This is a genomic window from Deltaproteobacteria bacterium (assembly GCA_020845895.1).
Taxonomy (GTDB): domain Bacteria; phylum Lernaellota; class Lernaellaia; order JACKCT01; family JACKCT01; genus JADLEX01.
Genome location: JADLEX010000066.1, coordinates 1 through 57671 on the forward strand (window position 1 = coordinate 1; position 57671 = coordinate 57671).

At 63.5% G+C, this 57671-nt stretch carries 47 protein-coding genes, 1 tRNA gene, 1 other RNA gene and 1 riboswitch (1 of these 50 running past the window's edge); of the genes, 10 read left to right on the top strand and 39 right to left on the bottom strand.

The window, feature by feature from the left end:
• The 4 genes from thiH to thiC form a co-directional block, all read right to left on the bottom strand.
• Nucleotides 1–402 (bottom strand): 2-iminoacetate synthase ThiH (thiH, locus tag IT350_09280; protein MCC6158233.1); only part of this gene is annotated, 402 nt, incomplete at its 3' end.
• Nucleotides 399–1193: a thiazole synthase gene (locus IT350_09285; protein ID MCC6158234.1), complete on the bottom strand. Its 795-nt coding sequence runs from the start codon at nucleotides 1191–1193 to the stop codon at nucleotides 399–401. The genes thiH and IT350_09285, both read right to left, overlap by 4 nt.
• Before the next feature lies 1 nt (nucleotide 1194).
• Nucleotides 1195–1392, bottom strand: a complete 198-nt coding sequence (thiS, locus tag IT350_09290) for a sulfur carrier protein ThiS (GenBank protein MCC6158235.1) — start codon at nucleotides 1390–1392, stop codon at nucleotides 1195–1197.
• Nucleotides 1389–3020, bottom strand: a complete 1632-nt coding sequence (thiC, locus tag IT350_09295; GenBank protein ID MCC6158236.1) for a phosphomethylpyrimidine synthase ThiC — start codon at nucleotides 3018–3020, stop codon at nucleotides 1389–1391. Before thiC ends, thiS begins: the two co-directional genes overlap by 4 nt.
• A riboswitch (TPP riboswitch) is annotated at nucleotides 3013–3113 on the bottom strand. Its footprint overlaps the gene before it by 8 nt.
• Before the next feature lie 302 nt (nucleotides 3114–3415).
• Between thiC and fusA the strand changes: the two genes are divergently transcribed.
• Together fusA and nth are read left to right on the top strand one after the other, a co-directional pair.
• Nucleotides 3416–5500 carry an elongation factor G gene (fusA, locus tag IT350_09300; protein ID MCC6158237.1) on the top strand — a complete coding sequence of 695 codons (2085 nt, stop codon included), beginning with the start codon at nucleotides 3416–3418 and terminating at the stop codon, nucleotides 5498–5500.
• A 62-nt stretch (nucleotides 5501–5562) separates the two neighbouring features.
• Nucleotides 5563–6210 (top strand): endonuclease III, encoded by a 648-nt coding sequence (gene nth / locus IT350_09305; GenBank protein ID MCC6158238.1) that lies wholly within the window; start codon nucleotides 5563–5565, stop codon nucleotides 6208–6210.
• Between the two features lie 13 nt (nucleotides 6211–6223).
• Here the strand turns inward: nth and IT350_09310 are convergent, their stop codons facing one another.
• Nucleotides 6224–7633: an MATE family efflux transporter gene (locus IT350_09310; protein MCC6158239.1), complete on the bottom strand. Its 1410-nt coding sequence runs from the start codon at nucleotides 7631–7633 to the stop codon at nucleotides 6224–6226.
• A 133-nt stretch (nucleotides 7634–7766) separates the two neighbouring features.
• Between IT350_09310 and IT350_09315 the strand changes: the two genes are divergently transcribed.
• On the top strand, nucleotides 7767–9236 hold the full coding sequence (locus IT350_09315) for a cysteine--tRNA ligase (protein ID MCC6158240.1): 1470 nt from the start codon (nucleotides 7767–7769) through the stop codon (nucleotides 9234–9236).
• 4 nt (nucleotides 9237–9240) lie between these two features.
• On the opposite strand, the gene IT350_09320 is transcribed toward IT350_09315, so the two are convergent.
• The 4 genes from IT350_09320 to IT350_09335 all read right to left on the bottom strand — a co-directional run bounded on the left by IT350_09320 (nucleotide 9241) and on the right by IT350_09335 (nucleotide 12333).
• Nucleotides 9241–10674, bottom strand: a complete 1434-nt coding sequence (locus tag IT350_09320; protein MCC6158241.1) for an RtcB family protein — start codon at nucleotides 10672–10674, stop codon at nucleotides 9241–9243.
• 8 nt (nucleotides 10675–10682) lie between these two features.
• Complete coding sequence (locus IT350_09325; protein ID MCC6158242.1) at nucleotides 10683–11099, bottom strand: archease; 417 nt, start codon at nucleotides 11097–11099, stop codon at nucleotides 10683–10685.
• Between the two features lie 66 nt (nucleotides 11100–11165).
• Nucleotides 11166–11867 (bottom strand): transglutaminase family protein, encoded by a 702-nt coding sequence (locus IT350_09330; GenBank protein MCC6158243.1) that lies wholly within the window; start codon nucleotides 11865–11867, stop codon nucleotides 11166–11168.
• Between the two features lie 13 nt (nucleotides 11868–11880).
• Nucleotides 11881–12333: an OsmC family protein gene (locus IT350_09335; GenBank protein MCC6158244.1), complete on the bottom strand. Its 453-nt coding sequence runs from the start codon at nucleotides 12331–12333 to the stop codon at nucleotides 11881–11883.
• Nucleotides 12334–12463: 130 nt separating this feature from the next.
• On the opposite strand from IT350_09335, the gene IT350_09340 reads away from it, so the two are divergent.
• Nucleotides 12464–12769 (top strand): DUF962 domain-containing protein, encoded by a 306-nt coding sequence (locus IT350_09340; protein MCC6158245.1) that lies wholly within the window; start codon nucleotides 12464–12466, stop codon nucleotides 12767–12769.
• A gap of 56 nt (nucleotides 12770–12825) precedes the next feature.
• On the opposite strand, the gene IT350_09345 is transcribed toward IT350_09340, so the two are convergent.
• From IT350_09345 to IT350_09355, 3 genes are all read right to left on the bottom strand, one after another.
• Complete coding sequence (locus tag IT350_09345; GenBank protein ID MCC6158246.1) at nucleotides 12826–14871, bottom strand: protein meaA; 2046 nt, start codon at nucleotides 14869–14871, stop codon at nucleotides 12826–12828.
• Between the two features lie 84 nt (nucleotides 14872–14955).
• Nucleotides 14956–17538, bottom strand: a complete 2583-nt coding sequence (locus IT350_09350; protein ID MCC6158247.1) for a hypothetical protein — start codon at nucleotides 17536–17538, stop codon at nucleotides 14956–14958.
• A gap of 190 nt (nucleotides 17539–17728) precedes the next feature.
• On the bottom strand, nucleotides 17729–20422 hold the full coding sequence (locus tag IT350_09355) for an MMPL family transporter (GenBank protein MCC6158248.1): 2694 nt from the start codon (nucleotides 20420–20422) through the stop codon (nucleotides 17729–17731).
• Nucleotides 20423–20689: 267 nt separating this feature from the next.
• On the opposite strand from IT350_09355, the gene sppA reads away from it, so the two are divergent.
• Nucleotides 20690–21679: a signal peptide peptidase SppA gene (gene sppA, locus IT350_09360; GenBank protein ID MCC6158249.1), complete on the top strand. Its 990-nt coding sequence runs from the start codon at nucleotides 20690–20692 to the stop codon at nucleotides 21677–21679.
• A gap of 22 nt (nucleotides 21680–21701) precedes the next feature.
• Nucleotides 21702–23066 carry a metallophosphoesterase family protein gene (locus tag IT350_09365; GenBank protein MCC6158250.1) on the top strand — a complete coding sequence of 455 codons (1365 nt, stop codon included), beginning with the start codon at nucleotides 21702–21704 and terminating at the stop codon, nucleotides 23064–23066.
• Nucleotides 23067–23072: 6 nt separating this feature from the next.
• Here the strand turns inward: IT350_09365 and IT350_09370 are convergent, their stop codons facing one another.
• The 13 genes from IT350_09370 to IT350_09430 form a co-directional block, all read right to left on the bottom strand.
• Entirely contained in the window at nucleotides 23073–23627 is a 555-nt protein-coding gene (locus IT350_09370) for a hypothetical protein (GenBank protein ID MCC6158251.1), read from the bottom strand.
• A gap of 11 nt (nucleotides 23628–23638) precedes the next feature.
• Nucleotides 23639–24082, bottom strand: coding sequence for a hypothetical protein (locus tag IT350_09375; GenBank protein ID MCC6158252.1), 444 nt, complete (start codon nucleotides 24080–24082; stop codon nucleotides 23639–23641).
• Nucleotides 24079–25437 (bottom strand): FliI/YscN family ATPase, encoded by a 1359-nt coding sequence (locus tag IT350_09380; protein ID MCC6158253.1) that lies wholly within the window; start codon nucleotides 25435–25437, stop codon nucleotides 24079–24081. The genes IT350_09375 and IT350_09380 overlap by 4 nt, the downstream gene beginning before the upstream one ends.
• Before the next feature lie 3 nt (nucleotides 25438–25440).
• Nucleotides 25441–26058 (bottom strand): hypothetical protein, encoded by a 618-nt coding sequence (locus IT350_09385; protein MCC6158254.1) that lies wholly within the window; start codon nucleotides 26056–26058, stop codon nucleotides 25441–25443.
• 15 nt (nucleotides 26059–26073) lie between these two features.
• Entirely contained in the window at nucleotides 26074–27075 is a 1002-nt protein-coding gene (gene fliG, locus IT350_09390) for a flagellar motor switch protein FliG (protein MCC6158255.1), read from the bottom strand.
• 36 nt (nucleotides 27076–27111) lie between these two features.
• The gene (gene fliF, locus IT350_09395) at nucleotides 27112–28761 is read right to left on the bottom strand and encodes a flagellar M-ring protein FliF (GenBank protein ID MCC6158256.1); all 1650 of its coding nucleotides are present in this window, start codon (nucleotides 28759–28761) and stop codon (nucleotides 27112–27114) included.
• Nucleotides 28762–28783: 22 nt separating this feature from the next.
• Nucleotides 28784–29101 carry a flagellar hook-basal body complex protein FliE gene (fliE, locus tag IT350_09400; GenBank protein ID MCC6158257.1) on the bottom strand — a complete coding sequence of 106 codons (318 nt, stop codon included), beginning with the start codon at nucleotides 29099–29101 and terminating at the stop codon, nucleotides 28784–28786.
• Between the two features lie 7 nt (nucleotides 29102–29108).
• The gene (gene flgC / locus IT350_09405; GenBank protein ID MCC6158258.1) at nucleotides 29109–29540 is read right to left on the bottom strand and encodes a flagellar basal body rod protein FlgC; all 432 of its coding nucleotides are present in this window, start codon (nucleotides 29538–29540) and stop codon (nucleotides 29109–29111) included.
• A 143-nt stretch (nucleotides 29541–29683) separates the two neighbouring features.
• Nucleotides 29684–31102: a sigma-54-dependent Fis family transcriptional regulator gene (locus IT350_09410; GenBank protein MCC6158259.1), complete on the bottom strand. Its 1419-nt coding sequence runs from the start codon at nucleotides 31100–31102 to the stop codon at nucleotides 29684–29686.
• Nucleotides 31103–31105: 3 nt separating this feature from the next.
• Entirely contained in the window at nucleotides 31106–32437 is a 1332-nt protein-coding gene (locus IT350_09415) for a PAS domain S-box protein (protein ID MCC6158260.1), read from the bottom strand.
• Entirely contained in the window at nucleotides 32400–34331 is a 1932-nt protein-coding gene (locus IT350_09420; GenBank protein MCC6158261.1) for a tetratricopeptide repeat protein, read from the bottom strand. The genes IT350_09415 and IT350_09420 overlap by 38 nt, the downstream gene beginning before the upstream one ends.
• Before the next feature lie 387 nt (nucleotides 34332–34718).
• On the bottom strand, nucleotides 34719–36101 hold the full coding sequence (locus IT350_09425; GenBank protein MCC6158262.1) for a sigma-54-dependent Fis family transcriptional regulator: 1383 nt from the start codon (nucleotides 36099–36101) through the stop codon (nucleotides 34719–34721).
• 2 nt (nucleotides 36102–36103) lie between these two features.
• Nucleotides 36104–36715, bottom strand: a complete 612-nt coding sequence (locus IT350_09430) for a PilZ domain-containing protein (GenBank protein MCC6158263.1) — start codon at nucleotides 36713–36715, stop codon at nucleotides 36104–36106.
• A 234-nt stretch (nucleotides 36716–36949) separates the two neighbouring features.
• Here IT350_09430 and IT350_09435 point away from each other — a divergent pair, with 234 nt between their 5' ends.
• Genes IT350_09435 through IT350_09450 form a run of 4 tightly spaced genes read left to right on the top strand, consistent with a single transcriptional unit; the run spans nucleotide 36950 to nucleotide 43072 of the window.
• Nucleotides 36950–38218: a tyrosine--tRNA ligase gene (locus tag IT350_09435; protein MCC6158264.1), complete on the top strand. Its 1269-nt coding sequence runs from the start codon at nucleotides 36950–36952 to the stop codon at nucleotides 38216–38218.
• 34 nt (nucleotides 38219–38252) lie between these two features.
• The gene (locus IT350_09440) at nucleotides 38253–40763 is read left to right on the top strand and encodes a hypothetical protein (GenBank protein ID MCC6158265.1); all 2511 of its coding nucleotides are present in this window, start codon (nucleotides 38253–38255) and stop codon (nucleotides 40761–40763) included.
• Between the two features lie 13 nt (nucleotides 40764–40776).
• Nucleotides 40777–42144 (top strand): hypothetical protein, encoded by a 1368-nt coding sequence (locus IT350_09445; protein ID MCC6158266.1) that lies wholly within the window; start codon nucleotides 40777–40779, stop codon nucleotides 42142–42144.
• Nucleotides 42128–43072, top strand: coding sequence for a carbohydrate kinase family protein (locus IT350_09450; protein ID MCC6158267.1), 945 nt, complete (start codon nucleotides 42128–42130; stop codon nucleotides 43070–43072). Before IT350_09445 ends, IT350_09450 begins: the two co-directional genes overlap by 17 nt.
• Nucleotides 43073–43081: 9 nt before the next feature.
• Here IT350_09450 and IT350_09455 read toward each other — a convergent pair whose 3' ends face one another.
• The 14 genes from IT350_09455 to IT350_09520 form a co-directional block, all read right to left on the bottom strand.
• Complete coding sequence (locus IT350_09455) at nucleotides 43082–43924, bottom strand: HlyC/CorC family transporter (GenBank protein ID MCC6158268.1); 843 nt, start codon at nucleotides 43922–43924, stop codon at nucleotides 43082–43084.
• A gap of 98 nt (nucleotides 43925–44022) precedes the next feature.
• Nucleotides 44023–44523, bottom strand: coding sequence for an rRNA maturation RNase YbeY (gene ybeY / locus IT350_09460; protein ID MCC6158269.1), 501 nt, complete (start codon nucleotides 44521–44523; stop codon nucleotides 44023–44025).
• Nucleotides 44468–46846, bottom strand: a complete 2379-nt coding sequence (locus IT350_09465) for an HDIG domain-containing protein (protein MCC6158270.1) — start codon at nucleotides 46844–46846, stop codon at nucleotides 44468–44470. Before IT350_09465 ends, ybeY begins: the two co-directional genes overlap by 56 nt.
• On the bottom strand, nucleotides 46824–47903 hold the full coding sequence (locus IT350_09470) for a PhoH family protein (GenBank protein ID MCC6158271.1): 1080 nt from the start codon (nucleotides 47901–47903) through the stop codon (nucleotides 46824–46826). The genes IT350_09465 and IT350_09470 overlap by 23 nt, the downstream gene beginning before the upstream one ends.
• A 103-nt stretch (nucleotides 47904–48006) precedes the next feature.
• Nucleotides 48007–49164 (bottom strand): hypothetical protein, encoded by a 1158-nt coding sequence (locus IT350_09475; protein MCC6158272.1) that lies wholly within the window; start codon nucleotides 49162–49164, stop codon nucleotides 48007–48009.
• Nucleotides 49165–49194: 30 nt separating this feature from the next.
• Nucleotides 49195–50460 (bottom strand): carboxypeptidase regulatory-like domain-containing protein, encoded by a 1266-nt coding sequence (locus IT350_09480; protein ID MCC6158273.1) that lies wholly within the window; start codon nucleotides 50458–50460, stop codon nucleotides 49195–49197.
• Between the two features lie 184 nt (nucleotides 50461–50644).
• An RNA gene (rnpB, locus tag IT350_09485) (RNase P RNA component class A) lies at nucleotides 50645–51033 on the bottom strand.
• A gap of 42 nt (nucleotides 51034–51075) precedes the next feature.
• A complete protein-coding gene (locus IT350_09490) occupies nucleotides 51076–51471 on the bottom strand; it encodes a ribonuclease HI family protein (protein MCC6158274.1) in 396 nt (131 codons plus the stop codon).
• Nucleotides 51472–51713: 242 nt separating this feature from the next.
• Nucleotides 51714–52469 carry a hypothetical protein gene (locus tag IT350_09495; protein ID MCC6158275.1) on the bottom strand — a complete coding sequence of 252 codons (756 nt, stop codon included), beginning with the start codon at nucleotides 52467–52469 and terminating at the stop codon, nucleotides 51714–51716.
• A gap of 22 nt (nucleotides 52470–52491) precedes the next feature.
• Complete coding sequence (locus IT350_09500; GenBank protein MCC6158276.1) at nucleotides 52492–53607, bottom strand: Nif3-like dinuclear metal center hexameric protein; 1116 nt, start codon at nucleotides 53605–53607, stop codon at nucleotides 52492–52494.
• 136 nt (nucleotides 53608–53743) lie between these two features.
• Nucleotides 53744–53816: transfer RNA gene (locus tag IT350_09505), tRNA-Ile, on the bottom strand.
• 67 nt (nucleotides 53817–53883) lie between these two features.
• The gene (rpoD, locus tag IT350_09510; protein ID MCC6158277.1) at nucleotides 53884–55659 is read right to left on the bottom strand and encodes an RNA polymerase sigma factor RpoD; all 1776 of its coding nucleotides are present in this window, start codon (nucleotides 55657–55659) and stop codon (nucleotides 53884–53886) included.
• On the bottom strand, nucleotides 55656–57458 hold the full coding sequence (locus IT350_09515) for a DNA primase (protein MCC6158278.1): 1803 nt from the start codon (nucleotides 57456–57458) through the stop codon (nucleotides 55656–55658). Before IT350_09515 ends, rpoD begins: the two co-directional genes overlap by 4 nt.
• Nucleotides 57459–57485: 27 nt before the next feature.
• Nucleotides 57486–57671: the 3' portion of a CvpA family protein gene (locus tag IT350_09520; protein ID MCC6158279.1), read on the bottom strand. It continues 288 nt past the right edge of the window; only the last 186 of its 474 coding nucleotides appear in the window; its start codon lies off the right edge, out of view — the gene reads right to left on this strand; it ends in the stop codon at nucleotides 57486–57488.

A 57671-nucleotide genomic window follows, 5' to 3' on the forward strand; every position in this document is an offset into this window, starting at 1 on the left:
CTTGTACTCCCCCGTCACGAGCAGGATGTGCCGAAACCCCTGCTCGTACAGGTGCATCGCCTCGCGCACGGCCTGATCGGTCGTGAGCGACACGCGCGGAATCGCCACGTCGTTCGAGAATCCACAGTACGTGCAGATGTTGGCGCATTCGTTGGACAGGTACATCGGCGCATAGAGCTGAATGACGCGGCCGAATCGCCGTTCGGTGATCGCCGCCGCGCGTCGCGCCATTTCCTCGATCCGTCCGAACGCCGCCGGCGAAAACAGCGCGAGCGCGTCCGCGTCGTCCGGTCGATCGCGACGCAGGACCGCGTCCACGTCGTCCGCCGAGATGCCGCGAACCGCCCGGCCCAGCGCGTCGTGATCGACACTCGCGATGCGCTCGTAAAACGACGTCGTCATGATTCGCCCGTGCGCAGGAACCCGGTGAGCGGACTGCTGGCGCGTGCCACGCGACTTTCGCCCCCCGCGCCGGCGAGCCACGCCATGCGGCCCGCCTGCACGCCCACGGCGAACGCGCGCGCCATGGCGACGGGGTCGTCGGCAATCGCGATCGCCGTGTTAACGAGCACCGCGTCAGCGCCCATCTCCATGGCCTCGGCGGCGTGCGAAGGCATGCCGAGCCCCGCATCCACGACGACCGGCACGTTCGCCTGCTCGATGATGATCGCGATTTGATCGCGAGTTTGCATGCCGCGATTGCTGCCGATGGGTGCGGCGAGCGGCATCACCGTGGCGCAGCCCGCGTCTTCGAGGTGACGCGCCAACACCGGATCGGCGTTCATGTACGGGAGCACCGTGAACCCGAGCTTCACGAGATCTCGCGCCGCGCGCAGCGTCTCCACGGGATCGGGCAGCAGGTAGTTGGGCTCCGGCGTCACCTCGAGCTTGATCCACTCGAAACCGCCCGCGGCACGTGCGAGTTTCGCGAGGCGCACCGCCTCGTCCGCGTCGCGTGCGCCCGAGGTATTCGGCAGTAAAAGATATTTCGACGCGTCGAGGTGCGTCATCATCGAATCGTCGGGCGAGTTCAGATCGACGCGGCGAAGCGCCATCGTCACGAGGCCGGAACCCGATGCGTCGATCGCCTCGGCCATGATCGACGGGCTGCGGAACTTGCCCGTACCGACGAGCAATCGAGACGAAAAGCGCCGTCCGGCGATGATCAGATCGTCGTTGACGTCGGGCGACATCTCAACCTCCACCCACGAAACGCACGACCTCGAGCCGGTCGCCGTCGTGGAGACGGCAACTCGTCTGCTCGCCTTCGAACGGCTCGCCGTTGTATTCGACCGCGACAAACTGGCGCGGCACCTTCAACTCGTCGAGCAGTTGGGCGAGCGTTGCGTCGTCTTCGAGATTTCGATCCTGTCCGTTGACGATCACCCTCATAGCCCGCTCGACTCCAGACTGATTTCGAGATGATGACAGGCCGGATCGTCCACGGCGGCCTCGCGCACGTCCTGCGAGATGCGATAGGCGCAAAAATCCGGCCCGCACATCGAGCAGAAGCGCGCGGTCTTGGCGTGATCCGACGGCAACGTCTCGTCGTGATACGCGCGGGCGGTCTGCGGGTCCATGCTGAGGTTGAACTGATCCTCCCACCGAAACTCGAATCGCGCGCGCGACAGCGCGTTGTCCCACTCCATTGCGCCGGGATGCTCCTTGGCGAGATCGGCCGCGTGCGCGGCGATTTTGTACGCGATCACGCCGGCCTTCACGTCGTCGCGGTTAGGCAGACCGAGATGTTCCTTGGGCGTGACGTAACACAACAGCGCGGTGCCGTGCGCACCGATGATCGCCGCGCCGATCCCGCTGGCGTAGTGGTCGTAGCCCGGCGATACGTCGAGTACGAGCGGCCCCAGCGTGTAGAAGGGCGCGCCGCCGCAGATCTCCTGCTGCAACTCGACATTTTCACGGATCTTGTGAATGGGCACGTGACCCGGACCCTCGATCATGACTTGGATGTCATGACGCCACGCGATGTGCGTCAGCTCTCCCAGTGTGCGCAGTTCCGCGAACTGCGCCGCGTCGTTCGCATCGGCGATGCCGCCGGGGCGAAGTCCGTCGCCCAGCGAAAAACTCACGTCGTACTTCTTCATCACCTCGCAGATGCGCTCGAAGTGCTCGTACAGAAAATTCTCGCGCTCATGGATCGTGCACCACTTCGCCATGATGCTCCCGCCCCGGCTGACGATGCCCATGAGCCGGCGGTGCGTGAGCGGAATGTACTGGCGGCGGAGCCCGGCGTGGATCGTGAAATAGTCAACGCCTTGCTCGGCCTGTTCCTCGATCGTCTCCATGAAGACGTCGATGCCGAGCTTTTCGATGCGGCCCTTCACCTTTTCGAGGCACTGATAGATCGGCACGGTTCCAATGGGCACGGGCGAGTTGCGCAGGATCGCCTCTCGGGTTTGGTGGATACTCTTGCCCGTGGACAGATCCATCACGGTGTCGGCGCCCCAGTGCGTCGCCCAGCGGAGTTTGTCGACCTCCTCTTCCACGGACGAGGTCACCGCCGAGTTGCCGATATTCGCGTTGATCTTCACGAGGAACGCCTTGCCGATGATCATCGGCTCGCATTCCGTGTGGCGGATGTTCGCGGGGATGATCGCGCGACCCGCGGCGACCTCGGCGCGTACGAACTCGGGCGCGACGTTCTCGCGACCGGCCACAAAACGCATCTCGGGCGTGATCTCGCCAAGCCGGGCGCAGTGCATCTGCGAAAAATTCGTATCGCCGCGTTCGCGACGCGCCTCGACCCACGGGATGCGCAGTTTGGGGAGCCCATCGGCGACGTCATGCCCCTGCGGGCCGCGCGTGTCGTACAGGTCGAAGTGATCGCCGTTGGTCAGATGAACGCGCCGTCGCGGCACCCGGCAGCCGTTCGCCTCGATCTCGACACGCGACGACGCGGGAAACTCGAAGAGACTGTTCGCGGAGTCGATGCCGGGGGAATTCGGCGAACCGTGATCGGCGCCGTTTCCGCCCGCACCGCTCGAATCGGGTGCGTTTGCCATCCCGTTGTCCTTTCCCTACGCCGGTCTCAACCGGATCAGGTTCGATGGGTTTGATCTCAGTCCGCTCGGTGGCGGACACCCCAGACAACCAACGAATTACCGTACACGCCGCCCCCCGGTGCGTCAACGAAGTCGCGCTTGAACGTATGTCCGACGACGTTTTCGGGGGACGCGGCGCGAGGGAGGAGAAGGACACACCGCCCGGATCGCCCCGGATCGGGCGGAATCGGCCTTGTCAACCGGAGGGCCCGTGGCTAAGATTTCGACCTTCGTGCAAAAGGACCGGCCCGGCCGGGCTTTTCGCGCAAATATGTTGTTTCCAACGCGGGTCGCCGGATCGGGTTTCGCAGAATTCTTGCGGGCAACGTGCCCCGGCCATCGGAAGGAGTTCGGGCATGAATGTGGTGGAATCGGGCAAACTTCGCAACGTCGCTGTCGTCGGTCACGGTCACACGGGCAAGACCTCGCTGATCGAGGCGATCCTGTTCGACACCGGCGTGACGAACCGCCTCGGTCGCGTCGAGGACGGCAACACCGTGACCGACTTCGAGCCCGAGGAGAAATCGAAGCTGTACTCGATCGCGACGACCCCTGTGTCGTGCAATTGGAACAAACACCGGTTCAACCTGCTGGACACGCCCGGCGGCGCGAATTTCTCCACCGAGGCGCTCCACGCGCTGGACGTGGCGGATGCGGCGCTGCTGACCGTGTGCGCGGCCAGCGGCGTCGAAGTGCAGACCGAAAAGCTTTGGGATGCGGCCGAAAAGCGCGGAGTGCCGCGCGCGTTCTTCATCAACAAGCTCGACCGCGAGCGTGCGAATTTCGATCAGGTGCTGCGCGACATTCACGACTCGTTCAAGATCAACGTCGTCGTGATGCAACTCCCGATCGGACAGGAGGACAAGTTCCAGGGCATCATCGACGTCATCACCGGCGCGGCGTACCGATTCGACGCCTCGGGCAAGGCCGTCCAAATGGACGTCCCGGCCGACATGTCGGCGAAGCTCGCCGAGATCCGCACGCAGACCCTCGAAGCCATCGCGGAGAACGACGAATCCCTGATGGAGAAATACCTCGGGGGCGAAGAATTGCCGCAGGCGGACATCCTGCAGGTCCTTCGCAAGGCGTTCGTCGCGGGCGACGCGTACCCCGTTCTGTGCGGCTCGTCCACGAAAAACATGGGGATCGCGAACCTGCTCGACTTCATCGTCGACGTGTTCCCCACGCCGCTCGAGCGATCCGCATCGGTCGGCAAACACCCCGACAAGGACGAGGAGATCCGCCGGCCCTGCGCGCCCGATGCGCCGTTCTCCGCCATTGTGTTCAAGACGAGTTCCGCCTTCGCCGGGACGGCGTCGATGTTCCGCGTGCTCTCGGGTACGGTCAAAGCCGACTCGGCGTGTTACAACCCGCGCCATCGCTCGACCGAGCGCCTCGGCCACATCCTCAAAATCAACGGCAAAACCACCGAGGACGTCGGAGAAGCCGTATGCGGCGACATCGTCGCGGTCGCGAAGCTCAAGGACACCAAGACCGGCGACACGCTCTGTGACGAAAAGAATCCGGTAGTCTACGACCTCGTCGCGATCCCCACGCCGAGCATCAGCTATTCGGTGCACGTCAAAGGCACGGGCGACGAAGACAAGGTGATCGACGGCCTGCTGCGTCTCGCCGACGACGATCCGACGATTCACGTGCGCAAGGATCCGCAGACGCGCGAGGTCATCCTGTCCGGCATGGGCGCGGGGCACATCGAAGTCACGATGGAAAAGCTCATGCGCCGCTTCAAGCTCGAGGCCGAACTCGGTCTTCCCAAGGTGCCGTACCGCGAAACGATTCAGGGCAAGGCGACGAGCCGCTACCGCCACAAGAAGCAGACCGGCGGGCGCGGGCAATTCGGCGAGTGCGAGATCGTTCTGGCGCCGCTTCCGCGCGGCGGCGGCTACGAATTCCACGACAAGATCGTCGGCGGCGTCATCCCCAAGACGTTCATTCCCGCGGTGGACAAGGGCATCCGCGAGTCTTTCGACCGGGGTCCGCTCGCCGGATTCCCGTGCGTCGATTTCCAGGTCGATCTCGTGGACGGCAAATTCCACGACGTCGACAGCTCGGAACAGGCGTTCAAAATGGCCGGCGCAATGGCGTTCAAGCAGGGCATCTCGCAGGCGAAGCCCGTGCTCCTCGAGCCGATTCAGAAACTGGAGATCGTCGTACCCGAGGAATGCACCGGCGACATCATGGGCGACCTGTCCCGACGGCGCGGACATGTGCAAGGGTACGAGACGAAGGGCAAGAACACCGTCGTCCGATCGCTCGTCCCGCTTTCCGAAATCCTGCGCTACGAGCCCGATCTGCGTTCCATGACGAGCGGGCGCGGATCGTTCACGTCGGAATTCGACCACTACCCGGAAGTGCCGCACGAGGCCGCCACGAAAGTGATCGAGGCGAACAAGCGCGAGCACGAAGAAGAGGTCGAGTAGATCGAGGCACGCGACAAATACGGGCGGCTCTCGGGCCGCCCGTTCGATTTTGGAGGCCGAGGGTGCCGGGGAAAAAGAGGGCCGTCCTCGATCGGGCGAAGAAAATCTGGGCGATCCTCCATGAGGACTATCCCGCCGCCGAGTGCGCCCTGCATTTCCGCCAGCCGCTCGATCTGCTCGTCGCGACGATTCTCTCGGCCCAGTGCACCGACGAGCGCGTCAATCAGGTGACGAAGTCGCTTTTCAAGACGTATCGATCCGCACGGGATTACGCGAACGCGGACATCGGCGAACTCGAGGACGCCGTTCGCTCCACCGGGTTCTTTCGCAACAAGGCGAAGAACATTCAGGCCATGGCGCAAGTGCTCTTGGCGAACTTCAACGGCGAAGTCCCGAAGACGCTGGACGAACTCGTCACGCTGCCCGGGGTCGGGCGCAAGACGGCCAACGTCGTGCTCGGCAATGCCTTCGGCGTGCCGGGCATCACGGTCGATACGCACCTGGGCCGTCTGTCGCGACGAATGGGGTTCACGGAGCACGACGACCCGGTCAAGGTCGAGTTCGACCTGATGGACCTCATCCCCCGCGAGGACTGGACGCATTTTTCGCACGCGATGATCTGGCACGGCCGCCGGGTTTGCGCGTCGCGCAAGCCGAATTGCGCGGCATGCCGGATCGGGTCGCTCTGCCCATCGTACTTGGTCGCGTAGCCTTCGGATTTCTTCAGCGGACTTCGGGTTCCGTCGGCCCCATCGTGAGCCAAACGCCGCGTCGGTATCTGGCGAATTGAAAACCGGCGTACGTGATCACATGCACGAGCGCGGCGATCCATGCGCCGACCACGCCCATCCCCATTTTCTCGCCGAATAGCCAGATCCCCGGCATGAAGACGAACGCCCCCGAGATCGCCATGACGATCATGGGATAGCGCGTGTCGCCCGCGCCGCGCAGCACGCCGGCGACCATGAGGCCGAGCGCGTCGAAGGGCTGGAACAACGCGGCGATCACGACGAGGCGCACGCCGATGTCCGCGACGCGCAGGTCCGGGTTGAATGCGCTCATCAGCGGATGCCGCGCGAGGCCGAAAATCAGACCCACCGCCGCCATGTAGCCCACGCCGACGAGGACCGTGATCCGCGCGGATCGCCTCGCGAGGTCCTTTCGCCGCGCGCCGAGGTACTGACCGACGAGTGTGGTGCCGACGATGCTGACCGCCGCCGCCGGCAGGAAACTGAACTGGATGATTTGGAATACGATCATGTTCGCCGCGAGGGCGAACGGATCCTGCGTGGAGGCGTACACGCAGAACAGCAGCCACGCGAGGTTCTCAAAGCCCCACGCGAAGCCGATCGGCAAGCCGACCGCCGCGAACCGGTAGAGTTGTGTGCGCGTCGGCGCTTCGATCAAGCGCGTTTGGTAGAGGCGATGGTGCCGCGCGCCGAAATAGACGGCGAAGTAGATGAGCGACTCGGTCAGCCCGCCGATCAGGGTGCCGATCGCCGCGCCGCGCACGCCGAGCGGCGGAATCACGCCCCACCCGAAGACGAGCACGATCGCGGCGGCGGCGTTGACGACGTTGGCAGCGATGGTGGCGACCATCGGTGTCCACATGTCGCCCTGCCCGCGCAGGTAGCTCGTCATCGTAAAGACGATGAAGATGAAGGGCACTCCGATGAGGCGGATGCGCACGTAGGTCAGCACGTGCGGCGAGACCTCCGCGTCGCTACCCATCGCGCCGATCAGCCACGGCAGCGCGGGGATCGTGGCCCAAACCGCGAGCGCGAAAACCGGAATGACGGCGAACGCCGTGTTGACGTGAACGCGCAGGCGGTGTGTGAGACCCGCGCCGAAGTCCTGCGCGACGAAGGTGTTGACGACCGTGAGCGTGGCGGTGAATACGACGGCGAGCACCCACGCGAGAAAGCTGCCGAACGACACGGCGCCCTGCTCCACCGTGCCCACGCGACCCATGATGATCGTATCCACAACGCCCATCATCGAGAATGAGATGAACGCCATGACCATCGGCGCCGAGAGTGAGAGCACCTCGCGCGCCGTGCCCGAGCGTGCGGTGACGACGCCGCCGACGTCCGCGTCGCCCGTTGATCCCTGGAGTTTGGAGTGATCGCTCATGTGATTTTTCGCGCGGGAGCCGTTCGCCGTCGCGCGGCGCAGACTAGCGGCGACGCGCTCGATTGACAACACGCACCCGCTCGGCAAGATTGCGCGCGGACGCCTTGTTTTCGCTCGGATTTGGAGCCTCGGAATGACCCTGCGCGTATACAACACGATGACCCGCCAAAAGGAAGAGTTCACGCCGATCAACCCCGGACGCGTCGGCATGTACGTATGCGGGGTCACAGTGTACGACCGCTGCCACATCGGCCACGCGCGAAGCCAGATCGTCTTCGACACCGTCGTGCGCCATCTAAGTCACCTGGGTTTTCAGGTCAACTACGTCCGCAATTTTACCGACGTCGACGACAAGATCATCAACCGCGCCGCCGAGCGGAAGACCGACTGGAAGAGCGTGGTCGCGGAGAACATCGACGCGTTCTACGAGGACATGGATGCATTGGCCATCGCGCGGCCGAGCGTGGAGCCGCGCGCGACCGACCACATCGCTCAGATCGTCGAGACCATTTCGTTGCTCGTGAAAAAGGGTTTCGCCTACGCGAAAAATGGAAACGTGTACTACTCGACGCGCCGCTTCGCCGGATACGCGAAACTCTCGAAACGAAACATCGACGACCTGCTCGTCGGCGCGCGCGTGGACAAGGACGAGCTCAAGAAAGATCCGCTCGATTTCGCGCTCTGGAAGGCCGCGAAGCCGGGCGAGCCGTCGTGGCCGTCGCCATGGGGCGAAGGCCGCCCAGGTTGGCACATCGAGTGCTCGGCAATGAGCATGGCGCATCTGGGCATGCCCTTCGACATCCACGGCGGCGGAAAGGATCTCGTCTTTCCGCACCACGAAAACGAAATCGCGCAGTCCGAGGCCGCTTACGACCGCGAGTTCGCTCGTTACTGGATGCACAACGGTTTCGTTCAGGTCAACCACGAAAAAATGGCGAAATCGACGGGCAACTTCTTCACAATCCGCGACATCCTGAAGAGCTACTCCGCCGAGGCGCTGCGTCTGTTCTTGCTCTCGGCGCACTATCGGAGCCCGATCGACTATTCGGAGCAGAGTCTCGCCGACGCGCAGGCCGCCGTGGACCGGCTCTACGATCTGCTCGACGCCCTGCGGAAACGCCCCTACGAAGACGCGGCGCTGGACGAGTCGCAACTCGACGAAACGCAGCGCGCGGCCGTCACCGACGCGCGGCGCGCCCACGACGATTTTGTCGCCGCCATGAACGACGACTTCAACACCGCCAAGGCGCAGGGTCATCTCTTCGAGGTGGCGAACCTGATCTCGGCCGCCATCGCCCCCGGGGCGGGCGCCGTCGGCGGGCGCAACATGGTCGTCACCGAACTCGTGCGGATCTTCGAGATCATGCGCGGCGTACTCGGGTTGCTCGCCGCCGAGCCCGAGGCCTACTTCGCCGGAAAGCGCTCGCGCACGCTGTGCCGCGCCGGTCTTGCCGAGCAACAGATTCAGGAATTGATCGACCGGCGCTCCGCCGCGCGCAAGGCGAAGGACTGGGCGACCTCCGACGCGATCCGCGACGAACTCGCTGCGAAGGGAATCGTGCTCATGGATTCGCCGCAGGGCACGACCTGGGCGCCGAAGTAAACCGTCAGCCCTTTACAACCGCCAGCGGCACGAGCCGCGCGACCTTTCGCGCGAGCCCGGCACGTTCCACGACGTCCACGACCTGCGACACGTCCTTGTACGCCTCGGGGATTTCCTCATCCACGGTCGTCCGACTTGCGCTTTCGACGTGGATTCCGCGCCCGGCGAGCTCCTCGACCACCCCCCGTCCGCGAGCCGCCTTTTTCGCCGCCGCGCGAGACAGCACCCGTCCCGCGCCGTGGCAGCACGAGCCGAAGGTCTCGGCCATCGCCGCCTCCTGCCCGACCAGTACGTAGCTGCACCGCCCCATGTCGCCGGGCACCAGCACCGGCTGGCCCACCGCACGGTACGCCGCGGGCACATCGGGATGCCCCGCCGGATACGCCCGCGTCGCGCCCTTTCGGTGCACGCACACCCGCGTTTCACGCCCATCCACCGAATGCGTCTCCCACTTCGCGATGTTGTGGCACACGTCGTAGACGAGGCTCATTCCGAGCCGCTCCCAGGACGAACCGAAGACGCGCTCAAACGCTTCGCGTGCCGCGTGCGTCATGAGTTGTCGATTCGCGAAGGCATAATTGACGGCGCACGCCATCGCCGAGAGGTATTGCCGCGCGGGAGCGCTGCGAAGCGGCGCGGCGCACAGTTGACGGTCGGGTAGCGAGATTCCGTGATCGACCGACGCCCGGAGCATCACGCGCAAAAAGTCGTCGCAGACCTGATAACCGAATCCCCGGCTGCCCGAGTGGATCATCACCGTCAGATGACCTTCGACCAACCCAAACGAGCGCGCCGCGACGTCGTCGAACACGCGCTCCACATAGCCGACCTCGCAGAAATGATTGCCGGAGCCCAGCGTGCCGAGCTGCGCGCGGCCGCGCTCCATCGCCCGCTCCGACACCGCCTCCGGATCGGCGCCGTCGAACGATCCCCCTTCCTCCATGTGCGCGAGATCATCCGCCGTGGCGAAGCCTTCGGCCAGCGCCCATTGCGCGCCGCGCGTGAGCACAATTCTCAGGCTACGTTCGTCGAGGCCGCGTCGTGACTTCGATCCGACCCCGGAAGGGATCGCGGCAAACAGCGCGCGGGCGAGATCCGCGATCGCACGCTTCGCGTCGATCTTTGGGATGTCGGTTCGGATCAGTCGGACGCCGCAGTTGATGTCGTAACCGACGCCTCCGGGCGAAATCACGCCCTCGTCCGCGTCGAACGCCGCGACGCCGCCGATGGGAAACCCATAACCCCAGTGGATGTCGGGCATGGCGAGGGACCGGCCGACAATGCCCGGCAAGTGCGCGACGTTCGCCACCTGCGCGAGGGCCTGATCCTTGCGAATGTCGACGAGAAGCTCCCTCGACGCGTACACCAAGCCCGGCACGCGCATCGCGCCCTCGCGCGGGATCTCGTATCGGACCTCGTCGAGTTGCTCGATACGCATCGCGTGCCTCACACGTCGATGACGACCTGTGCCATGAAGCCTTCTTTGTTTTCCACGATCTTCAGGCCGTGGTAGGTCACGCTCTTCAGCTCCGAATGGATCTTGTCGTACGACTTGCTCTCGCCGATCAGGATGGCCTCGAGTCCGCCTTCATACAGGCGGATCTCGTCGATGTCGGCCAGCAGGAATCCGTCGATCAACGCGAACGCGATCATCTCGTTCGCCCACTGGACCAGACGGTCTTCGCGGTCGAGGCAGTCGATGCGCAGCGAGCGCGCCTGATCGGGCTCCAGATCCGCGTTGCCCGACATGATGCCGACGAGCGCGAACGCGATCTCCGCGAGCAAGTCCTCCTCGGACTCCGCCCAAATTTCGAGGGCGAGATCCGCCGTATGCTCCAGATGTCGATAACCGCGCTGCGTCACGCCGCGTCCTTCGAAGCTTGTCGTTTGAAAAAACGGTCCAATTCCTATCCGGTCCCGTGCCTGAATTCAAGCGCCCGCGGGCGCGTCCGGCTCGAATCGCCCCTCGGTCTCAAAATCACCCGACAACCGCGTCGCGCTCGCGAACCAATGCGGGTAGTGCTCGCGCATCGCGGCGACGAAATCGTCAAACGGAAAATCGTCGTGCTCACCGCGGTCGCGCAGGTACTCCATGTGCCGTCGACCGCTCAGGTCGTACGGATGCAGGAGGGCGTCTGAGCCCCCGTCGAACTCCTGCGGACGCACGCCGAACTTTTCGCAGAGCGAGCGGTTGAACGCGCTCGTCACCTTAAACCACCGCCCGGCGACCAGCAGGCTCGTGTAGCCGTGGAACGCGAAGACATCCGTGCGCATCGCCTCGAAGAGACGTTTCGAGGTGAGGTGGTTTCGCACGTCGGCGAAACCGAGGTGCGCTCCGATTCCCACGGCACGGGCCGCCGCCGCGAGCAGAATCGACTTGGGCACGCAAAACGCGCGGCCCCTCGCGAGCACGGCGCTGGCCCGATAATCGGCGGGGTCGAGCGTGAGCGAATAGGGATCATACAGGATGCCATCACGCACCGCGTAGAATAGGCGGACGGCCTTTTCGCGCTCGTCCCGGACGTCGCCGATCGACTGCCGCGCAAAGTCTCGGACGTGCACGTCATTACTGTCCACGAAATACTTCGGCGCGAGATCCGCGCCCGGCGTTTCGCCGTATTTCGAAACCATTCCGATATCCATCCTATTCGGCGTTCGTTTCCCGGGTCCGGATCATCGACGCGTGCTGCAGAGTCCGGTGTACCGGGCACTTGTTCGCGATCTCGATGATGCGCGCGCGCTGTTCGTCCGTCAAATCGCCGACCAGTTCGATGTCGCGATCGATGACGTCCATGAGCCCCGTCGGCGACGACGCACCGGGAATGTCGCCCGCGGGGACCTTGCGATGGCGAAGCGTCACCTTCACGCGCTCCACGGGCCACTCCTTGCGGTCGGCGTACATGCGAATCGTCATCGATGTGCAGGCGCCGAGCGCCGACAGAAGCAACTCATAAGGATTCGGTCCGCGATCGTCACCGCCGGCGTCCGGGACCTCATCCGAATGCCAGTGGTGACGCCCGTCCGTGGCGGTTTGCGAGAATCGGCCCTCGCGTGTCTCCGATACCTTGACCGTGACCTCGTGTCCCGAGGTGCTCATCGAAAACCTCCTGCGTTCGAGTCGCCCGAATCGATCCGACCCGATCTGTGTCATTTTCCACGCGGTGCGATATGCTCTATCCCTTCACTGTGTACGTTTCGCGATCAACGCCGCCAACGAAGGGGGTCCCATGCCCGCGCGTTACGACAACTTTCGGGATTTCTACCCGTTCTACCTGTCAGAGCACAGCAACCTCACGTGCCGCCGTCTGCATTTTGTCGGCGCGTGGCTCGTTCTCGCGACGCTCGCCTTTGCGGTGTTCACCGCCACTTGGTGGGCTCTGTTTCTCCTGCCGATCTTCGGATATGGACTCGCGTGGATCGGTCACTTCGTCTTCGAAAAGAACAGGCCCGCCTCGTTCAAGCAGCCGTTCTACAGCTTCCTTGGCGACTGGACCATGTTCAAGGACATTCTGATCGGCAAAGTGAAAATCTGAACGCGGACGCGCGGATTCCACGACGCAGAGGTCGATCAAATGTGTCGGCGAATTGCCTAAACCGTCAACTCGCCGAACGGCGCGAGTCCGTTCGCCTCGCGCACGACATCCACGAGCCGCGCCATGATGCGGTTGAGATCGATGTCCTTCGGCGTATAGACCGCGCGCACGCCCATCTCGCGCAGTCGCACGGCGTCGGACTCCGGAATGATGCCTCCAACCACTACGGGAACGTCGTCGATCTCCTGCTCGCGCATCTTCTCGATCACGCTGCCCACGAGTTCCATGTGGCTGCCCGAGAGGATCGAGAGTCCGACGAGATGGACCCCCTCTTCGAGCGCTCCGGCGACGATCTGGTCCGGGGTCAGGCGGATTCCGTCGTAGATCACCTCGAATCCGACATCGCGCGCCTTCACCGCGACCTGCTCCGCGCCGTTGCTGTGTCCGTCGAGCCCGGGCTTGCCGATCAGCACGCGCGGCGGCGAACCGATGGCGGCCGCCGTACTTTGCGTGCGTCGGCGCAGTTCGTCGATGGCCACCTGCCGTCCCGGCACCACGGCCTTGATGTCGATGCCCGTGTGCGGTCGGAATTCGCCAAAAACGTTGCGCAACGCGTCGGTCCACTCGCCCGTCGTCACGCCCGCGTGCGCACAGCGAATCGACGCGGGCATGATGTTCGCGCCGCTCTTCGCCGCATCCACGAGCCCGACCAGCGCGGCATCGACATCCGCGGCGCTTCGCTTGGACCGAAACACGCGCAAGGCGTCGATCTGTTCGCGCGCGACCAGGGGATCGACCTTCATGATCTGATCGCCGCCTCCGCCGGTCAGCGGCGAATCCGCGGTTTCCTTCCAGTGCGTGACGCCGACGAGAACGGTCTTCTCCAGTTCGATTCCGCGCCAGCGCCGTGTGTGGCTTTGCACGAGTTCGCGCTTCATGTAGCCGCTTTCCACGGCGGCCACCGCGCCGCCCATGGCGAGCACCCTGTCGATTTCCGTCTGAGCGCCCTCGACGAGTTCCTTGACCTTTCGCTCGATCACCGGCGATCCGTCGAAGAGGTCCCCGTACTCGAGCAAGTCCGTTTCGTATGCCGCGACCTGCTGAATGCGCAGCGACCACTGCTGGTCCCACGGACGCGGCAGGCCGAGCGCCTCGTTCCACGCGGGAAGCTGCACCGCGCGGGCGCGCGCGTTCTTCGACAGAATCACCGCGAGCATCTCGAACACGATGCGCTGGATGTTGTTCTCGGGCTGCGGCTCGGTGAGGCACAGCGAATTGACCTGAACTCCATAACGGAAGCGGCGCAATTTTGCGTCGGTGACGCCGTAGCGTTCGCGCGTGATTCGATCCCAGAACTCCACGAACGCACGCATCTTGCACATTTCTTCGATAAACCGGATACCCGCGTTGACGAAGAACGAGATGCGTCCGACGACCTCCGGCATGTCGGCTTCGGCGACCTGCCCGCTGGCCTTCACCGCGTCGAGCACGGCCATCGACGTGCACAGGGCGTAGGCGAGTTCCTGTACCGGCGTCGCGCCCGCCTCCTGCAGGTGGTAGCTGCAAACGTTGGTGGGGTTCCACTTCGGAGACTCGCGCACCGTGTACGCAATGGTGTCCACAATGAGCCGCATCGACGGCGCGGGCGGAAAGATATAGGTGCCCCGCGAAAGGTATTCCTTGATGATGTCGTTTTGCGTGGTGCCCGACAGCGCCTTCCGGTCGATCCCTCGCCGTTCCGCGAGCGCGATGTAGAGCGAGAGCAGCCACGCCGCCGTCGCGTTGATCGTCATCGAGGTGTTCATGCGGTCGAGCGGAATCTGGTCGAAAAGCGCGTCCATGTCGTCGATGTGACCGATCGGCACGCCGACCTTGCCGACCTCGCCGTACGCGAGCGGGTGATCTGAGTCGTATCCCGTCTGCGTCGGCAGATCGAACGCCACCGAAAGACCCGTCTGACCCTTCGCGAGATTGGATCGGAACAGCTCGTTCGACGCGCGCGCCGTGCTGTGACCGGCGTACGTGCGGAAAACCCAGGGTTGTTCGCGTTTGCGTTCAACCGTCGCGGACGCGGTTTCGGTCGTCTTCTCAACGGAGGTCATGACATCGCTCCCGGATAATTCGAGGCGGGTTTATCCCCCAACCCATGCGTGATCGTCAATCCGAATTCGTGCGCCGTCAACGCACTATCGCCCGGCGGTAAGCTCCCACTCCACGCGCTCGCCGGATTCCGCCGCAAAGGAGAACACGGCGAAGTCGCCCTCGCGCTCAAACCCCTGCGCGGCGTCGCGCACGCGAAGTTGATACTCGTCGCCCGGTGCGGGCGTTCGGACCTGAAGCGTAAACGTCGCGCCGGCGGTCGCGGTCAGATATCCCCGCACGGCGTCCGGGGCGTAACTCGCGCCGATGAAACCGCTGCGCCAGGTAAATCGACCGCCGGGGATTTTCGGATCTATGACGATGCGATCCCCGCGCGTCTCGAAACCCGCAAATCGAATTGCCGACAGAAGCGGTCCCGCGTGACGGTTCATGTTCATCACGGGAAAGTCGGTCATGGGCGTTACGGTGGAGTTGAAGGTTTCGCCGGGCCGGTCGTGATCGTCCGCGTTGAACGAATCAGGACCCGACCAAATCCCGTACCAGATTTCGGGATACGCCTCGGCGTGCGCGGCGAGCGTCGTCGATAGAAAGAATTCCCATGCCGCGTCGGGGTCGTGCGTCGCCCACGCCCACGCGAGCAGACCGTCGATCGCCGACCACGTGCCGCCGTTGGTGTCGGAACCGGGCTCAAGCAGCGGCCCCGTCATCGGCGGCCACAGCGAGCGCGCCCCCGCGACTTGCGGATCAACGAGATGACGCCGAACCGCTGAGAAGAGATTCGATGTCTGCGCCGACGTCCACAACCCGCCGAGCACGGCGAATGCCTGTGCATCGAGAAACAGATGATCCGCGCCGAGCACTTCATCGCCGTGACCCAGATAACCGCGCGCCAGCCACGCGTCGCGCCACAGTTCGCGAACGGCCGCAGCTTGGCCGTCGGCGAACGCACGCAGCTCGGCGGCGAATTCCGCGTCGGCGTTTTCGACGGCGTCGGCCAGCGCGGGCAGCGCCACGGTCGCGAGCGCGCCATTCAGCGCGGATTCCCCATGTTCCTTCGTCTCGTTCGGCCACGGCGAAAACGCGATGAGCACGTCGTTCCAGTCGCCGGTCCCCGCGCGGATCAATCCGTGCGGACCGACGCCGATTTCGTCGCGCAGATGTTTGAAGGCGTGTCGAAGATGATTCAGGACCGAACCGGACTCTCCGTCCGACGTCGGATAATACGGCAGCGATTCTTCGAGAAACGCGAAATCGCGCGTTGCATTCAGATATTCGGCGGCGGCCCACATGAGGAAGAGATCGAGATCGCTCGATTCTGTATGGATGAACGCGCCGGTTTGCAGGCCGTGACCGATGTGCGCGTACGGAAGCGCGCCATCCGTCGCCGATTGCGCGCGCAGCGAAAAACGCAGCATCTCCTTCGCGAGGTCCGGCCGCAGCCATACCATCGGCAATGTGAACAGCGCGAAATCGCGGTGCGCGCCCGAAAGACCCTGCAGATAGGAGTATGCCGATCCCTGATCGACGAAGTGCGCATTGGAATATTCGCTGTAGAACGAACCGGCGAAGAGCGATTCGGCGTGCCAAGCCACTTCGCGCCACAGCCACGGCGCACCGTCCACGACGAAATCCGTAAATGGTCGCGGCGCGTCGGGAACCTCGCGGTATCTCTCCGCCAAGTGCGCGATGTCCGCCTCGTCGGCGTAACCCACAAGATAGCGCAACTCGCGCGACTCGCCGGGCTGAAGACGTACGGTGCGTGACATCGCCAGCACGGCGTCACCGCCGTAGAGCGACCGCCCTTCGGGAGGCTCGGTTGAATAGGCCGAATCGTCCGGCCACCGGGAAAACGCCGCACGATCGAGCGAGCGGCGTAGCGAGCCGTCCGCATCCAACGCCGTCAGAAACATCGTGCGCGGATACTCGTCGATTTCCGACGGTTCATCGGGCATCGGTGGGTCGTCGTTACGCGTCCGCGCTCCCGCGCCGATGATGCCGTTTGTCGCATCATCCACGAAGGTCATCGTAAATCGCTCGCTGATGCGTCGCCGCTGTTCCCAGAAGACCTCGCCAAGCCCGTAGGTCATGACCGGGGCGAACGTGAGCTGCGTCGGATTCGGGTCCCAGAACTCGACGACCTCAACCTCAATCGTCAATGCGGTTTCGTTGGTCACCAACGTTGTGCTCAGCAGGACGGGATCGTCGCCCGCTGGCGCGGAGACGCGCTCGCGCACACGCAGACCGTTCCAATCGGTCGTCTTCTCCGCGTAACCCATTCCGAAGACCATCGACTGCCCGGCATTGGACGGCAGCAGGTCGCGGCGCGTGACGAGCGTCTTTTCTCCCGTGCGTAGATACTTGTAGCCACCCGCGTCGTTGCGCGTCGCGGCATCTCGTCGGTTCAGGTTCTTCGGACCTCGCGCCAGATCGTAGATCTCGACGCGACCGTTGTTGTGCGCCGTAGCGCCCCACCGGTCGTTGCCGAAAAAGTGCCACTGGTCGCGCGACGCGCCGCCCGTGACGAACGAATCCGGAAATTCCGGCGACGCGGGGTCCGCCGAGTACGCATACGCGGGCCGACCGTCGGCATCTGCGATCCATTCGCCGAACGCGCCTGAGCCGGTCGGATCGACGCACGGATTGATCCCTTCCGGGTCGAAGAAGTGCACGAAAGAATCGCGTTGAGCGGATGCGCAACGCGTCAGTTCGATATCCAACGCGGGTCCGCCATCCCCAGCCTCACCGGTCGATGAATCGTGCGAACCGCCATCCGCGCAGGAAACGACGCACGCGATCAGCACGACCCCAATGAAGGCTCTGGGCACGCATCCCCGCATGGCCGCATTATGTCGGGAGAGTTCAAACGCGCCAACCTTTGCGATCGAACCACGACAGCACGAGCGGCAGCACGTAGACCGACGAGAGGAAGCAGAAAAATACCCCGACGGCGAGAAGCTGGCCGAGCGTGCCGACCGCGACATACGACGCGAGGCCCAGAGTGCCGAAGCCCGTTATCGTCGTAAGCGCCGAAAGGAAAATCGCCTTGCCCGTGTGCTCGACGGCGCGGGCGACGCGGTGCTCGGTCTCACCGCGATACCGGTGAAGAATGTGAACACCGTTGTCGACGCCGATGCCGAGGATGAGGGGGACGATCGCGACGTTGATGAGATTGAACTGCATGCCGATGAGCGGCATGATTCCGACCATCCACAGCCCGCCCGAGAGTAACGGCAGCATGGCCAGCAGCGTCGTCCGCAACCGCCGAAAATCGACGAGCACCAGCAGGAAGACCGCGAGTGCGGAATACCAGACGGAACTCTTGAAATCGACCTTGATGGCGGCGACCACGGCATCGAAAATGATCGGCACCGACACCGCCGTCTCGTCCACCGCGAGCAACTCGGCATTGTGCTTCTTCATGAAATGTTCGTTCCACACGTTCTGCGTCGGATACATGTAGACGACCATCCGTCCGTCGTTGCCGATGAAATGCTCGCGCACGATCGCGGGCAGCTTTTCGACCGTCAGTTCCTCGCCGCGTGCCGATAGGCGAAGGCTTTCGAGCAGGCGGGACAGTTCCCCCGACAGATAACGCTGGTATCGCGTGGCTCCCGTCGCGGCCTGCCCGTTGGGGTGTTCGTCGATGCTCTTTGCGAACGATTCGATGCGGGTCATCACCTCGCGCGCCTTGTCCTCGACCTCGAACTGCCCGCCGAGAATTGCCAGTTGCAGCACCGCCCGGACCACGCGCACGCTCCCGCGCACCGCGCCGGCGTAATCGGCCAAGGTTTCCCTCCCGAAGGCATCCCCCGCCTCGGGCATTTGCCGGATCGCAATCGCGTCGAACACGGGCGCGAGCGTTCGCAACTTCGCGTTTTTTGCCGGCTGATTTTCCGGAATATAGTCGGTGATCGACTCCACCTCGCGAACCGTCGAGAGCATCTTCGCCTTCGCGGTCAGATCACGAATGCGCGTGAGGTCGTCCGCGACGAACAAACCGTAGTCGAGGCCGCGATCGAGCCGCTCTTCCAAAATCGCGACGTGTTTCATTGAAATGGCGCCGCGCGGCTCCAGACTCCGGTAGTCGTAGTTGAATGACGTCTGCAGCGCGCCCCATCCCGCCAACAACAGGCTGACGATGATGGCGAGCGAGTTGAACTTCGGCCGCCGGATGGCATATTCCGCAAGACGCCCGAGCGAGAACGCGTCGTCAATCGCGCGTGTCGGACCCGCGCGTTTTCGATATCGTTCGCGTAGCGCCATCATGGCGGGCAGCAGCGTGAGCATGAGCGCCAGCATGATGAGAATCCCCGCGCCCGAGACGAAGCCAAGCTGCGAAAGCCCCTTGAATCGCGCGATCATGAGCGCGAGAAACGCCACCGCGGTCGTCGTCGCACCCGTCACGATTCCCGGCCCGGCTCCGGTGAATGCGGCAATGCACGCGTCGCGCGAATCCAAACCATTCTGAAGATTCTCGCGGTATCGACTCATGTAGTGGATCGCGAAGTCGATCCCGAGACCGATCATCATCGCACCGAAGAACGCCGTGAGCAGGCTGAGAAATCCGATGGCGAAATGCGTGAGTCCATAGGTGATGGCAAGTCCCGCGCCGAGGCAGATGCCGATCAGGGCGAGGTCCGTAACGCGGCGAAAGACCGCGATAAAAATGATGAGGACCAATGCGAGAGACAGCCACGTTGAGAGTTTGATGTCGTGCACGAGCGCCCGATATTCGTCGCGCATCACCACCATCGCGCCGCCGTAAAGCATCTCGATGCCGGGCGCTTGGCTCGCGACGTCGGCGTAGGTTTTCTCGACGAGATCCAACACCTGCGTACAAAAGATGTAGTCGTCCGGAGGCTTCGTCGCCATCACACGCAGCATGAGCGCGCGATCGTGGTCGAAGAAAAAGTAGTCGTCCTTCAGCACCTCGGCTTCGTCCGTTTCGGGGACGAATAGATTTCGCACCGAGCGCTTTACCGGCCCGTCGCCCGGGTCCTCGACGGCCGAAAGATACCGGTCCGCCGTCTCGTAAAATTCGCCAAGCGCGTCGAGTTGGCTCACGGCGTCTTCGGGGTCGGCGATTTCGTCCGCGACGATGATGTCGCTTTCGAGGGTGGCGTTCAGCTGGGTCAGAAACGGCACAAGCCGCGTGTCTGTGAACAATCGCGCGAGGTCGTCCTTTTGCTCCGTCATTTCTCGAACGAAGTCGTCGAGGTCGTCTCCCTCCAGAAACAGCGGCGCCCAACGCACCATGTCGTCCAGATCGACCCGATCGACGACGCGCCGAATGAGATCGGAATTTTCCCGCAGGCGCGGACCGAGCCGGTTCGCGAACCGGATGAGGCGTTCCTTGTCCGCGGGCTCCTCGTGCGGCGTCGTCAGGACGAGGACGAGGTAGTCCATGCCGCCGAAGCTGTCGTTGGCGCTGTTGGCGCGCGCGATCAGGGGATCTTCTTTGTCGAGCAGGGCGATAAACCCAAGGTCGAGTTTGATGCCCATCGCGAAGTAGCCGAAGAACGCCGTTATAGCGAGACAAACGCCGACGACCATCCACGCGTGGTCGTGGCAGAGCGCACCCCACGCCGCAAACGCGCGCCGGCGAACCGAGGGACGGGGCGGGCTTGGACTCGGCGGACCTGAAATTCGTGTCATAATGGGAGCACACGTTACGCACTGTTGGTAAGCGAATCAACATCGAACCCGCGAAGCCGCGGAACGCGCGCCGACCATCGTTCGACGCGGTTGTGGAGCGTGGCGACGTTGACAATCCGCGCGGGTTTCCAAGACAATCGCCTGAAATGAATTTCGGAGATTCCGATGCGTAGTCCCTCGATCGGCGCGGCCATCCTCCTGATGTCGGCGTTGTTTTTTTCCGCCTGCTTCAACATCGCGGACGTCAATCTGTTTCCGATGCCCGACGATCAGCTCAGCTCGCAGGTTCTGCAGACCTACGGCGACAAGAACACCGAAAATCGCGTGCTGATGCTCGACATCGACGGTCCGATCACCGGTGAGGGCGAGTCCGTCCTGTGGTGGGAGCACGAAGCCACGACGGAAAACGTGAAGAAGAAACTGCGCAAGGCCGCCACGGATGACCGCATCAAGGCGGTCGTGCTACGGATCAACTCGCCCGGAGGGACGGTGACCGCGTCGGATGTCGTGTACCGCGAGATCCGCCAGTTCAAAGCCGCGCGAAACGTGCCGGTCGTGACGATGATGATGGATGTGAGCGCGTCGGGCGGCTACTACATCGCCTGCGCGTCCGACCACATCGTCGCGCACAAGTCCACGATCACCGGTTCGATCGGCGTGATCGTCTTCGGACTGGGTTTCGATGGCCTCTTTCACAAGATCGGCATGGAATCGCGCGTCGTGAAAAGCGGTGAGCTCAAGGACATGGGCAATCCCTTCGACCAGTTCTCCGAACAGGAGCGCGCCGTATTTCAGGCGATGGTCGACCGCATGTACGACCAGTTCCTCGGCGTCGTTTCGGAGTCGCGGAAGATGGATCGGGACACGCTCCGACCGATCGCGGACGGCCGCGTGTATCTGGGTTCGGAGGCGAAGGATCTCGGGCTCATCGACGAGGTCGGCTACATCGACGACGCGGTGCGCGCGGCGATGGACAAGGCCGACATTCGCGACGCGAAGGTGCTGTTCTACACCGACAGCCGCCGCAAGGAACTCAACATGTATTCGAACAACACCATGAAGGCGCCGGACGTCAACCTGTCCGTTGCGCCCGATATGGCGACCATGATGGAACTGGCGCGGCCGAGGCTCATGTTCATGTGGATGGGACAGTAAGGTCAAAAGCGAGGAGCGTGAGATGAACGGACGTGGGAATCGAGTGGCGGTCGCAACGATCGCGTTGGGGCTCGGGTTCGCGGGTTTGGCGGACGCCGCGATTCTCAAGGGCCCTTATCTCCAGGACGTCACCACGAACGCGGCGACGATCTGCATCGAGGCCGATTCCGATGGCGTGGCCTCCGTTGAGTACGGACCCGACGAGAGCCTGGGCCAGTCGCTGGGCGCAAACGCGTGGCGCGAAAAGACGTTTCCCGACGGGGTGCGCTACATGTACCGCATCCGAATCACGGGGCTCGAACGCGGCACGAGCTACGTCTACCGCGCGATTCACGGCGGCGACGCGAGCGACGACATCGTGTTCACAACGATGCCCGACAACATGACACCCTTTCGCTTCGTGTCCATCGGCGACACGCGCAACGGTTCTCCCGAAAGTCCGAACCTGATCCACGTGGACATCGCGGAAGCGGTCGCCGCGCAGACGCCGCTCTTCTACCTGAATACGGGCGACTTTGTGGCCGACGGCGGCCATTATGAAGACTGGGACTACCACTTTCTCGTGGAAAACGACCTGATGGGAATCTCGCCGATCGTACCGGTTTTCGGCAACCACGAGGACGGATATGACGACGTCACGGGATTCACCGGCGACGAACTGTGGAAGTGGTACTACGACACGGGGACGGGCGAGGACGCGCGGACGTGGTTCAGTTTCGACGTGGGGAACGTGCACGTTGCCGTTGTGGACCTGCAGAAGTGGTGGACGCTGTTGCCGGGGATGACGCAGATCGAATGGTTGCGCGACGATCTGGAGCAGGATCAGCTCGACACGCGCACAAACTTCACGATCGTCTCGTATCACCAGCCCGCGTTCACTTACAAGGAAGGGCGCACCCCCGATATCGCGGCGCGCTTCATGGTGGAGCCCGTCGTACGCGCCTTTGGCGTGGATCTGGTTTTGTCGGGCCATGATCACTTTTACGCGCGCCACGAACTCAATGGCATTCCGCACGTCATTACGGCCGGCGGTGGCGCGGCGCTCTACGACGTGTATCCCGGGATTCAAAGCTGGCCGGGATTTCGCGCGCACGCCCGCGATCACCACTACATGATCGCGGAGGTCGCATCCGAACGCATCGATTTCGAGGTTTACAGCATCACGAACGGCGATCTGCTCGACGCGTTCTCGATCGAGGCTGACGCGCCGCCGACCGAGGACGACGACACGGACGACGATGACGACGACGTCGCCGACGACGACACGGATGATGACGCGACCGACGACGATGCGACGGATGACGACACAGGAACACCCGACCACGACACGCCATCGGCGGACGGGGATTCGTCGGGCGAAGATGACAACGACGGTTGCGGCTGCTAGTCGCGGCTAGTTCGTCTTTTTCAGCAGCTTCTCGGCAATGCGCGCCGCCTCCGCGGGCGGGAATAGCGCCAGGATCGCCGCCTGATCCTTGGGCTTCATGCCCGCGATCACGCGCAGCATCAACCCCTCTTCCAGGTTGACGAGCTGCGCCTTCGCCTCCTCGGGCGACATGGCGTTGTAGGTCTGCGTGAGCTTCTTGATCCTCTTGTCGTATTCGACATCGATCTCGGTCATCCGCGCGTCAAGTTGCGTCTGAAGCGCCTGCAGGCGCTCGACCTCTTTCTTGACCTCGGCCCTCAGGGCGAAAAGCGCTTCGCGCTCGCGCGCGATCGCCGCTTTCTGCGCCTCGAGATACGATCGGAATTCCTCGGGCGTCGCGAGTTTGACTTCCGCCTCGACCGCTTCGCCGGCCGCCTCGCTTTCGGCGGGGGTCGGGCTCGGCGACGGCGCGGGAGTAGTGGTCGTGGTCGTCTCCTGTGCGCCCGGCGCCGAAATCATCGCGAGCACGATCGCGCATGCCAGCGTCGCGACGATCCATCGCCCGCCGCTTCGCCGATTCATCGCCGCCTCCGTCATTCTTCGTCCATGCGCCCGTGGCGCTGAATGGTGATCTCGCCGATCAGTTCGATCTCCGCTTTTTCCTCAGCGGCCCGCTCGTGCTCGCGAAAACGCTCGAAGAGCTTGTCGAGCATTCGCCGGTCACGCATCGCGGCAAGCATGTGCTCGCGCTGTTCATTCATCGCTTGTTGTCGTCGGACTGATTCGGCCTCGGCTTCGGCGCGCGTTCGCGCGAGTCGCCCGAGGTGATGCAGATAGACCTGATCGGAGCGGGCATCGAAATCGCGGCGACGCCCGGCATCCATGTTCGCGATGGTCCGCTCGTGATCGTCGTCGATCGCTTCGATGTGTTTTTGCGCATCGTTCCACGATCGCTGCCGCTCCGCGAATACTCGTTGATGTTGCTGTTCGCGCAGCGCGCGCACGCGATGAACCGTCGCGTAACGAAATCGTTTCACGACGCGCCTCCCGCCGCCGGACGCTCGCGGAAGATGCGTGCGAGTTGCGCGATCCCCTTGCCGAACTGTGCGCGATCGTCCACGTCCTGCCTCAAAAACGTCGTCAGCGCGTCGTTGACGGCGATCGCGTGATCGATCTTCGGATTCGATCCCTTCGCATATGCGCCGATGTTGATGAGGTCCTCGGCTTCGCCGAAGACCGCGAGCGACTCGCGAAGCTGTCCGGCCAGCGAGCGGTGTTCGCGCGTGACGACGTCGTTCATGCACCGGCTCGCGCTCTGCAAAATGTCCACCGCCGGGAAGTGGTTTCGCGCCGCGAGACGTCGGGAGAGCACGATGTGCCCGTCGAGGATCGAGCGCGCGGCGTCGGCGATGGGCTCGTTCATGTCGTCGCCCTCGACCAGCACCGTGAAGATGCCCGTCACGCCGCCCTTGCCGTCCGCGTTTCCCACGCGTTCCAGCAGCGACGGCAGCAGGGCGAAGACCGACGGTGTATAGCCCTTCGCCGTCGGGGGTTCGCCGATGGCGAGGCCGATCTCGCGCCGGGCCATGGCGAATCGCGTCAGCGAATCCATCATCACCAGCACTTTGCGGCCGTGATCGCGGAAGTACTCGGCGACCGTGATGGCGAGAAACGCCGCGCGTACGCGCTGAAGCGGCGAACGGTCCGACGTCGCCGCGATGACGACGCTGCGCCGCAAACCTTCCTCGCCCAGATCCCGTTGGAGGAACTCCAGCACCTCGCGGCCCCGCTCGCCGATGAGGGCGATGACGTTGACGTCGGCGGTCGTGTTGCGCGCGATCATCCCCAGCAGCACCGATTTGCCGACGCCCGAACCCGCGAAGATGCCGACTTTCTGTCCGAGCCCCAACGTCAGTGCGGCGTCGATGGAGCGCACGCCCACTTCCAGCATTTCGCTGATGCGCTTGCGTTTCATGGGGTTGCCGGGAAGACCGTAGAGATAGCGCTCGTCGTCGCCGATGGGAGCCGGGAGCCCATCGAGCGGTTCGCCGAGCCCCGAGAGCACGCGCCCGAGCATGTCGCGCCCGACCCGCACGACGGGCCGCGAACGCACCCGCTCCACGCGCGCGCCCGGCAACACGCCTCGGGCATCCTCGAGCGGCATGAGCATGACGCCGCGTTCGTCGAATCCGACGACCTCGGTCTTGACGATCTCCGCTTCACGTCCGCCGATGGCCGGCTTGAAGATGTGACACAGGCTTCCCACGGCGCTGCGGGGACCCGTCGCCTCGATGACGGTGCCGGCGATCTTCCGCACGCGCCCCGACACCTTCACGCACTCGATGTCGTCGAGCCGGGCGCGATAGGGCGTGAGGTCGATGAGTTCGTGCATCGGCTAGTCCAGCAGACCGCGGATTTCACGGAAAGCCCGACCGAGCGTCGCGTCGATGTCTCCCGACGACGTCTCGATGAAGCATCCGCCGCTGTCCACGTTGGGGTCGGCGACCACGTGCACGCTGTCCACGCCCTCCATCCGCAGCACCTCGGAGCGCATCTGCTCGATCGCCTCGAAGTCGTCCGGCGACACATGCACCACCAACTCACCGCGGTCGACCGATTCGTTGATGGCCGTGCGAACCGCGTCGCGCACGATCACGGAGTCCTCGGCCACGGTCCGCTGCACGACCTTTTCGGCGATGTGCACCGCGAGCGCGACGATGTCGCGCTCCATACGCAGCAACAGATCGCGGCGCGCGTGGGTGAGATCCTCGACAAGGCGCTGGATCTGGTCGAAGAGCGGCGCCATCTGCTGCTGGCCGAGCCGTATGCCCGCCTGTTCGCCCTGCCGAAACCCCGCTTCGTAGGCTTCGCGCTCGATGCGCGCGCCTTTTTCGATGGCGTCGTCGAGCACCGAGCGCGCCTCTTTGGCGAAATCCGTCGCGTGGAAATCGCGCATGCGCGTCGAGCCGATCTGGGGCGCCGCCGCGCCGGGCTTGGATTTGACGAATCCCACGCGGTCCCCCGACCGTTAGACGAAGACCTCGTCGCCCCCGCGACCGGTCACGAAAATCTTGCCCTCGGTCTCGAGCTTGCGCGCGACGCGGATGATGACCTGCTGCGACTTCTCGACGTCGGTCAGGCGCATCGGTCCGCGGGCTTCCATGTCTTCCTGGATCATCGACGCGGCCCGCGCGCTGATATTGCGGAAGATCTTTTGCTTGACCTCCTCGCTCGCCATCTTGAGCGCGATCACGAGGTCGTCGTTGCTGACTTCCTTCAAGATGGTCTGGATTCCCCGGTCGTCGACATTGATGAGGTCCTCGAAGACGAACATGTGCTGGCCGATTTCCTCGGCGAGCTCGGGGTCTTCCTCCTCGATTTTGCGCATGATCTCGTTGCTGTCGTTCTTTTTCATCGAGTTCAGGATTTCGGCGGCGGGCTTGATGCCGCCGGTCAGCTCGGAGGTGCCGACGCGGTAGGTGGATATGTCGCGCATGAGCGAATCGACCACTTCCTCCATCGTGCCGGGAATGACTTGGTCCATCCGCGCGATGCGCGTCAGCACTTCGAACTGCAATTCCTCGGGCAATCGCGCGATGATGTCCGTCGCCTGCGTGACGGCCAGATGCGAGCAGATGAACGCGATGACCTGCGGATGCTCCTTGCTGATGAGGTTGAAGATCGTTCGCGCGTCGTACTTCTTCAAATCCTCGATCTTCTCGATGTACGAAACCTTGCGCAGCACCTCCTCGGCGCGGTGCGTCGGCAGGGCGCGATGCACGACGCGCTCGACAAATTCCTTGCCGACGACCGACATGTAGCCCTCCGAGATGATGCGCGTGTTGAACTCCGCCATCACCTTTTCGATCATCTCCGGCGTGATGTCCTCGACTGTCGCGATGGTCTGCACGAGGTCGTGAATCTCGTCGTCGTCGAGGTTCTTCATCACCTCGGCGCTGATGTCCTCGCCGAGAAACAGCAATAGGATCGCCGCTTTCTGCGGACCCGTGAGTTTGTGGTCGTCAGCCATCGAGTTGGGCTCCGCGCGCCTGTTCGCCGCCGGTCATCAATTCTGTTCCTTCAGCCAGCGACGAACCATGAGCGCCACGGCCTTTTTGTCCTTCTGGACGTTTTCGATCAAACTTTTGCGGCTCTCGTCCATCTTCTTGCGGCGCGTCTCTTCCTCACCTTGAACCACGGGCGCGGCCTCTTCCGCCTGACCGAGCAGGCGCGCCTGCGGGCCCGCCGCGAGCCGGTTTTCGACGTCCTCGACGCCCGCCGGCAGCAGACCCGTCATTTCACCCAGCCGATCGTACGACGGCTCGGTGGTGAGGAAACGCAGCAGCCGGAAGCCCATGAACGCGAGCAGAAGGAAAAGAACTCCGTAAAAGACGTAATTGGCGATCATGCCGATGAAGCCGACGTCGAAGCGGCCGGCGGTCTCGGCGGGCGCGTCGATGGCCGGGTTGAATTGGACGTTTTCGAGGACGAGCTGATCGCCGCGCGTCTCGGTGAACCCCACCGCGTTCCGGACCAGCGATGTCAGCTTCGCCATCTCCTCCTCGGTGCGCGGCGTGTACGTCTTTTCGCCGCCCTCGGCGGGCGCTTCGTACGTGCCGTCCACCATCACCGCGATGGAGAGCTTCTTGATCTCGCCGACCGGCTCGTTGACCTCGCTCACGGTCTTGCTGATTTCGTAGTTGATCGTCTCCTGCTTGCGGTCGCTGTTGTTCGAGTTCGACGTGCCCTCGCCGCCCGCGGCCTCGGGCAGATTCGCATCCACCCCGGGCGCTCCCGAGGTCGACTGTTCGGTGCCCGTGGACTTTTCCTCGACGACCTGCTCCGAGCGCGCGACCTGCGTCTCCGGGTCGTAGGTCTCCTGCACCTTTTTCACCTGCCGGAAATCCAGGCTCGCGGTCACCTTGGCGGAAACCTTGTCGGCGCCGACGACGCGGCCGAGCAACTCGACGATCCTCTCCTCCATGCCGGTTTCCATCCTGTGCTGGTAGTCGATCATGGCGGAGTTCACTGGACCGGCCAGGTCGTCTTTCTTGCGTTTCGACATCATCTTGCCGCGACTGTCCATGATCGTGACCGCGTCCGGGTCCATGCCCTCGACGCTCCCGGCGACCAAAAACGTGATGCCCTCGATCTCGTCGTCGGAGAGCTTTGCGTTGTTCTTGAGATCGATGACGACGGACGCCGTCGCGCGGCGCTGGTCTTCCTTGAACAGGCTCTCCTTGGGCAGCGCGAGATGCACCCGGCATTTTTCGACGGCGGCGAGCTGCGAAATCGAGCGCTCGATTTCGCCCTGCATCGCACGCAGAAACGCGATGCGCTGCTGGAACTCGGTCATGCCCGTGGTTTTGCGGTCGAAGATCTCGAATCCGAGCGAACTGCCGCGCGGCAGGCCCTGTGTCGCGAGGGCCATCTTGACCTCGTAGTATTCCTGGTCGGGGACGGAGACCGAGTCGCCCGCGTCGCCGATGCGATACGGGATCTTTTTCGACTTCAGTTCGGATGTGATGGCCGAGACGTCATCCGCGGTGAGGTCGGAATACAGAACGCGGAACTGTGGCCGCCCGGCGAACGCGACAACGCCCGCCACGACCGCCACGCCCAGCGCGAGAAAGATCACGAAGCTGACCTTCCGGCCGGTCGAGAGTCCCGAATAGAGTCGTTGGAGTTGCCCCAGAACCTGCTTGGATTCCGCCATGCCGCCCCCGAGCGCGTCGCGCCTACACGGTCATGCGCATGATCTCTTGGTACGCGCTGATCAGTTTGTCGCGGATCTCCATCATCGCCTTGAAGGAGAGATCCGCCTTTTGCAGCGCAATCATGGCTTCGTGCAGGTTGTCGTGACGGCCCTGGGCCAGTTGTTGGAGAGCGGCGTCGGCGTCTTTCTCGAGTCCCGACACGTCCTCGATCGCCTTTTTCAGGACGTCGGAGAACGTGGGCCCCGAAGTCGGAGCTGCATCGCCCACCGGAATCCGCTGACGTTGCGGATCCATCGACTGGAGCGATTGCAACCGGCTTTGGAGCGTGATGTCCTTCATCGTGGGATCACCGTCCGAGTTCCAGTGCCTTCTTCGCCGCTTCCTTCGCCGCCGTGATCGCCGAGAGATTCGCCTCGTAGCTGCGCGAGGCGCCCATGAGCCCGACCATCTCTTCCATCACGTTGATGTTCGGGTAGAGCACGTATCCCTCGTCATCGGCATCGGGATGTCCCGGCTCGTACACCCGGACCGGATCCCGACCGTCCTTCACGACCTTGTCCACACGAACCTCATAGAGTTTCCGCTGCTGGTCCAGGACGGAAGCAAATTCAGTGCCGTTGGGTGCCGCGCGAAACAGCGGCGTCATCCGCTCGTATGGCTTGCCGTTCACGCCGCGCGTGGTGTTCACGTTCGACAGGTTCGAACTGAGCACCTCCATGCGAAGCCGCTGCGCGGCCAGCCCCGACGAACCGATTTTCAGGACATTCATCAAACCCATCGCCCGTTCTCCGTGAGGGGTTCCGGATGCCACCACTTCACAAAGCAAGCACGGTGCCATTCCGAAACATCACGTATCTATTTGATTTATAAGATGATTTACCTCATCCGGACCGAGAGCGACCGGGAACTTTTTTACACTGGTCAGGCAGTTTCGTCCTCGCCGTCGTCCGCCTCGTCTCCGCCAAGGGCATCCTCCGCGTCCGACGCACCGTATTCGTGCAGCTTGTTGCGGAGCGTGCGAATCGAAATCCCAAGCAATTTCGCAGCCTTGGTGCGATTTTGCCCGACATCCCGCAGCGTGACTTCGATCAGACGGCGTTCCATGTCGCGCAGGCTCGTTCCCGCCGACAAGCGCATCCCGGTCCCGTCGTTCGGTTGGGCAACCGAGGCAACCGTCCGATTTTCCACGATAAAAAGCGACGCCGGTCCGACGACCGGGCCCTCGGTCAGCAGCACGGCACGTTCGATCGTGTTCGCCAGTTCGCGGACGTTGCCCCGCCACTCGTATTTGTCGAGCAGGTCCGCAGTTTCGGAGGCCAGCGCCAACTGGGGCCGTCCATGCTTATTCGCCGCCAACTCCACGAAGTGATTCGCCAGAATTTTGACGTCACCTTTCCGTTCGCGCAGGGGCGGTAACGTCAACGGAATGACGTTCAGGCGATAGAAAAGGTCTTCGCGGAACTTTCCCTGCGCGACGAGCTTGGGCAGATTTGCGTTTGTCGTGCAGATGACGCGAACGTCCACCGGTTTCGGCGCAGTCCCGCCCACGCGATCGATTTCGCGCTCCTGCAGGACGCGCAGCAGCTTGGCCTGAAGCACGGGTTCCATTTCGCCAATTTCGTCGAGCAGGATCGTCCCGCCTTCCGCGAGTTCGAACTTGCCCTTTTTCGACTGGATCGCACCTGTGAACGCGCCCTTTTCGTGACCGAAGAGTTCGGTTTCGAGCAACGTCGCCGGAACGGCCGCGCAATTGACCGCCACGAAGGGCCGATCGGCGCGTCCGCTGTGCTGATGAATGAACCGGGCCAGGACCTCCTTGCCCGTCCCGCTCTCCCCTTCGATCAGCACTGTCGCGTCGCTCTTTGCGATGCTCTGCGCGATCGACAGCACGCGTGACGTTTTCGGGTCTTTGGTGATGAACGGCCGCTCCTCGGCCTTCGCCGCTGCGACCATCGGCGCGGCGACCTGATCGAGATGCTTCGCCACGGCGGCCTCGAGCGCCTCCGCCGTGAAGGGTTTGACGATGTAATCCGCGGCGCCGAGCTTCATCGCCTCGACCGCGTTCGAGATCGTCCCGAACCCCGTGATCACGACGACCGGCATCGTCGGGCGGATGCGCTGCGCCTCGCGGAGCACCTCCATACCGTCAATGCGCGGCATGTTCACGTCGGTGACGAGAAGCCGATACGGGTCGGAGGAGTGCAGCCGGGCCAGCGCCTCCTGCCCGTCCGTGGCGAGCGTCACGTCGAATCCCATGCGCGCGAGGGTCAGCTCCAGCGCCTCGCGCATGTTGGGCTCGTCGTCGGCCACGAGAATCGGTCCGCGAAATTCGAGATTCACCGGTCACACTCCCGACTGGATCGGCGTGATCGCCGACGCCGGCAGACAAACCGTGAAGCAGGATCCCTTGCCGGGTTCCGACTCCACGTCGATCGTCCCCCGATGTGCCTGGATGATGTTGTGCGCCAACGCCAACCCCAGACCGGTGCCGCGTTCCTTGGTCGTGAAGAACGGGTGAAACACGCGGGCGCTCACCTCCGGCGACATCCCGCAACCCGTGTCGGCGATACGCACAAGGACCGTGGGCGTCTCGACGCCCGACGCGTCCCGGCGGTGCTCGTCGGCGATTTCGACGCGAAGGACCCCGCCGCCCGGCATGGCCTGAGCGGCGTTCAGGAACAGGTTCATGAAAACCTGTTTCAGCAGTTCGGAATCGCCGAGCACGTCGCTCCCGTTCCGGTAGTTTCGTTCGAGCGCCACATGCTGCGTTTCGAGCAGATGCGTGTTGTAGGACAGGCAGTCCTCCACCACCGCCTCGATCTCCACGGGCCGGACCTCGGGCTGCGTGTTTCGGGCGAAGGACAGCAGGTTGTTGATGGTGTGATTCATGCTGCGAATGCCGTTGCGCACGCGCTCCACCATCTGGCGCTGCTCGGGCTGATCGGAAAGATCTCGCGATAGCAGCGACGCAATCAGCTCGATCGAGCCCATGGGATTGCGCACCTCATGGACAATCTTCACCGCCATCTCGCCCATGGCCGCGAGGCGATCCGTGCGCTGCGCCGTCTCGCGATCGCGAATCTCCCGCGTCACGTCGTCGATCACCAGCACCCGCCCCGGCTGCTCCTCGCCCGCCTTCGTCATGGGATGCAGCGCGACGCGCAGCGTGCGCACGGCGCCGCCCGGCACACGATGCTCCATCTCGCGCTCGCGAAAGTCCGCGCGGCCGGCGACCATCGTTTCCCAGTCGCCGCGTGTGAAGTGCGCGCTGGCGATCACTTCGACGAATCGCGTTCCGACCAACTCCTTGCGCGAGCGCCCCAACAGGTTCGCCGCGGCCTCGTTGACGGTGTCGATCGCGCCGCCTCCGTCGAGTACTACAACGCCGCTACGCAGGCTGCCGAGGATATTCGACAGGTGCATCGAAAGGCGTTCTTTTTCATCGAGATTGCGCGCGAGCTCGATGTTCTTCTCCTCGAGCTGCAGGTTGAGTTCGTCGATGCGGGCGCGCAGTTCGTCGTACGCGCGCGTGACCGTCTCGCCCGCGCCCATGAAGCGCTCGAACGCCTCCTGCAACAGACGCAGTTCGGCAACCTGGTGGGCGGTCTTGTCGGGTTCGAGCGCGGGTTCGGTCACGTCATGCGCCTCGGGTACGCAGCCGTTCGGCGTTGGCATTTCGCCAATCATCCACTCGTTTGAGCAGTTCGAGCAAGCCCTTCCAATACGAGTCGAGCTTCGCGGGCGGGATCGGTCCCGAGCCGGTCTGCGTCAGGTAGTAAACGGCCAGACCCGCGCGGCCGTCTTCGGGAAACGCGCTGAGCGCCGCTCCCAGAACCGGTTTGGCCCGGTCTTTTTGTCCCGCCTGAAAAAACGCACGGCCGAGCCCGAAGAGGGCATCGGCGAGCAGGGCTCGCTCCCGATCGGTCGACGCGGGAAGCAGCAGGTCGATCGACTGCCGGAATCCTTCGGCCGATGCGACCGTCTCGCCCGTTTCCAGGCGCGAGAGCGACCGCGCAATGAGCAGTTCCGCGCGGTCGACGGAGGCCTGTGCCATCTCGAGGCCCTTCTCCGCGGACTCCACGGCCGCCACGAAACGCCGCTCGCGAAAATGCAGGCGCGTGCGCTCCAGCGCGGCCTCGCGACCGATAGACCCCGCGTCCGTCGCCATCAGATCGGCGAGCAGAAGTTCCGCCTCGTCCGAACGCCCGCGATCCATCTGAGCCTGCGCGCGTGCGAGTTTTGCGTGCGCCGGGAACAGCTTCACCGCCGCGACCGAGGAGCCGATCGTCCAAAGACTGTCGTAAAGCGAATTCTCCCGATACGCGCGCAGGATGCGTTCGAACGTCACGGGCTTCATGCGTCGATCGAAGACAAGTTCCACGTATTGATAGAACGACCGGCACAACGCGGTGTATTCGCGGGAGCGTTCGGTCCGCTCCGCAAAGCGTTCGAACGCGACCGCGAAGACGTCACGAACCTCGGATTGCCGCCTCTCGTCGATCGGGCGTGACGCAAGGTCGTCGAGCAAGGCCATTGCCTCGACGTATCTTCCGCCGGAGGTGTACATGCGGGCGAGCCCGAACAACGCGTTTTCGGCCGGCCGGGGGAAAACGGCGGACCCAATGACCCGCCGATACCGCTGCTCGGCCTCGTCGCTCCACGGCGCAGGTTCACCCGCGGTCAGCACATCGCCGAGACGCAGGTCCGCCGCGTAGCCCCACTCGTCCTCGGGAAATTGCTCCGTCAGGCGACGCAGAAACGCGAAAGCGTCGTCCGCGCGTTTCTGCGCGAAGAGAATCTCGGCCGCGCGATACATCGCAAACGGGACGTGCTCGGAGTTGGGGAAACGGACGAGGAACTCTTCGAAAACAGCAAGCGCCTCGCTCGAACGTTCTGAGTGGCCGAGCAGCTTCGCATAGGCGAAAAGGACCGACTCGTCGAGGCGCATGCGATCATTCGGGGTGCGAATGACCTGATCGAAATATTTCTGTGCGTCGGTCGCGGAGTTCAGGTCCATCATGGCGACGCCGAGGCCCGTGAGCGCGTCAAAGTGTTCGTCCGCCGTGCCGTCGGCATCGTCCTTCACGTTTAGGAACAACCATGCAGCCGATTTGGGCTGCCCCATGTGCAGATAGGCGTGACCGAGCAGGAGTTTCGCGGGGCGGATGAAGTCGCTCTCGGGGTAGTTCTCGATCAGGAACGCGAACACGCCGATCGTTTCGGGGTCGTAACCCTGGGCGACGTGGATCGCTCCGATCCGAAAGTACTTGAGATCGTTTCGATCCGATCGGGGGTAGAGCGCGATGAGATCGCGATAGATGCGCTTCGCGAAACGCACCCGCAGATCGAGATTTGCGCCCGCCCCGTTGAAGTAAAAGCCCTCGGCTTCGAGCAGGCGCGGCAGTTCTTCATCGCGCCAGTCGGGGTGCGCGACAAATACCCCCGTGACGGCATCCTGAAGTCGGATCCAGTCACCCTTTCGATGGGCGTCGAGCGCGGCGTCGAGGGCGTCGCCGAATTTTGTTCGTTCTTCGTCCGTGAGAAACAGCTTGCCCGAAGTGCGAAACAACGACGATTCCGCAACTTCCGCGCCGGCAACGCGCTCGTCGTCGCCGGCTTGGGGTGCAATTTCGCCCTGCGGAGTTTCCGGATTTGGATTCGACCACGCGACATCCGCCGCGACCATGGCCGCCGCCAGAAAGAAAAGGCGCACGTATCTATGCAGGGGAGAGTCGCCCATTGGCCCAAAGAAAAAGCAAGGACAATGCCAAGACGTCCGGCAAAACGCGAGCAAAAAGCCGCCAATAACCTCTAATTATTCTGATACCTATATGACTCTCGGGTCGAAACGCTTCGGCAACTCGAAACTTGCCAATATTTTGGCTTTTCGATGGCGAGTGACTCGCCAAATTCCCGACAAAAACGCGGTCTAGTGGGCGGTGTCGGCGGCGTATTTTTACGAAATCGTCGCTTCGAGACCCTTTTTCTTGATCTTTTCGACGAGTGTCGTTCGCTTGATGCGCAGAAGCTGGGCGGCCTGGTTCTTGTTACCTCGCGTTCGCTCCAACGCCGACATGATGATCCGATTCTCGAAGTCGTCCACGACGTTGTTGAAGTCGATCCCATCATCGGGGATCAGAACCGCATCCGGAAGACGCACCCCCGTGCGTTTGCGAATCTTGTCGGGAAGATCGTTCAGGCGGATCTGGCCGTTGTCGGACAGAATGACCAGCCGCTCGATGAGGTTTTCCAGTTCCCGGACATTGCCCGGCCAATCGTAGTCGAGAAACGTCTGCATGACGTCGTCGCCGAGAGGCGCCACCTCGCGGCCCTTCTCCTCGCGGAAGTGATTGAGAAAGTGCGTGACGAGGAGCGGAATGTCGCTGCGCCGCTCGCGCAGGGGCGGAATTTTGATGGGGATGACGTTGAGTCGATAGAACAGGTCCGCGCGGAACGACCGGTCTTCCACGGCCCGATCGAGGTCCTTGTGCGTCGCGGCGATGACGCGCACATCGACCTTGCGCGGCTTGTTGGAACCGATCGGTTCGATCTCGTGTTCCTGCAAAACGCGGAGCACCTTGACCTGCAGGGCCGGGCTCATTTCGCCGACTTCGTCCAGAAAGATCGACCCGCCGTCCGCGGCTTCGAATCTGCCGACTCGGTTCGCCGTGGCGCCGGTGAACGACCCCTTCATGTAGCCGAACAATTCGCTTTCGAGCAGGGTTTCGGGGATCGCCCCGCAGTTGACCGGGACGAGGTATTTGTTTCGCCGATCGCTGTTGTAGTGAATGGCGCGGGCGACGAGTTCCTTGCCCGTTCCGGATTCGCCGATGACGAGCACCGTGGATTCCGACGCCGCAACCCGCTCGATCCGGCGGAACAGCTCCTGCATCAAGGCGTGATCGCCGACGATGTTTTCGAAACGATATTTCTTCTTGAGCTGCTGCTTGAGCGTCAGGTTTTCGGTCTGAAGCCGTTGGTATTCCAGCGCGCGGCGGACGATCATCCGCATTTCGTCGATCTGAAACGGCTTGCTGATGTAGTCGTGCGCGCCGAGTTTCATCGCCTCGACCGCGGACGCCACGCTGGCGAAACCGGTCACGACGATCGACGCCGTCGCGGGCGACGCGCTCTTCATCTCCTTGAGCAGCGTGATGCCGTCCATGCGCGGCATTTGCAGGTCAGTGACCATCAGGTCGAAGCTCTGTTCGCGCGCCAGCGAAAGAGCGGTGTGCCCGTCGGAAACGCCCGCGACGACGTAGCCCTCCATTTCGAAGAGCCGCGTCAGAAGCTGGACGGTCTCGCGATCGTCATCGACGATGAGGATCGATCCCGACATCCCTATTCTCCGGCGGTCTTGTCGTCCGCCCACTGGCTGGCGCGAATCATGGAACGCTGAACGTCCACGACGTGCTGGATGATCCGCTCGCGGTCGTCGTTCGCCAAATCCGTGAAATGCACGGCCACCAGATACCGCTCCCCGCCGTAGCCCAGCTTCGATTCTTCGACGCGCACCACCTCGGCGATCAGATGAATCGGCTTCGTCACCAGGTAGCCCAGGTACATGCTCATGAGCAGACGCTGACCGACCTCGAAGGTTTCGTCGCAGGAAAACAGCATCCCGGAGCCCGAGATGTTGCAGTGCACCTCGCGTCGCCCGGCCCGCGCGCCGATCGCCGAGGCAGGCCGTTCGAGCAGCTCGATCATCAGATCGACCTTGCGCTCGAGCGCCTTGATCGCGTCCACCACGGCGGCCATGGATTGATCCGCGGGCGACTCCGAAGCGATGGCGACTCCCCGCTTGGTGGCGGACGCCTTCGCTTCCCGCGCACGCAGAAAGACCAGCTCGTCCTTGGCCCGTGAATAGTTGGTCTCTTCGACCGACCGGTACTCCAGCCGTACGATGTCCTTGACCCGAACGTAGTCGCGCGCGTCGTGGGGGGCGATTGTCACGGAGTGCTCCGCTAAATGGAGGATGACTGTTTCTTGCACGGTTTTCGGCTTGCGTCAATGAATTGACGGTAAATTGTCGATTTTTTTCGTCGTAACGACGGAACGCCGACCTTTCTCGCCCCGAGCGTGTTCTTTCGTTCGCTTGACACCTCAAACACCGTTTTCTAGTTTGAATGATCGTTCGAATCCGCTGGGAATTCGGCACTCACGGCTTGAGGGACCTTGGGAGATTTCGTGACCGGCTCGGTGATGGCCGACCTGAAGCTGCGCGATGTGATCGCCGATCAGACGCATCCGGGTCTGGACGAGGTCCTCGCGTCGCGTTCCATGACGGTTTACGCCGGATTCGACCCCACGGCGGATTCGCTGCACGTCGGAAATCTCTCGATCATCATGCTGCTGCGCCGGTTCCAGCGATTCGGCCACAAGCCCATCGCGCTCGTCGGCGGCGGAACCGGGATGATCGGCGACCCGTCGGGCAAGGAGCACGAGCGGCAGCTCCAGACCCGGGAAGAAGTCGAAAGAAAATCGCAGGGGCTTCGAGCCGTTCTGGATCGGTTTCTGACCTTCGGTGAAGGCCCGTCCGACGCGGCGTTGCTCGACAACTTCGACTGGCTGGGCTCGTTAAACCTCATTGAATTTCTGCGCGACATCGGCAAGCACTTTCGGGTGCAGGACATGGTGGCGCGCGAGTCGGTGAAACGCCGCCTCGAAAAGCAGGACGGCATCAGCTTCACGGAGTTCACGTACCAGCTCCTCCAGTCCTATGACTTCTGGTATCTGTTCAGGCACCACCGCTGCGAGTTGCAGGTCGGGGGATCGGACCAGTGGGGCACCATCACGGCCGGAACGGATCTCATCCGCGAACTCGACGGCAAAGCCGCCTACGGAATTACCGGGCATCTGGTCACGCGGGCGGACGGCAGCAAGTTCGGCAAGAGTGACGACGGAAAGACTGTCATCTGGCTGTCGGCCGAGAAGACGAGCCCCTTCGACTACTACCAGTTCTGGCTGCGTTCCGATGATCGCGACGTGATGCGCTACGTGAAGATCTTCACCGACCTGGACGCGACCGAGTGGCCCGATCTCGAACGGACGCTGCGCGAAGAGCCGGAAAAGCGACTGGCGCACCACCGACTCGCATTTGAGGCGACGGCGCTCGCACACGGGCCCAAGGAGGCCGAGCGAGCGCGCGAAGCCGCAAGCGCGGCGTACTCGGGCAACCGCTCCGCCGCGGCGTTCGATGCCGCGCCGACGACGCCGGTCGACCGATCTCGCATCGAGGCGGGACTCACGGCGGCGGAAGCGTTCGAGATGTGCGGGTTGGTGCCGAGCCGGGGCGAGGCGCGGCGAAAGGCGCAGGCCGGCGCGCTGCGGATCAACGATCGCCGCGTCGACGACGCCATGGCAAAATTGACCGCTGGCGATTTCGACGACCACGGTCGGTGCGTGCTCCAGTTCGGCAAGCAGAAACTGCACATCTTGCGGATCGACCCCTCGTAGAGGACCGGTTATGTCGCGCGTGTGGAGATTGGCGGTGAAGCGAAGCGCGTTCCTCGCACTCCTCGCGTGCGCGTTGCTCGTCGCGTGCGGAAGCGGCGACAACGATGACGGCGACGCTAACGCGGACGATGACGTCGCCGACGACGACACCGACGACGATTCCGATGACGACGCCGATGACGACACGTTTCCGCCGCTCGATGACGACGACGCGAGCGACATCGAATATTGGCCGGTCGATCCCGCGCCCCAGACCGACATGGCCGCGTGGTTCGACGCGCGTACCGCCCTGCTCGAACGCAGTCTGTACTTCTCGTATTTCAATGCGCTCGAAGGCTATCCCGGCCGCGGCGCGCTCGGCGATTTCGGGATCGGCAACGGGCGTATCTTCGCTCTCCAGGGCATGAACCGCGACATCAACGCCCTTACGGAATACACCGGACCGTACTATCAAAACGACGGAGGCCGATTCGGCGACACCCCCGCGCGCCTGTTTGTCGGTAACGAAGCCGCAACGCCCGGCCACCAATGGATCTGGCGCGTACGCGGAGCGGCGATCAACGTGACGAAGACGATGAGCGCAGACGAGACGCTGGAACTGTACACGGTCGATTTCGCGCCGCCCGACCTCGACGCCGTCGCGCGCATGCTCATCGTGCGCAACGCGCACGAGACGCTCACGTTCGAGCAAGTCGCCGTCCGGCAAGCCCCGGTCCGCGATGGCGATGACGCGATCGAGACGTCCGAGGGATGCGTGATCCAGCGTCGTGGCGAAAAAGCGCTGCACATGTGCGGCGCGCAGGACGATGCCGACATCGCGCCTGAGGTTGGCGACCTCGTGGTGTCGTGGCCGTCCCTCGCGCCGGGCGAAGAAGCTACCGCGCTCATCGCCTTCGTTTTCGTTACCGAGGACAACGAGGCCGCCGCGTCGATGATTCGCGAAGAGATCCGTGATCGCGGGATCGACGCATTGCTCGACGACACCCTCGCTTGGTGGCGCGATTACCTCGACGTCGCCGCGAAGATCGACGTGCCCGACCCCAAGGTCGCCGATCTTTACGAGGGCATGCAGGTGACGATCGGCGCGCTCACGGACCAGTCCGGCGCGGTCACGCCGATGAGCCGCTATTCGAGCGCGTGGCTGCGCGACACCGACGGCCCGACGCGTTTCTACGATCGCATCGGCCGCTTTGACGACTCGGCGCGGATGATGGACTACGTTTATCGCGTTGGCGTGCTCCATCACGAGATCGCCAACTCGATGCCGCTCGATCTCGACGTTTCGGGTGTGGCGGACCCCGCAGACGGTCGCACGTTTTGGGAGTCGTGCAGTTTCATGCCGGGCCGCTACAAGGCCGAGGCGCCGAGCTTCGTACCGGTCATGTACCACCGTCACTGGCTCGCCACGGGCAGCACCGAGCTGATCGACGCGCGATACGAATACCTGCGCGCGGCGCTGACGCTTCAGGAGCGCACGCCGGACGATCTCATGGGCTTCAGCGGCGACGAGACATTTCGCTATCCGCTCATGGTCGCGATGCTGGAGATCCAGGAAGTCCAGGAGAACTACTATTCGCTCTACTCGAATCTGCTGATGGTCGTCGCATCGGAGATGATGAGCCGCATCGCGGACGCGACCGACCGCGATGAAGACGTCGATCCGTTCGCCGAAACCGCCGATGACGTGCGTGCCGCGACCGAGGCGAATTACCGGTTCGGCGACCGATACGCGCCGGTGCTCGCCATCGACGACCTCGAACCCTGGAATTTTCCGTTCGAAGACGTTTCGACGCAGCCCGTGTGGCTCGAATATCTCGATCCCACGTCGGACGACGCGGCGGAGACGGTGCAGGATTACGTCGATTTCCTCCAGCGCGACGACGGCACGCTGCTCTTCCCCGAGGCGCTGTTCGGCTTCGCGTCAACACCGTTTTACACAGGGATGGTGCCGGGATTTCACCTGTACAACGTCGCGCGCGTCGATCACCCGAATGGCGATCTCGTCTTCAACGCCATCGACCGGACCGCGAGCGACTCGGGCAACTACTCCGAGATGCAGACGCGAAATCACAACATGTTCACCGTCACGCACGCGAAATCGGGGCGCGGACTCGAGGAGATCACGTCGCGCTATCGCCCGTGGGAGGGCGGCATCAATCTCGACGCCGTGCTCGAATTCCTGTTCGGCACGCACGTCGATGTCCCCGCCAAGACAATGCGCTTCTTCCCGCATTTGCCGAATCGCTGGACGTCGTCCGGCATGCGCGACCTGCCGGCGGGCACGGATGGCGCCTACGATCTTCGCGTCGAACGCAGCGGTGACACGTGGTCGCTCACGATCGAAAGCCGATCGCCGCACGACTTCGTCGCTGAGGTCACGTTCGCCGACGACGGCGCACACGCGGTGACGGCGACCGTCAACGACGCCGCGCACGCGAACGTGGACACGATTGAACGATGGGGACGCACCCGCGCGATCCTGCGCAACGTTGCCGTTTCCGCAAACTCGACGACACGTGTGGTCGCGACGTTTTCTCCCAACTGAAAGGACTACGTCCGTGAAACTCGCACTCATCGGCGGCGGCGGAATCCGCGGACCGCTTTTTGTCGAGTCGCTGCTCGGCCGTCAGAAACGCTCGGGGCGCGAACTGATCACCGAACTGTGCCTGCACGACGTGCAGCCGCGACGGCTCGACGTGATCGGACCCTTTGCGAAAAGACTCGCCGAGGAAGCGGGATCGCCGCTTCGCATCACGACGACGACCGACCTCGTGGCGGCGCTCGACGGGGCGTCGCACGTCGTCACGACGATCCGCGCGGGTTTCGAACAAGGCCGCATCCACGACGAAAAGGTCTCGCTGGCCTGCGGATGCATTGGGCAGGAGACCGTCGGGCCGGGTGGTTTCGCCATGGCGATCCGTGCGATCCCCGAGGTACTTCACATCGCGCAAACTGCGGCGCGCGTCGCACCCGGCGCGTGGATCATCAACTTCACGAATCCGGCAGGGCTGCTCGCCCAGGCCATGCAGGACTTCGGCTTTCGCAACAGCATCGGCATCTGCGACTCGTCGGACACCATCGCGCGGGACACGGCGTTCCACTTCGGAGTGGATCACCCGCGCGTCACGCAGCGCGTGTTCGGTCTCAACCATTGCAGTTTCACGTACGAAGCGGCCGTGGACAGCGCGGACCGGCTGGGTGAAATGCTCGCGAACGATGACTACATGGATGCCTTCATGGGTATCTACGAAAAGTCGATGCTGCGCGAGTTCGGGCTTCTGCCGAACGAATACCTCTACTATTACTTCTACCCGGAAGCCGCTTACGAGGCGATGCGCGCCGAAACGCAAACGCGCGGCGAGCAGATCCTCGCCCTCAACACCCGTTTCTTCTCCGGCGCGTGGGACGACGACCACTTGCGCGACATCGACGAGATCCGTCGCCTGCACGACGAGTTGCTCGGCGAACGCAGCCGCACCTACATGCAATACGCCTGGGAAGAAACCGCGGCGGGTGAACGCCCGAAAGTCAAAACGGATCACGGCGGCGAAGGCTACGCCGGTGTGGCGCTCGATTTCATCGAGGCGCGCTCATCGGACGCACCCCGGCGCATCGTGCTCAACTACCTGAACGGCGACGCCATCCCCTTCTTCAGCGCGCACGATACGGCGGAACTGACGTACGAGGTGAGCCGCGATGCGATCAAACCGCTTGGCCCGTCGAGCGTGCCGCCCCGCGTCGAGGAACTCCTGCGCACGGTGAAATACTACGAGAATCTCACGAGCCTGTGCGCGCGTTTTCCCACGCGCAAGGCCGCGCTTTGGGCGCTGGAATCGAACCCGCTCGTCCATCATGCCCACAAGGCCGAGCGGCTGCTCGACGGTTTCATCAAGTCGCACGGAGGGGTGTTTGAGCGCTTCGCGTAACGGCGTCGACGTATTCCTCCCCGCGACCGGCCGCATCTTTCTCGACTTCATCTTCACCGGGGCCGAGCGCGTGCCGATGCCCGGCGAAGAGATCTACGCGAGCGGCTTTTCCGCGATGATCGGCGGCGCGTACAACGCGGCGCGCGCGCTTCACCGGCTGGGCGTCGGGGTGCACATCGCCGCCGACCTCGGTCCCGACGTGCCGTCGCAAATCGTGCGCACGTTGTGGGACCGCGACCGGCTGCCCGCCACGTTTCGGCGCGACGTTTCGCACGCCACCGCCGCAATCACCTGCTCCTACAGCCTCGAACACGACCGCGCGTTCCTGAGCTACGTCGATCGCCAACCGTCGCCGATCTGCGATCCGGAGGTGCTCTCCGAACACCGCGTCGGCCACGTGCTGTTCACGGGGATTCCGCCCGACGATTCGTTCTTGCCGATGATGCGCGAGGCCCGCCGTCTTGGCATTCCCATCTACATGGACAGCCAGTACGTCGAGCGATCGGTGAATGACGAGGACTTTCGCGCGATGCTCGATCTCGTGGACGTTTACTTCTGCAACGAACTCGAAGCGACGATGTTCACGGGCGAGGCTGAAATCGACGCGGCGTGCGAGGTTCTGAGCCGGTTGACGCGAATAGCCGTCATCAAGCTCGGCCCGAAGGGCGCGCGGATGTACGGCGACGGCATGCGCATCACGCAACAGGCGCCCGACGTTGCGATCGTCGACACCACCGGGGCGGGCGACTGCTTCGTCGGCGGTTTCGTCTGGGCGCGCGTGTGCGGCGAGGACCCGATCGGCGCGCTGCGCGCGGGGGTCGCTGTCGGCACGCTGACCTGCATGGGCTACGGCGGAGACGCGGCGCCGAACCGCGAGCGCGCGCTCACGTTGATCGGGGAATTGCCGCCCGCGATGGCTTTGACTTGAAGCGGCGAATCACGTCGGCGCGAGCGGCAAGTCACCGACGTACGAGACCGAGACGGTCGTGATCTGACGCGGGTCGGCGGTCTCGACGCGCACCTGAAATCCGTCGAACTCGAACTCCTCGCCCACTTCGGGGACGCGTCCGATCCGATCGAAGATCCATCCGCCCACGGTGGTGAATCCGCCCTCGGGCGCTTCGGTGTCGAAGTGGTCCGCGAGATCCGAGATCCCGAGCCGTCCGGATGCGACGACGTGACCGTCTTCAACACGAAGCATCTCGGTGTCCTCCTCCGTGTCGTATTCGTCGGCGATGTCGCCCACGATCATTTCGAGGATGTCCTCCATCGACACCAGTCCGCTGGTTCCGCCGTATTCGTCCACGACAATGGCGAGCTGAATCTTTCGCGCCTTGAACTCGGTGAGCAGATCGGAGAGCGGCTTGCTCTCGGGAATGAAGTATGGCTCGCGCATCACGTCGGCAAGCCGAATCTCGGAATCGCGGCCCCAGAACCGGAACAGGTCCTTGACGTAGAGAATCCCCACGATGCGATCGATGCTGCCGCTGTACACGGGGATTCTCGAGTGGCCGAATTCGACGATCGACGCGAGCAGGTCATCGACCACGATCGTCTCGGGCACGGCCGACAGACTGATGCGCGGGACCATCACCTCGGCGGCCGAGGTGTTCGCGAGGTCCAAAATGCCCTGCACCATCTCGGAGGCTTCGTCGTCGATCAGGCCCTCGCGTTCGGCCTCGTCGATGATCTCTTCCAGGCGCTCCTCGGGCGATTCGGCCCCGTTGCGCGGATCGGAAAATAGTTCCCTGATTCGTTCGAGTACGCTTCGAGTTGACAATATCGGCGCCTCCCCCGCGCCCGCCGCATTCGCGGCTACCACAATTCCCACAGACCGATATCTTGAATCAGCCGGACGAAAGAAATCAAGAAGACGTGTCAGGACGAAAAAATGTCACGCCCAAAACGGTGAAAAAGGTCCTGCTCCACGGCGGACATCTCGGCGGCGCGGCGGGTTTCCACGCCCTCGTGATCGTATCCTAGCAGGTGGCAGATTCCGTGGATGAGGCAATAAGCGATCTCGTCGATCGGCGCCATACCGACTTTGGCGGCGTTGCGGGCGCAGGTCTCGACCGAAACCACCACGTCGCCCAGCACGCGGTGCTCCGTCCCCGGCGCGTCCGGGTCGGCACTCTCCTGCTGGCTCATCGAGAGCACGTTTGTCGCGCGATTCTTCCCGAGCCACTGCCGGTTCCACTCGCGAATCCGCGCGTCGTCGACGAACACGACCGACAGTTCCCATCCCGATTTTCCGCAAGCCTTCAGCACATTCGCGGTCATGCGGCGGATCTTGGGAATCGGCAGGTCGATCAGGTTCTGCTCGTCAAGAATTTGAACCCGGGTGGCCCTGGACGACCTGGAGGGGGCGCTTTTTGGCATTGGCGTCTTCCGGATACTCGATGCGGCTGTGATAGAAACCCGCGAGAACTTTGAGGAAGGCTTTGGAGACCCGCCCCAGATCGCGCAGCGTCAGGTCGCTTTCGGAGAGTTGCCCATCGAGGAAAAATTCGTTGATGGTGTCCGAAATGCACTCCTCGAGGCGGGCCGGCGTCGGATTGGGCAGTTGCCCCGCCCGGACCTCGACCGCGTTCGCGAGCATGACAAGCGCCGCTTCGCGGGTCTGCGGCCTCGGTCCCGGATAGCGAAAATCTTCTTCGTTCAGGGAGGTGCGTCCATCGGCGCTCTGCTTCGCCCGCTCGAAATGCTTGCGAATCAGGCTCGTTCCGTGATGCTGCCGGATCACATCGACGATCTGATCGCCGAGCCGATGCCGCCGCGCGAGTTCGACGCCCTCACGCACGTGCGACGTCAGAATCAGCACCGACATCGACGGATAGAGCTTGTCGTGCGGATTCTCGTCGGGCGGGTAGTTCTCGGAAAAGTACTCGGGTTTATTCAGTTTGCCGACATCGTGATAGATCGCCGCCACCTTCGCGAGCAACGGATTGGCGGCGATCGACTCGGCGCCCGCCTCGGCGAGCGAACCCACGATCGTCGAGTGGTTGTAGGTTCCCGGCGCGCGCAGCACCATGTCCTTGAGCAGCGGGTGGTTCAGGCTCGCGAGTTCGAGCAGCGAGATGTTGCTCGTGTAGCCGAACAGACTCTCCACCACCGGCAAAGCGGCGAGCACCATGACGCCGCACAGCGCTCCACCGACCGCGCCGCCCACGACATCGAACAGCGTGGACCAGGACGCGAAGTCGGACCACGAGCCCGGCAACGCCTCGAGTCCGACAAGTGTCGCGGCGTTCACAAGACCGACGAACAGTCCGGCCCGAAGCAGCATGAGTCGCCGCGACTGGCGTCCCACGAAGTGCGCGCCGGCCACCGATCCGATGAGAACGTAAACCGTGAACGCATGGTCGCCGCCGAGCAGCAGCCCCGCGATGACCGAGACGATCAGTGCGGCAAAGATCGCGACCTCGGAGTTGAGGACGATGCGCACGAGCATGGCGGTGGCGGCGACCGGCATCGCGTAATGCATGGCGGTGTCGGGCATGAACTCGAAGGTTTCGGTCACGACTCCCGAGACGAGAGTGCCCAGCCGCGCGAGAAGCGCCGTCCCCACGACGACCAGTCCGAGCAACGCCAGATCGCGCGTCGCCACGCGAAATTTTCGGATGTTGCGCTGCCCGAACACGATGACGATGTATTGCAGAAGGAAGACGAGAGAAGCCGTCGCGGCGAAGGCGAACCAGCGGCTCGCGCCCGGTGCGCCGAGATGGATCTGGTTCAGGATCGCGAGCTTTTCGGCCGTGATCTTTTCGCCCTCGCCCACGATCACCTGATTCTTCGCGTATTTCACGAGAGACGGCAGAACGGCTTCGCGCGCGTCTTGCCGGCGTTTGGCCGTCTGCGCCGGGTTGAAAGTCGTGTTGACCCCGGAGAGGGCGACGCCGATCTTCGCCGCGATCTGCGCCGCGCGTTTGTCCGTCGCCGCCAAACGCACGCGCCGTTCGGCGTCTTTCTCGAACGCGGACGCGTCCACGACCTTCTCCGTTCCGCTCTCACTGGATTCCTTGCCGGTCGCCACGTCGCGGACGACATAGACGCGCTTGCCTTTCGGCATTTCGTCCAGTCTCGTCCTGAATTCGTCGAGGTCGGTGACGACGTAGCGGTCCGTCGACAGCTCGAGGATTTGCCGGGCCAATCCCCGCACCTCGGCGGCGACCGACGGATTCGCCAGCGTCTGGAATTCCTGCGGCCCGAGGGCCTCCGTGCCCAGCGTTTCGAGAAAGCGCGATCGCGCGTCGGCAAGTTCGTCGCGCGAGGTCAGGCGCACCTCGCCCGACGCGGAATTCGACTCGAAACCGAGCGCATCTCCGAGACGGTCGAACGCGTCGTCTAGCCGCCGCGCCTGCTCGGATGCCGTTTCGGAATTGATGTCATAAACCGGCGGCGTCTCGCCCGCGGCCTGCTCCCGGCGGGCGCGCGTGCTTTCGACATCCTCGACGGTCATCGAATGCCGCGCCTTCACCGCGCGCTGAACGTACTCGCCTTCCTGATAATCGGGGGTGAAGACGATGAGCTCCGGCGAAACGAACAACGCGACGAGCAGGGACGTCACAAGGGTGAGCGGCCAACGACGGTCGATGAAGCGCTTCAAACGCCCGCCCGCCATGGCCTTCAGCAGTCGATTGGGCCATTCGGTGATCGCGTCGGTCGCGCCGGCGCTCTTCTTACGAAACCGGCTCGTCCCCACCGTTGACTCTCCCGCGCTCCCGAGCCGGACGCTCCGGACGGTTCTCGCGCGACGACTCGAAATTCTCGTAGGCGCGGATGATGTCCTGCACCAGGGGATGCCGCACCACATCGGTCCGGTCGAACTCGACAAATGCGATCCGGCGCACGTCGCGCAGGATCTCGCGGATGACCACCAGCCCCGACATCGCGCCCGGGCCAAGGTCGATCTGCGTCACGTCGCCGGTCACCACCGCCTTGCTGTGGAAGCCCAGGCGCGTGAGAAACATTTTCATCTGCTCCGGCGTCGTGTTCTGCGCCTCGTCGAGGATCACGAACGAGTCGTTGAGCGTGCGCCCGCGCATGAACGCGAGCGGCGCGATTTCGATGACGCCGCGCTCGATATAGCGTTTCACCTTTTCGAAGGGAATCATGTCGTGCAGGGCGTCGTAAAGTGGACGCAGATACGGATTGACCTTTTCCATCAGGTCGCCGGGAAGAAAGCCGAGCTTTTCTCCCGCCTCAACCGCCGGGCGACACAAAATGATGCGCTCGACCTCTCCCGCGGTCAGCGACGCCACCGCCATCGCCATGGCGAGGTAGGTCTTTCCCGTTCCCGCCGGTCCGATACCGAAGACGATGTCGCACGTGCGGATGGAGTCGATGTACGCCTTCTGATTGACGCTCTTCGGCGCCACCGCCCGGCGTTTGGGATTGACGAGGATCTTGTCGAGAAAAACCTCCTTGAGGTTTTTGACACGGCCCGACGCGAGGATGTTCGTGGCGTGTTCGATGTCGTCGGCGTTGACGACGTAACCCTCTTCCAGCAGGCCACGGACCTGCTCGATCAGCTTGCGAACCATGACGACGTCGTGCGGCGCGCCTTCGACGAAGAGCTTGGTGCCGCGCGCCGACAAACGCACGCCGAGCACCCGCTCGATGGCGCGCAGGTTCTCGTCCTGCTCGCCGCAAACGGTCCGCGCGATCTCGCCGATTTCGAACTCGATCGGCGCTGCGGTGTCGGCGGAATGCCGCGCTCCGCGGTTCTGGCGATCGTTGGCAAATCGGTCGGAGGGCATTTTCGGCAGGCCCGTTACGGGCGACGGCCCGGAGCGAACTCCGGGCCGAGGGTTGGTGAATTCGAATTCCGGTTCATGGCGTTCGGCAGGAGCAACAGGCGCCTCAGCAGGAACAACATCCGCCCGTGATTTCGCCCTCGGGCCATCCCGCCGCGGGCGTGGGGGGTTCCTCGGTCACGCAGCGCGCGTTGTCCTCGTCGCACACCTCGTCGTTGTCGCAGGGATTTCCCGCGGAGATGCACGCGGACTCGTCGTTGGAACAGATCTCGGGACCGTTGCAGAATTCGCCGTCGTTGGGACAGACCGGCGGGTCGCCCGTCAGGCACGAATCCGACTCCTCGTCGCAATAATCCGCGCCGTTGCAGTACACGCCGTCGTCGGGGCACATCGGGACGTCGGAGTGTCCGCAGTCGTCGATTTCTTCGTCGCAGAGTTCCGCGCCGTTGCAGTACTGCCCGTCGTCGGGACACTCGGGCGGTTCCTGCTCGTCGCAGGCGTCGGCGTCTTCGTCGCAGAACGCGCCGCCGTTGCAGTACACGCCGTCGCCGCCGCAGTCGGGCGCGTTCCGGTGGCCGCAGTCGGCGATGCTCTCGTCGCAGAATTCCTCGCCGTTGCACCACAACTCGTCGTCGGCGCACTCGACCGGCTCACCCGGTTCGCACTTGAGGTCGACGCACTTCTCTTCGCCGTTGCAGAATACGTCGTCCTGGCAATCGGCGTCTTCATCGCACAGCGGCTCGAAATCGGTTTCCAGGTTGTCGATGATCCAATGGTTGCCGAGGCTTTCGATGCGGATGTACGAGATGCTGCCCTCGACGGTGAGAACGTCGAGCGCGCCGGTGTTGGAGTTGATGCCGCCCGAATCGGTATCGACGAGGACGTTGAACTGGTTGTAGGCGTTGATGGTCATTCCGTATGAGGAGGAATAACCCACGGTCACGGACGAGACGCCGTCCGGGAATGTGATCAGACCCTCGTCGCGATCCGCGCCCATCCACGCAAAGAAGTCTCCCTCGGACCAGAGCGCCCCGTCGGGATGGGGTCCGTTGTACTTGGGTTCCCCGGGCACCGGACCGTTCGCGGTCCAATCGCCGTAAACCCAATTGAATCCGCCTGCCGGCGAAAACACGATCGAGGGGTCCGGCGAAACGACGTTCGCGCCGTCGTTGCCGCCTTCGAAATCGACGAGGATCGCCCCCGCCGTCGCTGCCGTCATCACACCGCAAATCAGGGCGATCACGCCCAACCGATATCGATTCATTTCAGCCGTCCGATCCCTTCACTACCACGGTTACGGACACGTCGGACCGACCAGACTCGGGCTGCTTTGGAAGCAGAACGCGTCCTCGGGCGGAATCGGGTTGATGGTCCAGTAAACACCATCCCAGACCGCCGTGAACACATGCCAGACCGTGGCGGGCGTATTCGGCGGCATCGTGAACGTCGTTTGCAGGCACTCGGCCGCGCCGCCGGACGAATAGACGTTAACCTCGAGTCCCTGCGAGTTCGACATCGCCTGCGAACCGCCGGAACTGAGGTTGGTGAAGTCGTGAACCAGGAAACTGTAGGTCTCTCCGATCACCGGGTCCTGGCTCAAGCCGATCGTCGTGGTTTCCGGACCATACGACAATGTGTCGTCCACGTCGAGGTTCACGATGACCCCGCATCCCAGTGCCGCGTAATACAGGTGGTACGGGTTCTGCGAATCACATCCCCGGTGGGGCGCCCACAGGTGCGAGTCGAGGTCGCTCGGAGTTGCGCCCCACGTGAGCACGACGCGCATCTGGCCTTCGAGCAACGCCTGGCTGAGCGCGGCGTTTTGGTTGTCGATCGTCATCGCGCCCTGCGTCCAGACGATGATGTTCGACTCGCACATGTTCGTCGTTGCCGCGGCCCGCGCCGTGTAAACACCGGCGCGCATGTTGTTGACGATGTACCGACCCGTGAAGGTGGTTCGCGCGGTGTAGAGCACCGGCTCGGTGGTCGGGGCGTTGATACCGCGACGAAATTCCAGATCGACACCGTTGAGCGGGCCGCCGGTGAGCGCGTTGCGGATGAACCCGGCCGCGGTCCCGTGCACGACCACCGGCTCGCGCACCATCTTGCCTTCGGGGAGCTGCGTCACGGCGTCGGCGGGCGCCCGCGTCCAGATCTTCGTCTCCATGAAGCCGGGCGTGTTGAGCGTGATGTAGTAGTCGAGATCCTGCAGCGCCGGAAACACGTAGGTGCCGTCGGCGGCGGTCGTCGTGGAATCCACCGGCGTTCCGTCGTCCTCGAATAACTCGACATCCACCCCGGACAGCGCCTGACCGCCTTCCGCGTTAACCGCGATCCCCTGAATGTCGCCGAGCGCCAATGCCAAGTCGATCTCGGGGGTGAACACGTCCTGCCGGGCCTCGATCAGGCTCGGGAACATGACGTAGTCCCCCGTTGTCTGTGCGTTCGACGAGTCGCCGAATTCGGTCACGATCGGCGTGTCGTCTCCGACACCGGCGCCGGCGGCGATCATCGCCAGTCCGCCGGCGATCGCCATCACCGCGAATAACCTGAGTTTCATGCCACACCACCTTCGCCGCGCATCGGCGGGTCACACGCAGGCCGCAAGAAAAGTCCGGTCAATTGCGCCCTTATGGTTCGATTGTAATTTGAGGCGCGGTGAAGTCAATGCGAAATCGGCCGCCGCCGCGAATTTGAAGCCGGTCAAGAGTGCGTGAAAACGCGGCTCGCGGGCTTGAAAATGGGGGTCGAAGCGGCCTGGTAAGCCGGGTTCTGTCCGGACGGGGCGCTCCCCACGAACGCGTCCGCCCGCGACGACCATTCCTCTAGGACGACCGTTGCCGATCGCCTCCAGCAGCCGACCCGGGGTCTTGGACGAGCCGCCCGTAACACCCCGATTTGGCCTTGCACCGGGTGGGGTTTGCCTCGCCGCCGGTCTCCCGGCTGTCGCGGGTGCGCTCTTGCCGCACCATTTCACCCTTGCCGTCGGCGCTCGCGCGCCGCTTGGGCGGTGTAATTTCTGTGGCACTTTCCCTGGGGTCGCCCCCGCCGGCCGTTAGCCGGCACCCTGCCCTGCGGTGCCCGGACTTTCCTCCCGCGGCTCGCGCCGCCGGCGGTCGCCTCGGCCGCTTCGACTTCGTCAGATTAGCCGGGATTCGCGATGCGCGAAAGCGCGTCAGGCGCGCTCGTCGATCGCTTCGTTGCTGAGTCGATCGGCGATCACGTTCTGCTCGCGCGGCACATGGCGGTACAGCACGCGCCGAAAGCGCTTTTCCTTTGCCTTCACGATGCGGGCGAGATCGGCGAGGGTGGGATCCTTGATCTTGTAGACGCCGGTCAACTGGCGCACGACGAGTTCCGAATCGGCGCGGAGTTCGATCTCCGTCGCGCCCGCCTTCGCCGCTTCTTCGAGACCCAGAATCACCGCCTGATACTCCGCGACGTTGTTGGTCGCGTGGCCCAGATATTTCTTGTAAGCGCCGACCAAACTGCCGTCCGGCATGGCGAGGAACGCCCCGGCTCCCGCCGGACCTGGATTGCCGCGAGACGCGCCATCGGTATTCAGGATCATCTTCGACGCGGGTTTTGCTTCGAACGCGGGCTCCGGGACCGTTTCTTCGCGCCCGGGAGTGGGATTCCGGTCGGTGGACGACGCAACTCTCGGATCGAGCGACTGCGCCGTCGCATGCAGAATCTTGCGTGCCAAGGACTCGTCCACGCCGGCCTCGCGCGCGATCATGGGAAGATATGGGCTTGCGGCCGTTGCGTGCAGAAGGGATCCCAACCTCTTTCGACGCAGTTCCTCTCCGTCCTTCACGCGTCACCCCCCGGCGCGGACGCCGTGTTCACGCGCGACGGACCGTCCCAATAGAGAATGCGGCGGCAGTTCGCGCACTGAATGACTTCGCGATAGACCTGAAGCTTGTTCACGACCAACGGCGACACCGTGATGTGACAACCCTGGCAGGTGCCGCCGTTCGCCTTGGCGATCGCAATGCCGCCTTTTTGCGTGCGAAGCTGGTCGTACCTTTTGAGCAGCGGCGCATCCACGTCCTTCGAGAATTCCTTGCGCTCCGCGACGGCCTCGGCCAATTCATCCGGAACCTGCGCCAGGCGCGCCCGAAGTTTGGCGATCTCGACATCGGCCTTGGTCCGCGTCGTCTCGTGGACCAGTCGCGCCTTCTTCACCGCCAATTCGTCCTGCTCGATGCGTTCGAGCAGGATCAGGATCTCCTCCGACCGGGCGTCGTTGGCCGATTCGTGGTGCGCGATCTCCTTTTGAAGCGCCTGATACTCGGCGTCGTTGTGGACGTTCATGATCTTTTTTCGATCGGCCGCGAGCCGCGCTTCGCCGTCCTGCAACTCTCGCTCTTTGTCGCGGCGACGCTTCTGCAGTTCCTCGACTCCCGCCTGAGCGGCCTCGAGTTCCCGCTTCGCCTTCTCCACACGCGCCTCGTACTGGGCGATCTTCAGCGGAAGATTCGCATTCTCTTCGCTGAGCCGATCGATGCGGCTGTCGATTTCCTGCAGGTTCCCCAAGGCATGAATTTGATCTCTTAGTTCGACCACCAAATCTCCCTCACGTTTTGATTCACAGCGATTCCATCGGATCGCGCTCCACGCGCAGCGCGTGCACGGCCACATCGATCCCATCCCGCCTCAACGACTCGCCGAGCGCCGACTCGACCATGCGGGCGAAGTCGATTTCCGACGCGAAGTGTCCGATGTCGAGTACCGCAACACCCAAATCTTCGGCGTGCCTTGCATCGTGATACTTCAGGTCGCCGGTCACGAGCATCGCATCGCCGAGTCGCGCAGCCTTCTCGATGAGCGACGCCCCCGCGCCCGTGCAGATCACGGCCCTGCGAACGAGGCGATCGAGCGGGCCCGCGCCGACGACGCGCCGTGCGCCGGTGACCTGTCGGAGCGTCGTCGCCAGTTCCCTCGGAACAACCGGCTCCGCAAATGTCCCCACGCGAGCCACGCCGTCGCGTCGCGGATTCGAGCGCAGCGGATAGACATCGTATGCGACTTCTTCGTACGGATGCGCGGCAACCATCGCCGCGACGACCGCGCCCATCCGATGTTCGTCGATCAGCACCTCGAGACGGGTCTCGTTCTCGCGCGCCAGTTCGCCGAGGGCTCCCGCGAACGGACTCGCCCCGGCCTCGGGAAAGAATGTCCCCGTGCCATCGAGCTGAAACGAGCAGCACGAGTAGTTGCCGATCACCCCCGCGCCGGCTGCGAACATCGCCATCGACACCTCGTGCACGCGGTCCGGCGGAACGAAGGTGACCAGCTTGAACTGCGTCGTGCGCGCCGTCGGCTCCAGCGGACGCACGTCGGTCAGTCCGAGCGAGTTCGCGAGACGATCGTTGAGTCCGCCCTCGGCCCAGTCGGCGTTGGTGTGAATGACAAAAATCGCAACGTCCCGACGCACGGCATCGGCGATGAGCGCTCCCACCGGGCGGTCGAAACGAATCGCGGAAAGCGGTTTGAAGAGCAACGGATGATGCGTGACGAGAAGGTTCGCGCCGATGCGCGCGGCTTCTCCGATCGTTTCCGCCGTCGCCTCGAGCGCCGCGGCGACACCCCGCGCCTCGGCGCCCGGCGATCCGACGAGCAGCCCCACGTTGTCCCATTCCTCGGCGAGCGTCGGCGGATAGAGAGAGTCGAGTCGCGAAATGATGTCGCCGATCGTCGTCACGACAGCATCCCCCTGGCGATGTGCGAAGAAAAAAAACGCATCGGAATCTTCCGATGCGTCGCTTCGCGGAACAAAGCCATGCTCACATCCCTTGTCAAATCGAGCCGACTCATATCGAGCCAAGTCATATCGTGCGTGGGCCCAGCAGGACTCGAACCTACGACCAACCGGTTATGAGCCGGCAGCTCTACCAACTGAGCTATGGGCCCGCTCGGCCTCGTGCTTCCAATCGGACGTCGGACCGCGCTCGGCTCGTCGGCCTCGCGAAGGTCCGTCTCAACTCTCCATGAACGCGCGCAGTTTCTTGCTGCGACTCGGATGACGCAGTTTGCGCAGCGCCTTGGCTTCGATCTGCCGAATGCGTTCGCGCGTGACCGCAAAGTCCTGTCCGACCTCTTCCAGGGTGTGGTCCGAGCGTTCGCCGATCCCGAACCGCATGCGAAGAACTTTTTCTTCTCGCGGAGTCAACGTCGCGAGCACCTTGCGCGTTTGGTCGGCGAGGTTCGCCTGCATGACGGCCTCGGCCGGGCTGACCACCTTCTTATCCTCGATGAAGTCGCCGAGATGGGAGTCTTCCTCCTCGCCGATCGGCGTTTCGAGCGAAATCGGCTCCTTCGCAATCTTGAGAACCTTGCGCACCTTGTCGAGCGGCAGGTCCATCTTCTCCGCGATCTCTTCCGGCGTCGGTTCGCGACCGATCTCCTGCACCAGATAGCGGCTTGTGCGCACGAGCTTGTTGATCGTCTCGATCATGTGCACGGGAATGCGGATCGTGCGCGCCTGATCGGCGATCGCGCGCGTGATCGCCTGACGGATCCACCACGTCGCGTAGGTCGAGAACTTGTACCCGCGCTTGTACTCGAACTTGTCCACGGCCTTCATGAGGCCGATGTTGCCCTCCTGGATGAGATCCAGGAACTGCAATCCACGGTTCGTGTACTTCTTGGCGATCGACACCACGAGCCGCAGGTTGGCCTCGATCAGCTCGGTCTTCGCCTGCGACGCCATGCGCCGGCCGGTTTCCGCCTCGGCCACGATGGCGCGCAGCGGCCCGACTTTTTGCATCGCGTCCTTTTCGATCTGCCGCGTGAGCTGCTCGGCGTCCTTCCACTCCTTCTCGTAGTGGAGCATCAGATCGACATCGAGCTTCTTCTGCCGGCAAACCTTGCGGAACTCCTTCATCTCCGCGGTGAGCCGAATGGTCTTGCGGAATTCCGTCGCCGTGAGGGCGGTTTTCTTGAGGATGTGGTCGTGACGCTTTTCCTGTTCGTGAATGAACCGGTACAGCCGCACGTGGTGGTCGATGATGCGGTTGACGACGGTCTCGCTCAGATTGATCTCCTCGAGGATCTTGAACGTGCTCGCCCGGGCGCGGTTGATGCGCTTTTTCAGGTTCGAGCGTTCCGTCTGGCTGAGCCGACGTTTGGCGATCGCCGTCATGTCCGAGAGGATCTTCTCGTCGTTGGCCTGGATCTTGGCGATGTTATTGATCACCCGCTGGATGATCTTGTCCTCGTTCGTGATCTCGCGTTCCTCGTCGAGGCCCTTGATGATGTCGCGAACCTTGACCGTGCCGTCGGCGAGCCGCTGCTTGAGAATGCCCATCAACTGCGATGTGAGCGGCGACGAGAGGATCGCGCGCAGGGCATCCTGCGAGCCCTTCTCGATGCGCTTGGCGATCTCGACCTCGCCCTCGCGCGTGAGCAGCGCGACCGAGCCCATCTCGCGCAGGTACATGCGGACGGGATCGTTGGTCTTGCCGATCGTGTCCGCGTCGATCTCCTCGTCTTCGTCATCGGCGGCGCTTTTCTTCTTCTCTTCCTTTTCCTTGACGGGCTGGTTCTCATCGACGATGTCGATGTCGAGCTCGTCGAACATGATCATCACGTCGTCGATCTGCTCGGACGAAAACAGGTCGGTCGGCAGCAGCTCGTTGACCTCGTCGTAGGTCAGGTAGCCGCGCTGCTTGCCCAGATCGATCAGTTGCTTGAGTTCCTTGATCTCCTTGTCCTTGGAGACCGCGGGCTCGCTCGTATTCGTCTGGACCGTCATGAGACCACCGACCCTTCCCGCGCCAGCTCGTCGATCTGCGCGCGCAGCCGCCGTTTTTCCACCATCAACTCCATTTCGCGCCCTTCATTCCCGTCGTGCCTCGCTCGATCGAGCTCGTCCGCGACCGCGTCGAATCGCCGCTTCGCGTGTTCGGTCGCCAGGCGCCGACGAAATTCGACGTACGCCAGATCGGCGCTCTTCTCCTCGATGCGATCCTCATCCATCGCCCAGCCCGCGATCTCGTCCTGCAGTTCCGAATCCTCGAGCGAACCGACGAGCTCGGCGATGCGCATCTCCCGGTCATCCTGACTTTCCAGGCAGCGTTCCACGACCAGGGAAGCCAGTTGTTTTAAATCAGGTCGGGTGAATAGATCAATCAGGCGGTCCTCGTCAAATGGGTACGCGAATCGCGGGTGGATGAGCATCAACTTCAGAATCCCTTTTTCCGCGTCGGCGCGCGGCGCCTCGCGCGCGTCGGGACGCGATGCCCCGGCCGCTTCGGGTCGTGGACGGCGCAGCGTCCGCATCTCGTGGCGGATTGCCGCCTCGGTCACCCGGGCGCGTTCCGCCACCTGCCGGATCCACGTGCTCTGCATCACGGCGTTGTGAATCTTAGCGAGCGCGGGCACGAGCGCGTTCACCGCCCTGGCGCGACCGGTAGCGTCCGACGACTGCGCCGCAAAGGCGCGATTCACGACGAACTCGAGCATCGTCGGCGCGGCGGCCACCCGCGCGGCGAATGCATCCGCGCCCTCCCGTCGCAGGAAGCTGTCGGGGTCGTCGCCCGCCGACAGAATCACGCAGCGCGGCTCGACGTCGGTGGTCGCGAACAGGTCCATCGCGCGCTCCATGGCTTTTTGGCCGGCCTCGTCGGCGTCGAAAACCAGAAACACGTTGTTCGTCGAACGAAGCAGCCGGCGGACGTGATCCTCGGTGAGCGCCGTGCCCAGCGCGGCGAGCGATTCGGAGAAACCGTATTGGTGCAGCATGATGACGTCGAGGTTGCCCTCGCAAAGAATCGCGCGGCCTGCGCGGCGAATGCCGTCAGTCGCCAGATCGAGGCCGTAGAAATTCTGGCCTTTCGTGAAGATCCGGCTTTCGCTCGAATTGATGTACTTGGCCTTGTCGTCGCCGACGAGCACGCGACCGGAAAACGCGATCACCTTCCCGGCCGTGTTGCGGATCGGGAACATGAGCCGTCCGCGAAAGCGATCGTAAAATGTCCCCTTCTCGCTCTTCACGAGAACGCCGGCGTCGGCGGCGCGCTCCGGCGTGAATCCCCGGGAACGCAACGCGCCGGACAGAGCGTCCCAGGAATCCGGCGCGAAACCGAGCCCGAATCGGCGGCCCATCTCGGGGTCGATCCCTCGCCGATGCAGATAGTCGCGCGCGAGGACGCCCTCGTGCTCGGCGGTCAGGCAGCGCCGGAACCAGTCCGCGGCGAAATCGTTGATCGCGAAAAGCTGCTCACGCAGCCCTTTGGGTTCTTCGGACCCGCCGATCTCGAATTGGATCTGGATTCCGACCTGATCGGCGAGCAGGCGCAGCGCCTCGACGAACTCGACGCCGTGATACTCCATGACGAACTTCACGACGTCGCCGCCCTTGCCGCAACCGAAACACTTGAAAATCTGGCGGTCGGGATTGACGTGAAAGCTCGGCGTTTTCTCCTGATGGAACGGGCACAGTCCCACCTGCGCGCGGCCCGCGCGGCGAAGCGGCACGACGCGACCGACGACCTCGACGATATCCGCGCGACGGCGGATCTCCTCGATTTGATGTTCAGATACCCGCGCCATCGAACCAACTCCCGACACCGGAACGGGTTAGAGCTGGATCACGTCCATCAGTTTCTGAAAGAACGCCGTTGCGAAGGGCGCGAGGAACGACCCTTTCACGCCCGCGGCGACCTTGGGCGACACCGCGCCCTTGACGATCACCGCCAGAATCACACCCACGCCCAGAAAACCCTTCGCGCCGCCGAACGCGGCGCCCAGCGCGCGGTTCGCGCC

What these genes read in the sequence shown, in the direction of transcription:
- rpoD (MCC6158277.1), bottom strand. Translation starts at nt 55,659, where the DNA reads ATGACGGTCCAGACGAATACGAGCGAGCCCGCGGTCTCCAAGGACAAG.
- thiS (MCC6158235.1), bottom strand. Translation starts at nt 1,392, where the DNA reads ATGAGGGTGATCGTCAACGGACAGGATCGAAATCTCGAAGACGACGCA.
- IT350_09335 (MCC6158244.1), bottom strand. Translation starts at nt 12,333, where the DNA reads ATGAGCACCTCGGGACACGAGGTCACGGTCAAGGTATCGGAGACACGC.
- fliF (MCC6158256.1), bottom strand. Translation starts at nt 28,761, where the DNA reads ATGGCGGAATCCAAGCAGGTTCTGGGGCAACTCCAACGACTCTATTCG.
- ybeY (MCC6158269.1), bottom strand. Translation starts at nt 44,523, where the DNA reads ATGCCAAAAAGCGCCCCCTCCAGGTCGTCCAGGGCCACCCGGGTTCAA.
- IT350_09355 (MCC6158248.1), bottom strand. Translation starts at nt 20,422, where the DNA reads ATGGTCGTCGGCGTTTGTCTCGCTATAACGGCGTTCTTCGGCTACTTC.
- IT350_09340 (MCC6158245.1), top strand. Translation starts at nt 12,464, where the DNA reads ATGCCCGCGCGTTACGACAACTTTCGGGATTTCTACCCGTTCTACCTG.
- fusA (MCC6158237.1), top strand. Translation starts at nt 3,416, where the DNA reads ATGAATGTGGTGGAATCGGGCAAACTTCGCAACGTCGCTGTCGTCGGT.
- IT350_09315 (MCC6158240.1), top strand. Translation starts at nt 7,767, where the DNA reads ATGACCCTGCGCGTATACAACACGATGACCCGCCAAAAGGAAGAGTTC.
- IT350_09310 (MCC6158239.1), bottom strand. Translation starts at nt 7,633, where the DNA reads ATGAGCGATCACTCCAAACTCCAGGGATCAACGGGCGACGCGGACGTC.
- sppA (MCC6158249.1), top strand. Translation starts at nt 20,690, where the DNA reads ATGCGTAGTCCCTCGATCGGCGCGGCCATCCTCCTGATGTCGGCGTTG.
- IT350_09320 (MCC6158241.1), bottom strand. Translation starts at nt 10,674, where the DNA reads ATGCGTATCGAGCAACTCGACGAGGTCCGATACGAGATCCCGCGCGAG.
- IT350_09330 (MCC6158243.1), bottom strand. Translation starts at nt 11,867, where the DNA reads ATGGTTTCGAAATACGGCGAAACGCCGGGCGCGGATCTCGCGCCGAAG.
- IT350_09490 (MCC6158274.1), bottom strand. Translation starts at nt 51,471, where the DNA reads ATGATCCTGAATACCGATGGCGCGTCTCGCGGCAATCCAGGTCCGGCG.
- IT350_09345 (MCC6158246.1), bottom strand. Translation starts at nt 14,871, where the DNA reads ATGACCTCCGTTGAGAAGACGACCGAAACCGCGTCCGCGACGGTTGAA.
- IT350_09515 (MCC6158278.1), bottom strand. Translation starts at nt 57,458, where the DNA reads ATGGCGCGGGTATCTGAACATCAAATCGAGGAGATCCGCCGTCGCGCG.
- IT350_09380 (MCC6158253.1), bottom strand. Translation starts at nt 25,437, where the DNA reads ATGCACGAACTCATCGACCTCACGCCCTATCGCGCCCGGCTCGACGAC.
- fliE (MCC6158257.1), bottom strand. Translation starts at nt 29,101, where the DNA reads ATGAAGGACATCACGCTCCAAAGCCGGTTGCAATCGCTCCAGTCGATG.
- IT350_09415 (MCC6158260.1), bottom strand. Translation starts at nt 32,437, where the DNA reads ATGCCAACGCCGAACGGCTGCGTACCCGAGGCGCATGACGTGACCGAA.
- thiC (MCC6158236.1), bottom strand. Translation starts at nt 3,020, where the DNA reads ATGGCAAACGCACCCGATTCGAGCGGTGCGGGCGGAAACGGCGCCGAT.
- IT350_09370 (MCC6158251.1), bottom strand. Translation starts at nt 23,627, where the DNA reads ATGAATCGGCGAAGCGGCGGGCGATGGATCGTCGCGACGCTGGCATGC.
- IT350_09480 (MCC6158273.1), bottom strand. Translation starts at nt 50,460, where the DNA reads ATGAAACTCAGGTTATTCGCGGTGATGGCGATCGCCGGCGGACTGGCG.
- flgC (MCC6158258.1), bottom strand. Translation starts at nt 29,540, where the DNA reads ATGGGTTTGATGAATGTCCTGAAAATCGGTTCGTCGGGGCTGGCCGCG.
- IT350_09365 (MCC6158250.1), top strand. Translation starts at nt 21,702, where the DNA reads ATGAACGGACGTGGGAATCGAGTGGCGGTCGCAACGATCGCGTTGGGG.
- IT350_09285 (MCC6158234.1), bottom strand. Translation starts at nt 1,193, where the DNA reads ATGTCGCCCGACGTCAACGACGATCTGATCATCGCCGGACGGCGCTTT.
- fliG (MCC6158255.1), bottom strand. Translation starts at nt 27,075, where the DNA reads ATGGCTGACGACCACAAACTCACGGGTCCGCAGAAAGCGGCGATCCTA.
- IT350_09475 (MCC6158272.1), bottom strand. Translation starts at nt 49,164, where the DNA reads ATGAATCGATATCGGTTGGGCGTGATCGCCCTGATTTGCGGTGTGATG.
- IT350_09425 (MCC6158262.1), bottom strand. Translation starts at nt 36,101, where the DNA reads ATGTCGGGATCGATCCTCATCGTCGATGACGATCGCGAGACCGTCCAG.
- IT350_09470 (MCC6158271.1), bottom strand. Translation starts at nt 47,903, where the DNA reads ATGCCCTCCGACCGATTTGCCAACGATCGCCAGAACCGCGGAGCGCGG.